49 protein-coding genes and 1 pseudogene (2 of these 50 cut by a window edge) are annotated in these 57671 nt (G+C 71.3%); 29 read left to right on the top strand and 21 right to left on the bottom strand.

The genetic code is table 11. The features are described 5' to 3' along the window. Nucleotides 1-1226 carry the beginning of a nitrate reductase subunit alpha gene (locus ACNYS0_RS09420; protein ID WP_422472260.1) on the bottom strand. The gene continues 2461 nt to the left of window position 1, outside the view, so the window shows 1226 of its 3687 coding nt (coding positions 1-1226); the start codon lies at nt 1224-1226; its stop codon lies beyond the left edge, outside the window. 192 nt (nt 1227-1418) lie between these two features. Here ACNYS0_RS09420 and ACNYS0_RS09415 point away from each other — a divergent pair, with 192 nt between their 5' ends. After that, a complete protein-coding gene (locus ACNYS0_RS09415; RefSeq protein WP_422472258.1) occupies nt 1419-1835 on the top strand; it encodes a hypothetical protein in 417 nt (138 codons plus the stop codon). On the opposite strand, the gene ACNYS0_RS09410 is transcribed toward ACNYS0_RS09415, so the two are convergent. After that, nucleotides 1817-2626: a helix-turn-helix domain-containing protein gene (locus tag ACNYS0_RS09410; protein ID WP_422472256.1), complete on the bottom strand. Its 810-nt coding sequence runs from the start codon at nt 2624-2626 to the stop codon at nt 1817-1819. The two genes, ACNYS0_RS09415 and ACNYS0_RS09410, sit on opposite strands and share 19 nt — an antisense overlap. A gap of 38 nt (nt 2627-2664) precedes the next feature. Here ACNYS0_RS09410 and ACNYS0_RS09405 point away from each other — a divergent pair, with 38 nt between their 5' ends. Then, the gene (locus ACNYS0_RS09405) at nt 2665-2967 is read left to right on the top strand and encodes a 4a-hydroxytetrahydrobiopterin dehydratase (protein ID WP_422472254.1); all 303 of its coding nucleotides are present in this window, start codon (nt 2665-2667) and stop codon (nt 2965-2967) included. 136 nt (nt 2968-3103) lie between these two features. Continuing rightward, entirely contained in the window at nt 3104-3814 is a 711-nt protein-coding gene (locus tag ACNYS0_RS09400) for a class I SAM-dependent methyltransferase (protein WP_422472252.1), read from the top strand. On the opposite strand, the gene ACNYS0_RS09395 is transcribed toward ACNYS0_RS09400, so the two are convergent. After that, entirely contained in the window at nt 3787-4317 is a 531-nt protein-coding gene (locus tag ACNYS0_RS09395) for a hypothetical protein (protein WP_422472250.1), read from the bottom strand. The genes ACNYS0_RS09400 and ACNYS0_RS09395 overlap by 28 nt on opposite strands. Beyond that, a complete protein-coding gene (locus tag ACNYS0_RS09390) occupies nt 4314-4475 on the bottom strand; it encodes a hypothetical protein (protein ID WP_422472248.1) in 162 nt (53 codons plus the stop codon). The genes ACNYS0_RS09395 and ACNYS0_RS09390 overlap by 4 nt, the downstream gene beginning before the upstream one ends. Before the next feature lie 50 nt (nt 4476-4525). On the opposite strand from ACNYS0_RS09390, the gene ACNYS0_RS09385 reads away from it, so the two are divergent. Then, complete coding sequence (locus ACNYS0_RS09385) at nt 4526-5533, top strand: helix-turn-helix transcriptional regulator (protein ID WP_422472246.1); 1008 nt, start codon at nt 4526-4528, stop codon at nt 5531-5533. Nucleotides 5534-5556: 23 nt separating this feature from the next. Here the strand turns inward: ACNYS0_RS09385 and ACNYS0_RS09380 are convergent, their stop codons facing one another. Continuing rightward, nucleotides 5557-5778: a hypothetical protein gene (locus tag ACNYS0_RS09380; protein WP_422472244.1), complete on the bottom strand. Its 222-nt coding sequence runs from the start codon at nt 5776-5778 to the stop codon at nt 5557-5559. 233 nt (nt 5779-6011) lie between these two features. Between ACNYS0_RS09380 and ACNYS0_RS09375 the strand changes: the two genes are divergently transcribed. Further along, nucleotides 6012-6932 carry a class I SAM-dependent methyltransferase gene (locus ACNYS0_RS09375; RefSeq protein ID WP_422472242.1) on the top strand — a complete coding sequence of 307 codons (921 nt, stop codon included), beginning with the start codon at nt 6012-6014 and terminating at the stop codon, nt 6930-6932. Nucleotides 6933-7004: 72 nt separating this feature from the next. Here the strand turns inward: ACNYS0_RS09375 and ACNYS0_RS09370 are convergent, their stop codons facing one another. From ACNYS0_RS09370 to ACNYS0_RS09345, 6 genes are all read right to left on the bottom strand, one after another. Further along, nucleotides 7005-7838 (bottom strand): aldo/keto reductase, encoded by an 834-nt coding sequence (locus ACNYS0_RS09370; protein WP_422472240.1) that lies wholly within the window; start codon nt 7836-7838, stop codon nt 7005-7007. A 112-nt stretch (nt 7839-7950) separates the two neighbouring features. Beyond that, a complete protein-coding gene (locus ACNYS0_RS09365; protein WP_422472238.1) occupies nt 7951-8694 on the bottom strand; it encodes an ABC transporter ATP-binding protein in 744 nt (247 codons plus the stop codon). After that, nucleotides 8691-11357, bottom strand: a complete 2667-nt coding sequence (locus ACNYS0_RS09360) for an ABC transporter permease subunit (RefSeq protein ID WP_422472236.1) — start codon at nt 11355-11357, stop codon at nt 8691-8693. The genes ACNYS0_RS09365 and ACNYS0_RS09360 overlap by 4 nt, the downstream gene beginning before the upstream one ends. A gap of 23 nt (nt 11358-11380) precedes the next feature. Then, nucleotides 11381-12643, bottom strand: coding sequence for an ABC transporter substrate-binding protein (locus ACNYS0_RS09355; RefSeq protein ID WP_422472234.1), 1263 nt, complete (start codon nt 12641-12643; stop codon nt 11381-11383). Nucleotides 12644-12786: 143 nt separating this feature from the next. Continuing rightward, nucleotides 12787-14616 carry an AMP-dependent synthetase/ligase gene (locus tag ACNYS0_RS09350; protein ID WP_422414693.1) on the bottom strand — a complete coding sequence of 610 codons (1830 nt, stop codon included), beginning with the start codon at nt 14614-14616 and terminating at the stop codon, nt 12787-12789. 294 nt (nt 14617-14910) lie between these two features. Next, nucleotides 14911-15774 carry a LysR substrate-binding domain-containing protein gene (locus ACNYS0_RS09345; RefSeq protein ID WP_422472232.1) on the bottom strand — a complete coding sequence of 288 codons (864 nt, stop codon included), beginning with the start codon at nt 15772-15774 and terminating at the stop codon, nt 14911-14913. Nucleotides 15775-15899: 125 nt separating this feature from the next. Between ACNYS0_RS09345 and ACNYS0_RS09340 the strand changes: the two genes are divergently transcribed. Continuing rightward, complete coding sequence (locus tag ACNYS0_RS09340; protein WP_422472230.1) at nt 15900-16949, top strand: bile acid:sodium symporter family protein; 1050 nt, start codon at nt 15900-15902, stop codon at nt 16947-16949. Here the strand turns inward: ACNYS0_RS09340 and ACNYS0_RS09335 are convergent. From ACNYS0_RS09335 to ACNYS0_RS09325, 3 genes are all read right to left on the bottom strand, one after another. Continuing rightward, entirely contained in the window at nt 16879-18108 is a 1230-nt protein-coding gene (locus ACNYS0_RS09335) for a DUF4185 domain-containing protein (RefSeq protein ID WP_422472228.1), read from the bottom strand. The genes ACNYS0_RS09340 and ACNYS0_RS09335 overlap by 71 nt on opposite strands. A gap of 75 nt (nt 18109-18183) precedes the next feature. Then, the gene (locus ACNYS0_RS09330) at nt 18184-19704 is read right to left on the bottom strand and encodes an APC family permease (protein ID WP_422472226.1); all 1521 of its coding nucleotides are present in this window, start codon (nt 19702-19704) and stop codon (nt 18184-18186) included. A 42-nt stretch (nt 19705-19746) separates the two neighbouring features. Further along, on the bottom strand, nt 19747-21228 hold the full coding sequence (locus tag ACNYS0_RS09325) for an aminotransferase class I/II-fold pyridoxal phosphate-dependent enzyme (RefSeq protein WP_422472224.1): 1482 nt from the start codon (nt 21226-21228) through the stop codon (nt 19747-19749). Between the two features lie 84 nt (nt 21229-21312). Here ACNYS0_RS09325 and ACNYS0_RS09320 point away from each other — a divergent pair, with 84 nt between their 5' ends. Further along, complete coding sequence (locus ACNYS0_RS09320; protein ID WP_422414687.1) at nt 21313-22233, top strand: LysR family transcriptional regulator; 921 nt, start codon at nt 21313-21315, stop codon at nt 22231-22233. Between the two features lie 2 nt (nt 22234-22235). On the opposite strand, the gene ACNYS0_RS09315 is transcribed toward ACNYS0_RS09320, so the two are convergent. Together ACNYS0_RS09315 and ACNYS0_RS09310 are read right to left on the bottom strand one after the other, a co-directional pair. Continuing rightward, nucleotides 22236-24068: an exo-alpha-sialidase gene (locus ACNYS0_RS09315; protein ID WP_422472222.1), complete on the bottom strand. Its 1833-nt coding sequence runs from the start codon at nt 24066-24068 to the stop codon at nt 22236-22238. Between the two features lie 124 nt (nt 24069-24192). Next, nucleotides 24193-25116 (bottom strand): quinone oxidoreductase family protein, encoded by a 924-nt coding sequence (locus ACNYS0_RS09310; RefSeq protein WP_422472220.1) that lies wholly within the window; start codon nt 25114-25116, stop codon nt 24193-24195. Nucleotides 25117-25238: 122 nt separating this feature from the next. On the opposite strand from ACNYS0_RS09310, the gene ACNYS0_RS09305 reads away from it, so the two are divergent. Next, on the top strand, nt 25239-25700 hold the full coding sequence (locus ACNYS0_RS09305; protein WP_422472218.1) for a MarR family winged helix-turn-helix transcriptional regulator: 462 nt from the start codon (nt 25239-25241) through the stop codon (nt 25698-25700). Nucleotides 25701-25736: 36 nt separating this feature from the next. Here ACNYS0_RS09305 and fdhD read toward each other — a convergent pair whose 3' ends face one another. Continuing rightward, complete coding sequence (gene fdhD / locus ACNYS0_RS09300; RefSeq protein WP_422472216.1) at nt 25737-26585, bottom strand: formate dehydrogenase accessory sulfurtransferase FdhD; 849 nt, start codon at nt 26583-26585, stop codon at nt 25737-25739. A gap of 206 nt (nt 26586-26791) precedes the next feature. Here fdhD and ACNYS0_RS09295 point away from each other — a divergent pair, with 206 nt between their 5' ends. The 20 genes and pseudogenes from ACNYS0_RS09295 (at nt 26792) to ACNYS0_RS09200 (ending at nt 50643) form a co-directional block, all read left to right on the top strand. Beyond that, the gene (locus ACNYS0_RS09295) at nt 26792-28150 is read left to right on the top strand and encodes an L-lactate MFS transporter (RefSeq protein ID WP_422472214.1); all 1359 of its coding nucleotides are present in this window, start codon (nt 26792-26794) and stop codon (nt 28148-28150) included. Next, nucleotides 28107-28253: an MFS transporter small subunit gene (locus ACNYS0_RS09290; protein WP_385758558.1), complete on the top strand. Its 147-nt coding sequence runs from the start codon at nt 28107-28109 to the stop codon at nt 28251-28253. The genes ACNYS0_RS09295 and ACNYS0_RS09290 overlap by 44 nt, the downstream gene beginning before the upstream one ends. A gap of 132 nt (nt 28254-28385) precedes the next feature. Further along, on the top strand, nt 28386-29333 hold the full coding sequence (locus ACNYS0_RS09285; protein ID WP_422472211.1) for a beta-ketoacyl-ACP synthase III: 948 nt from the start codon (nt 28386-28388) through the stop codon (nt 29331-29333). Between the two features lie 149 nt (nt 29334-29482). Continuing rightward, nucleotides 29483-30160, top strand: a complete 678-nt coding sequence (locus tag ACNYS0_RS09280) for a GntR family transcriptional regulator (protein ID WP_422472209.1) — start codon at nt 29483-29485, stop codon at nt 30158-30160. Nucleotides 30161-30570: 410 nt separating this feature from the next. Then, nucleotides 30571-31752: an ROK family transcriptional regulator gene (locus ACNYS0_RS09275; RefSeq protein ID WP_422472207.1), complete on the top strand. Its 1182-nt coding sequence runs from the start codon at nt 30571-30573 to the stop codon at nt 31750-31752. 150 nt (nt 31753-31902) lie between these two features. After that, nucleotides 31903-33387, top strand: a complete 1485-nt coding sequence (locus ACNYS0_RS09270) for a sugar ABC transporter ATP-binding protein (protein WP_422482540.1) — start codon at nt 31903-31905, stop codon at nt 33385-33387. A 142-nt stretch (nt 33388-33529) separates the two neighbouring features. Continuing rightward, a complete protein-coding gene (locus ACNYS0_RS09265) occupies nt 33530-34462 on the top strand; it encodes an ABC transporter permease (protein ID WP_422482538.1) in 933 nt (310 codons plus the stop codon). A 20-nt stretch (nt 34463-34482) separates the two neighbouring features. Next, the gene (locus tag ACNYS0_RS09260; RefSeq protein ID WP_422414677.1) at nt 34483-35532 is read left to right on the top strand and encodes a substrate-binding domain-containing protein; all 1050 of its coding nucleotides are present in this window, start codon (nt 34483-34485) and stop codon (nt 35530-35532) included. A 56-nt stretch (nt 35533-35588) separates the two neighbouring features. Beyond that, nucleotides 35589-36794 (top strand): Gfo/Idh/MocA family protein, encoded by a 1206-nt coding sequence (locus ACNYS0_RS09255; protein ID WP_422472205.1) that lies wholly within the window; start codon nt 35589-35591, stop codon nt 36792-36794. Between the two features lie 27 nt (nt 36795-36821). Next, the gene (locus tag ACNYS0_RS09250; protein WP_422472203.1) at nt 36822-37820 is read left to right on the top strand and encodes a sugar phosphate isomerase/epimerase family protein; all 999 of its coding nucleotides are present in this window, start codon (nt 36822-36824) and stop codon (nt 37818-37820) included. Between the two features lie 255 nt (nt 37821-38075). Next, on the top strand, nt 38076-40523 hold the full coding sequence (locus tag ACNYS0_RS09245; protein WP_422472201.1) for a PQQ-dependent sugar dehydrogenase: 2448 nt from the start codon (nt 38076-38078) through the stop codon (nt 40521-40523). Nucleotides 40524-40538: 15 nt separating this feature from the next. Continuing rightward, nucleotides 40539-41915, top strand: coding sequence for a ThuA domain-containing protein (locus ACNYS0_RS09240; protein ID WP_422472199.1), 1377 nt, complete (start codon nt 40539-40541; stop codon nt 41913-41915). Between the two features lie 181 nt (nt 41916-42096). Beyond that, on the top strand, nt 42097-43260 hold the full coding sequence (locus ACNYS0_RS09235; RefSeq protein ID WP_422472197.1) for an inositol-3-phosphate synthase: 1164 nt from the start codon (nt 42097-42099) through the stop codon (nt 43258-43260). Continuing rightward, nucleotides 43257-44300 (top strand): SCO3242 family prenyltransferase, encoded by a 1044-nt coding sequence (locus tag ACNYS0_RS09230; RefSeq protein WP_422472195.1) that lies wholly within the window; start codon nt 43257-43259, stop codon nt 44298-44300. The genes ACNYS0_RS09235 and ACNYS0_RS09230 overlap by 4 nt, the downstream gene beginning before the upstream one ends. Continuing rightward, nucleotides 44297-45187, top strand: a complete 891-nt coding sequence (locus ACNYS0_RS09225) for a sugar phosphate isomerase/epimerase family protein (RefSeq protein ID WP_422472193.1) — start codon at nt 44297-44299, stop codon at nt 45185-45187. Before ACNYS0_RS09230 ends, ACNYS0_RS09225 begins: the two co-directional genes overlap by 4 nt. Continuing rightward, nucleotides 45184-45864 (top strand): EboA domain-containing protein, encoded by a 681-nt coding sequence (locus ACNYS0_RS09220; RefSeq protein ID WP_422472191.1) that lies wholly within the window; start codon nt 45184-45186, stop codon nt 45862-45864. Before ACNYS0_RS09225 ends, ACNYS0_RS09220 begins: the two co-directional genes overlap by 4 nt. Then, complete coding sequence (locus ACNYS0_RS09215; protein ID WP_422472190.1) at nt 45864-46715, top strand: TatD family hydrolase; 852 nt, start codon at nt 45864-45866, stop codon at nt 46713-46715. Before ACNYS0_RS09220 ends, ACNYS0_RS09215 begins: the two co-directional genes overlap by 1 nt. Nucleotides 46716-46718: 3 nt before the next feature. Further along, nucleotides 46719-47897 (top strand): metabolite traffic protein EboE, encoded by a 1179-nt coding sequence (gene eboE, locus ACNYS0_RS09210; RefSeq protein ID WP_422472188.1) that lies wholly within the window; start codon nt 46719-46721, stop codon nt 47895-47897. A gap of 95 nt (nt 47898-47992) precedes the next feature. Beyond that, a pseudogene (locus ACNYS0_RS09205) lies at nt 47993-49387 on the top strand (alkaline phosphatase family protein); the annotation flags it as partial. A gap of 83 nt (nt 49388-49470) precedes the next feature. Further along, on the top strand, nt 49471-50643 hold the full coding sequence (locus ACNYS0_RS09200) for a sugar phosphate isomerase/epimerase family protein (protein WP_422472186.1): 1173 nt from the start codon (nt 49471-49473) through the stop codon (nt 50641-50643). A 72-nt stretch (nt 50644-50715) separates the two neighbouring features. Here the strand turns inward: ACNYS0_RS09200 and ACNYS0_RS09195 are convergent, their stop codons facing one another. The 4 genes from ACNYS0_RS09195 to frc all read right to left on the bottom strand — a co-directional run bounded on the left by ACNYS0_RS09195 (nt 50716) and on the right by frc (nt 56986). Next, nucleotides 50716-52089: an OFA family MFS transporter gene (locus ACNYS0_RS09195; protein WP_422472184.1), complete on the bottom strand. Its 1374-nt coding sequence runs from the start codon at nt 52087-52089 to the stop codon at nt 50716-50718. Between the two features lies 1 nt (nt 52090). Further along, a complete protein-coding gene (locus tag ACNYS0_RS09190) occupies nt 52091-53476 on the bottom strand; it encodes an OFA family MFS transporter (protein ID WP_422472182.1) in 1386 nt (461 codons plus the stop codon). Nucleotides 53477-53599: 123 nt separating this feature from the next. Beyond that, nucleotides 53600-55753 (bottom strand): acetate--CoA ligase family protein, encoded by a 2154-nt coding sequence (locus tag ACNYS0_RS09185; protein ID WP_422472181.1) that lies wholly within the window; start codon nt 55751-55753, stop codon nt 53600-53602. Nucleotides 55754-55756: 3 nt separating this feature from the next. Beyond that, on the bottom strand, nt 55757-56986 hold the full coding sequence (gene frc / locus ACNYS0_RS09180) for a formyl-CoA transferase (RefSeq protein WP_422472179.1): 1230 nt from the start codon (nt 56984-56986) through the stop codon (nt 55757-55759). A gap of 186 nt (nt 56987-57172) precedes the next feature. Here frc and sucC point away from each other — a divergent pair, with 186 nt between their 5' ends. Next, nucleotides 57173-57671: the 5' portion of an ADP-forming succinate--CoA ligase subunit beta gene (gene sucC, locus ACNYS0_RS09175; protein WP_422472177.1), read on the top strand. It continues 644 nt past the right edge of the window; the window shows 499 of its 1143 coding nt (coding positions 1-499); it begins with the start codon at nt 57173-57175; its stop codon lies off the right edge, out of view.

Genomic DNA, 57671 nt, shown 5'->3' with positions numbered 1-57671 from the left:
CCCTTGCCCGACTCGGTCCAGCGAAAGCCCAGCGACCCGTTCGGAACGACCGGCTGCCCCGTCGCCTCGTCGAGCACCGCGGTCTTCCACTCGGCGCCCTCGCCGCCCTGGCCGAGGTCGGTGGCGCGCAGGAACTTCGACGGCACGTACGCGCCGTCCTTCTCCTCCAGCGTGACGAGGAACGGCAGGTCGGTGAACTTCTTGACGTAGTCCGTGAAGAACGGCGTCTGCCGGTCGACGAAGAACTCCTTGAGGATGACGTGCCCCATGGCGAGCGCGAGCGCGCCGTCCGTCCCGGGATGCGGGTGCAGCCACTCGTCGGCGAACTTCGCGTTGTCCGCGTAGTCGGGCGCCACGACCACGACCTTCTGACCGCGATAGCGTGCCTCGGCCATCCAGTGCGCGTCCGGGGTCCTGGTCACCGGGACGTTCGACCCCCACATCATCAGATACGCGGCGTCCCACCAGTCACCCGACTCGGGGACGTCCGTCTGGTCGCCGAACACCTGCGGAGAGGCCACCGGCAGGTCCGCGTACCAGTCGTAGAACGACAGCATCGGGGCGCCGATCAGCGAGTGGAAGCGGGCCCCCGCCGCGTGCGACACCATCGACATCGCGGGGATGGGGGAGAAGCCGGCGATCCGGTCGGGCCCGTACGTCTTGATGGTGTGCACATGGGCCGCGGCGATGATCTCCACGGCCTCGTCCCAGGTGGCCCGCACCAGACCGCCCTTGCCGCGGGCCTGTTGGTACCTGCGGCGCCGCTCCGGGTCGGCCTGGATGTCGGCCCACGCGAGCACCGGGTCGTGAAGGCGTGCCTTCGCCTCCCGGTACATCTCCACGAGCACGCCGCGGATGTACGGGTAGCGCACCCGGGTGGGGGAGTACGTGTACCAGGAGAACGCGGCGCCGCGCGGGCAGCCGCGCGGCTCGTACTCCGGCCGGTCGGGGCCCACGCTCGGATAGTCCGTCTGCTGCGTCTCCCAGGTGATGATGCCGTCCTTGACGTACACCTTCCACCGGCAGGAGCCGGTGCAGTTCACGCCGTGCGTGGAATTCACGACCTTGTCGTGGCTCCAGCGGTCCCGATAGAAGACGTCACCGTCCCGGCCGCCCTTGATCTGCACGCTGTGCAGGTCCGGTGCCGCCGTCCCCCGCCGGAAGAACCGCCCCGCGCGCAGCAGCGCGGCATCAGGCTCGGTCGGGGTGCGCGTCGTGTCCGTCACCGTCAGCTCCCTCGATATCCCGTTCTGGGCACGCTAATGGCGTTGTGTCGGTGCCACACCTCGGCCGGGACCGTACGAGGAGGACGTCAGGGCACGCCCGTACGGGTTCGGCCATTACCCCGGACGTAATCGACCCGCCACCCGGGCGCGGGCAGGGTGGAGCCACCGACCCACTGACGGAGGGTGCACCCCATGTCCGCCACCACGCTCACCACCACCCCGGTCCGGGCCCGCACCTGGCTGCGCCGCCTGCTCGCCGCCGACGCGCTGGGCACCGGCATCAACGGCCTCGCCTACGTCGCCGCCTCCGGGCCGATCGGCCGCTTCCTCGGCATCGATCCCGGGCTGCTGCTCGCGCTCGGCGCCTGCCTGGTCGGCTACGCCGCCGCGGTCGGGGCGCTCGCCGCACGCAGCAGCCCGCCCGCGCTCGGCGTGCGCACCGTGGTCGAGGTCAACCTCGCCTGGACGGTGCTCAGCTTCGTCGCCCTGTTCGCCTGGCTCGACCCGAGCACCGCAGGCAGCGTCTACGGCTCGCTCCAAGCCGTCGTGGTCGCCGCGTTCGCGGCACTCCAGTACGCGGCGCTGCGCGCTCAGCCCCGTGCGGAGTGAAGGTACTTCGCCGTCGCCGGGTCGGCCGGGAGCAGCGTCTCCACGGCCAGCTCGGCGACCGTCACGTCCAGCGGCGTGTTGAACGTCGAGATCGACGACACGAACGACAGCACCTGCCCCTCGTGCTCGATCACCATCGGCAGCGCGAAGTACGGCAGCACCGGCGCGGCCGGCTCGGCCACGTCCGCGCCCGGCGGCAGCGGATACGCCGCCACCTCCTCGTACAGCTCCCGCAGTGGCTGCGACCTGGTCAGCGCGATCTGCTGTTCCAGCTGCGCCAGCAGATGCCCCCGCCACTCGCGCAGATTCCTGATCCGCGGCGCGAGGCCCTCCGGGTGCAGGGTGAGCCGCATCGCGTTCAGCGGTTCCGTGAGCAGGTGCGCGGGCGCCGAGGACATCAGCAGGGCGATGCCCCCGTTCGCCGCGATCACGTTGAACGTCGCGTCGACGATGAACGCCGGATACGGCTCGTAGCCCCGCAGCAGCGTGTCGAGCCCCTCGCGCAGCACGCCGAGCGCGGGGTCGTCCAGCGGGGTCTCCTTGAACCGCGGGGCGTACCCGGCGGCCAGCAGCAGCGCGTTGCGCTCCCGCATCGGGACGTCGAGGTGCTCGGCGAGCCGCAGCACGAAGTCCTCGCTGGGGCGCGAGCGGCCCGTCTCCACGAAACTGATGTGCCGCGCCGACGACTCCGCCCGCAGCGCGAGCTCCAACTGACTGACCCGGCGCCGCTCCCGCCAGCCGCGCAGCAGGGCGCCCACTTCTGACGAGTTCTTGCGCGCGGCGGCAGTCATGGGAAGACCGTAACCGGATCCGGTGGCACGCTGGAGGCATGCCTACTGAACCGCTCTCCCAGAAGGACATCGAGGACCGCCTCGCCGAGCTGCCCGGCTGGTCCGTGGAGAACGACGCGCTCACGCGCACGTACCGCCTGGGCTCGCACTTCGCGGCGGCGGCGCTGGTCGTGCACATCGCGCAGACCCAGGAGGACCTGAACCACCACTCGAACCTGACCCTCGGCTACAACACGGTGACCCTCGCGGTGAACACCCACGACGCGGGCGGAGCCCTGACGGCGAAGGACTTCACGCTGGCGGAACGGGTCGAGAAGCTGGCGTCGGCGCACACCGAATGAGCCCCTCCGGCGTTTGACCTTCCAGCCCCGCCCTGGGACGTGAGGCAGCGGGGTCCGGGGCGGAGCCCCGGTTTCGGGAAGGGGCGGGGTGGGGGATTTCCGCCCTGCACACGCCCGGCTGGGCTAAAGTCCCCGCGTGCTCGACTACGACGAGGAAGCGACCCGCTACGACGCCACCCGCGGCGGCGAACCCCGCGCGAGGGCAGCCGCCGACGCCGTTCTCGGCCTCGTCCCGGAGAACGCCCACACCCTCCTCGACCTCGCCTGCGGCACCGGCCTCGTCACCCGCCACCTGACCCGCCCCGGCGGCCCGCGCCCCATCGGCGTCGACCGCGCGAGCGGCATGCTGCGGGCCGCCGCACCCCGCCTGTCCGGCGCGGCGATCCAGGCCGACGCCCGCCAACTGCCCTTCGCGGACGCCACGTTCGACGCGGTCACCGCGGTATGGCTGCTGCACCTCCTGGACGACGCGGCACCGGTGATCGCCGAGGCGGCCCGCGTGCTGCGCCCCGGCGGCGTGCTCGTGACGACGGTCGACAAGGCCGCGGCACACCTCGTCGGCAGCGACATCTGCGCCCTCGTCGCACCCCACGGCCGCCGCAGGCCCGCCGACGCCACCGCGCGCATCACGCAGCTCGCCGCCGGGCACGGTCTGCGCCCGCGGGGTTCCGCCACCTTCGTCGGCCACGGCCAGGGCCGGGTACCGGCGAAGCTCGCCCGGGAGGTGCGGGCCGGGCGGATCCACGCGAAGGGCCGCGAGGAACTGGCGGCACGCCTGGAGGCGCTGCCGGACCAGCGGACGCCACGACCGGACCCGGTCTACACGCTGCTGGCGTTCTCGGCCTGAACGGGTGCCTGTGAAGTCCCGGCCCGCCGCGAGAAGTCCATCGTCCAGTTCGTCAGCCACGTCCGCCCTTCGTCGACGGAGAACGCCTGTTCCCAGCGCGCGGTCGTCGGGCCGATTCCGGACCACGTGAACCGCACCCGTACGTCCCGGCCGTCGTGCGTGTCGTCCCCCTGGAAGAGGCCGGTGCCGTCCTCGAAGCCGCCGATCACGGGCGGGAAGAGGCGGCCCGTGCGGTCGGTGGACCAGTTCAGGGACCAGGTGCGGGTCGCAGGGTCGAAGAGGCGGAGCGTGAGCCCGGTCCAGCCCTGCGCGGGCACCGGCATCTCGTCGATGTTCGCGGCGCCTGCGAACAGGCTCCAGCAGCGGCTTCTCGCCGTGAACTCCTCCCAGCCGCTGTCCGGATCGAGGAAGTCGAGGCGACGGCGGTGGGCGACGTCCCACTCACCGAGGAAGAAGTCGAAGTCGTGCGCGGTGCTGTGCTGCGACGCGGTCCACGTGGTCATCGGTGGTCTCCTGTCGTTCCCTCGGGCATGGTGTCGGGCACGTAGTGGAGCGCGGGCCGGCCCGCCGCTTCGCCCCGGAAAGGCAGGGCGTTGTCCCACACCCAGCTGTACGCGTTCAGGTACGCGCCGTCGGCGCCGCCTCGCTCTTCGAAGGTCATGCCGGGACGGTAGGGCCGCTTCCCTGACATCCTGTGTCAGTGAAGTGCTCGTGAAGTCCAGCCGCCTCGTCTCGATGCTGCTCCTGTTGCAGACCAGGGGCCTGATGACCGCCGCCCAACTCGCCGCCGAACTGGAGGTGTCCGTCCGCACGGTCTACCGGGACGTCGAGGCCCTGCACGCCGCCGGAATCCCGGTCTACGCGGATTCCGGGCACGCGGGCGGCTACCGCCTCGTCGACGGCTACCGCACCCGGCTCACCGGACTGACCGCCGACGAGGCCGAGGCGCTGTTCCTCGCCGGGGCGCCGGGGCCCGCCGCCGACCTCGGACTCGGTCCGGTGCTCGCCGCCGCCCAGCTGAAGGTGCGGGCCGCGCTCCCCCGCGAACTCCGCCCGCACGCCGACCGGATCAGCGCCCGCTTCCATCTCGACGCGCCGGGCTGGTACGCGGAGGACGACGACACCGCCGAGGCGCTGCCCGCCGTGGCCGAGGCGGTGTGGAACCGGCGCGCGCTGCACGTCACCTACCGCCGCTGGCGCGAACCGACCGACGTGGAGCGGCGGTTGGAGCCGTACGGGCTCGTGCTCAAGGCCGGTCGCTGGTACGTCGTGGCGGCGGCCGGGGCGGGCGGCCCGCGCGTCTACCGCGTCGACCAGATCCTCGAACTCCAGGCGACGGCCGAGGAGTTCGAGGCGCCTGACGACTTCGACCTGGCCGCGTTCTGGGTCGCGTACCAGGCGGACTTCCACCGGCGTCTGCACACCGGCGAGGCCCTCGTGCGCCTCACCCCCGGCGCGGCCGACCGGCTCACCGGGGCCGCGGCGCGTGCCGTGCGCGACACCGGCCGCACCGAGCCCGACGGCAGGCTGCGCGCGCGGCTGCCCATCGAGTCGGTCGGCCGGGCGCACGACGAGTTCCTGCGCCTGGGCGCGGACATCGAGGTGCTTGAACCGGCCGAGCTGCGTGATCGGATCGCGGCGACGGCGCGGGCACTCGCGCGCCTGTACGCGGGCCCGGAGCCCGGCAACCCATCGGCCGCCGGGAACCTGGTCGGTTGACGGCGGGCGAGACGTCCCGGTGGTCAGTCGACGCGGTGCAGCTTGATCTCGCGGTTCGCGAAGAGATGCACGTAGCCGCACTTCCAGCAGATCAGCCCGGAGGCGTTCTCGTCCGCCCAGGCCAGCTTGAGGAACTCACCGCCGGTGCTGTTCAGCTTCACGTTCCGCTCCCGGAACTGGTCGTTCTTGCAGACCAGACAGGTGATCCACATGTCACCCAACGATGCCCGCACCGGCTTGGCCATGACTGTTCTCCTTGATCGTCCGACGGACTCGATCATGCCCGGGGAGGGAAGCGCGACACGTGAATTGAGCAAGCCCTGAGCAAGCTCTGAGCCAGGCCGGTACAGGCGCCCGCCCGGCCCCCCAGTGCCGACATGTTGCCGAGGCGGCAACGTGGCTTGCCCGTGCGTATGCCGTCCGCGCACCCTGAGGGGCGACGGACGACATACGGGCACGAAGGGCGGCGACACCGGACATGGCACACGGTCACCACCAGCACGAACAGCACGGCGGACCCGGGCACGGTCACGGCAGGCACGGCGGCCACGACCACACGGACATCGACTGGGCCGACATGATCCCCATGCTGGAGCGCAACGCCTCCGTGTACGAGCCGCTGTACACGCAGGCCCTCTCCTGGCTCCGGGACTCCCGCCCGGCCGGCACCGGCCTGATCGTCGACGCGGGCGCGGGCCCCGGCGCCGTCTCGCTGCACCTCGCCGAGGCCTTCCCCGACGCCCGCGTCATCGCGGCCGACCCTGAGGAGAAGCTGCTCGCCCGCGCCATGGAGCGGTTCGCGGGGCACGGCATCGCCGAGCGCACCGGCACGCTGCGCGTCGAACTCCCGGACAGCATCGACGAGTTGCCGCACGCCGACCTCATCTGGGCCGCCCGCTCCCTGCACCACGTGGGCGACCAGCGGGCCGCGGTCGCCGCGCTCGCGGGGCGGCTCACGCCCGGCGGCACCCTCGCGCTCGTCGAGGGCGGACTGCCGCAGCGCTGCCTGCCGCGCGACTTCGGGCTCGGGAAGCCGGGCCTTCAGGCGCGGGCCGACGCCATCGAGGAGGAGTGGTTCGGCGACATGCGCGCGGACCTGCCGGGCGCCAAGCAGGACACCGAGAACTGGGCGGAGCTGCTGACCGACGCGGGCCTGACGAACGCCGTCAGCCGCACCTTCCTGCTCGACCTGCCCGCACCGCTGTCGGGCGAGGCCCGCGAGACCGTCATCGACCTGTGGAAGCGCCGCCTGGAGGTGTTCGCCGAGGCACTGTCGCCCGAGGACATGGCCACGATCGGGCGGCTCATGGACAAGGACGACCCGCTGAGCCTGTACCGCCGCGACGACGTCTTCCTGCTGACCGCGCACACCGTGCACACGGCGGTCAAGGCGGCCTGAGGCACGTACGCGACAGGGCCCCGGAGCACACCCCGGGGCCCTGTCGTCGGTTCAGGCGCTGCGCCCCGCCCGTTACGCCACGTCGAACGTCGCCGGGTCCGGGCCGAGCCGCCGGTCCTCGTTGAGCGCGGAGATCGCGCCGAGGTCCTCGGTGTCGAGCTCGAAGCCGAACACGTCGATGTTCTCCTTGATCCGCGACGGCGTCACGGACTTCGGGATCACGACGTTGCCCAGCTGGACGTGCCAGCGCAGCACGACCTGCGCGGGCGTACGGCCGTGCTTCTGGGCGATCGCGACGATCGCCGGGACCTCCAGGAGGCCCTTGCCCTGGCCGAGCGGCGACCAGGCCTCGGTCGTGATGCCCAGCTCGGCGTGCTTCTCGCGCGAGGCGCGCTGCTGAAGGTGGGGGTGCAGCTCGATCTGGTTGACCGCCGGGATCACGGAGGTCTCGGCCGTCAGCTTGTCCAGGTGCTCCGGCAGGAAGTTCGAGACGCCGATGGACTTGGCGCGCCCGTCCGCCTGGATCTTCTCGAAGGCCTTGTACGTCTCCGTGGCCAGGCCCTTGGACGGCAGCGGCCAGTGCATCAGGTACAGGTCGACGTAGTCGAGACCCAGCTTCTCGAGGGAGGCGTCGAAGGCACGCAGCGTGGAGTCGTGGCCCTGGTCCGCGTTCCACAGCTTCGTCGTGACGAACAGCTCCTCGCGGGGGAGGCCGGAAGCGGCGATGGCCTTGCCGGTGCCCGTCTCGTTCTCGTAGGCCGCCGCGGTGTCGATGCTGCGGTACCCGGCCTCCAGCGCCGTCGCGACGGCCTTCTCGGCCTCGTCGTCCGGCACCTGCCACACACCGAAGCCGAGCTGGGGCATCTCGACGCCGTTGTTCAGGATGATCGGGGGAACCTTGCTCACGAGGTGTCGATCCTTTTTCGTCCGGTGATGGGTGACACTGCACAATTCGGTACTCCCATGGTCAACGATCACGGGCGTACGCGCATTCCTGTGGGTGACACCAGCATGACAGTCAGCTATGCGAACTTTGCGCTGGGGGCTGTGACCCCAGGTACGCCTCGCGTACCCGGGTGTCCGCCCGGATCACCTCCGGAGTCCCCTCGGCGAGCACGGAGCCCAGATCGAGCACCAGGACCCGGGAGCACAGCTCCATCACGAAGGCCACGTTGTGCTCGACGAGCAGCACCGCGCAGCCGTCGCCCGCCAGGCGCCGCACCGTCGCCGCCAGCAGCTCCCGTTCCTGCGCCGTCATGCCGGACGCGGGCTCGTCGAGCAGCAGCACCCGCGGCCGGTCGGCGGCCGCCCGCGCCAGCTCCAGCATCCGGGCGCGCCCGACCGGGAGCGTCCCCGCGTACGTGTCGGAGAGGCCGTCGAGGCCGCAGTCCCGCAGCAGGTCGTGGGAGCGGACGGTGTCCTCGGCGGACGCGCCGCCGCGCCGCCACTCCTGCGCGACCAGCAGGTTGTCCGCGACCGTGAGCTGCCCGAACAGCTGCTGGCGCTGGAACGTGCGGCGCATGCCGTGCCGGGCCCGCCAGACGGGGGAGCGGCGCGTGATGTCGGCGCCGTCGAGCAGCACCCGGCCCGCGTCGGGCCTGCGGATGCCGGAGACGACGTCGAAGAAGGTCGTCTTGCCCGCGCCGTTCGGCCCGATGAGGCCGCACACCTCGCCGGCCGCGAGCCGAAGCCCGACCCCGGTGAGGGCCCGTACGCCGCCGAACCGCACGCCGATGTCCTCGGCTTCCAGTACGTGCCTCATGAGTGCTCGGCCTCCTTGGTCGCCGCGATGCCGAGGTACGCCTCCGTGAGCCGCTCGGCCTCCACCTTCTCGCGCGGCCCGCACCAGGTGACCCGGCCCTGCGCGAGGTACGCCACGGTGTCCGCGACGCCGAGGACCTCCGAGGCCTTCTCCTCGACGAGCAGCAGTCCGGTGCCCGCGTCGCGGAGCTCGGCGAGCAGCCGGTACACCTCGTCGGCGACGCGCGGCGCGAGGCCGAGCGAGGGCTCGTCGGCGATGAGGACGCGCGGCGGGCGGTGCAGCAGCGCGGCGAGCGCGAGGAGCTGCTGCTCGCCACCGGAGAGCGAGCCGGCGGTGACCTCGCGCCGGGCGGCGAGCCCGGCGAACCGCTCGTAGACCGCCGACCGGTCGCTCTGGTCGGGGAGCTGGAGTGCCAGGTTCTCGTCGACGGTGAGGGACGCGAAGATGCCGCGGCCCTCCGGTGCCAGCACCACCCCGGCCCGCGCCCGGCGGACCGCGCCCCTGTCGCCGACCGGGTCCCCGGCGACGTACACCTCGCCCTGCTGGGGTGTCATGAGGCCCGCCGCGACCTTGCAGGTGGTCGACTTCCCGGCGCCGTTGGGGCCGAGGAGCGCCACGATCTCGCCGGGGCGGACGGTGAGGTCGACGCCCTGGAGGACGCGGGCGCCGTCGTATCCGGCCTGGACGCCAGCGAGTTGGAGCGCGGCGTCGGGGTCGGGGGCCGGGACCGGCCCCTGGTCGACCACGTCCGCCGTGGCGGCCCTCCGGCGGTGGCGGCGGGCCGGGATCGCCGCGCAGTAGCCGTCCGGGTCGTTGGCGAGCGCGAGGCCGGCGAGGCCGAAGAGGATCACCGGGAGCTGTACCGACTCGGTCAGATAGTCGCTGATGAGGTGCGGTACGACGGCGAAGGTGAGCCCCGCGACCACCGCGAACTGCGGCCGCCGCACGCCCGCCGCGACCACCACAGCGAGCCAGATGAGGCCGGTCATCGCCGTGAAGTCGGTCGCCGTGATGCGGGTGTTGTACGAGGCGTACATGACGCCGCCGAACCCGGCGAGCCCCGCCGAGACGGTGAACAGCAGCAGCTTCGTGCGGATCACGGAGACGCCGGAGGCCATGGCCGCCGCGGGCGCCGAGCGTACGGCGAGCATGGCCCGGCCCGCCCGAGAGCCCCGCAGCGCGCTCAGGCCCGCCACCGCCGCCGTGCACAGCACGACCATGGCGACGCCCATCGCCCGGTCGTCGCCGAGGTCGATCGGCCCCGCGACGGCGCGCGGGATCTCCCACCCGGTGTCGCCGTTCCTCAACCAGCCGAGCTGGAAGAGGACTTGGTCCGCGAGGAAGGCGAGCGCCAGCGTGGCGAGGGCCAGTGAGCGGCCGCCGAGCCGCAGCGCGGGCAGCGCCACGAGCGCGCCGAGCAGGGCCGCCGCGCAGGTCCCCGCGAGCGCCGCCCAGATGAACGGCACCCCGTGACTCATCAGCAGACCCGCGACCAGCGCGGCGCCCGTCACGAACGCGGCCTGCGCGAGCGACACCATCGCGCCGAGCCCGGTGACCACGGTGAACGACAGGAACACGAGGGAGATCGCGAGCCCTTGGGCGAGGATCCCGCTCCAGAACGGCGTCGTCACCGTGTAGAAGGCGACGGCGAGCAGTACGGCGGCGGTTGCCCACGGCCCCCAGCGCCGCAGCCACGACCGCCCCGCCAGATAGTCGACCGGTGGCGCGTCGCTCGCCACCGTCCCCGCCGTCCGCTGCCGCCGCGTGAGCAGCAGCAGCCCGGCGAACAGGATCAGGAACGGCACCGCCGTACGGAACCCGGTGATCTTCTCGGCGAAGGTGGCGTACCCCGCGACCAGGTTCTGGAGCACCCCGAGCCCGAGCCCGCCCGCGAAGGCCAGCGGGATCGACATGAAGCGGCCGAGCACGGCGGCCGTCGCCGAGACGAACAGGAACAGCGTGAAGTCGTGCGAGGAGAGCCCGAGCAGGGGAGTGGCGAGGACACCGGCAAGACCCGCGAGCCCCGAGGACAGCATCCACGCCACCGACGACAGCCGGTCCGCGCTGATCCCGCGCAGCTCGACGAGCGAGCGGTTGTCCACGGCCGCCCGCAGCTTGAGCCCAAGTGCCGTGTGGCGCAACAGGATCCACAGGCCGAGCGCGACGACGGCGGTCGTCACCCACGTGATCAGCTGGTCGGAGTCGATGCCGACGCCGTCCATCAACTGCCAGTTCTTCGCCGGACTCGGCCCGACCCCCGGAAGCCCGAACTGGTTCTCCGCGGGCTTGACCGGCGCCCCCGCGTCCTCGAGGAGCTCGACGATCCACAGGCCGAGCGCGGGCAGCGCGACGAGCAGCCCGATCGTCGCCACGATCTGCGCGGTCTCGCCGACCCGCGCCAGTTTTCTGAACATCAGCCGGTCGAGCCCCCAGCCGAGCAGGGGAGCCACGACGAGGACGAGCAGCAGCGCCGTCGGCACGGCGGGCCAGCCGAAGCCGGAGTGCAGCTCGTAGAAGGCGAGCGCGCACAGATAGGCGGTCGCGCCGTGCGCGAAGTTGAAGAGCCCGGAGGCCGAGTAGGAGAGTACGAGCCCCGTGGCGAGCAGCGCGTACAGCGCTCCCGACACGAGCCCGCTCAGCACGAAGGCAAGCAGATCCGACACGTCAACACCCCTTTTTCCTCGGCCTACTTGAAGGGGATCGGCGGATAGCACTTGAACGCGGACGACACCCGGTACGCCCCGTCCTTGAGCTGCGCGAGCGCCCCGCAGCCGAACGATTCGGTGCGCCCGCGCGGCAGTGCCCGGTCACCGACGAGCGTCCCGGTGTCGGAGAACCCGTTCGCCGCCTTCTGGAACGAGGCGACGGTCAAGCTCTTGCCGGCCTTCTTGGCGATGGCGAGGAACAGGTCGGCGCTCATGTAGCCCGTCATCATGTGCATGTTGAGGGGTACGTCCTTGCCCCCGGACGCCTTCTTGATGTCGGCCTTGAACTGCTTCATCTCGGGCGTCGAGGCCTCGAACGGCTCGAAGGACAGCAGCACGTGCACCCCGTCGAGCGCCTGCTTCGTCGCCTTCTTGGCGAGCAGCCCGGGGTCGTAGTCCGTGGGGTCGGTGAGCACACCCTGGTACCCGGTGCGCTTGACGGCCGTGAACAGGCCGATGTTGTACGGCGTCTGCATCACGGAGACGACCACGTCGGGAGCCTTCCCGCCGTCGCTGCGCAGCAGTTCCTTGGTGTACGCCGACCAGTCGCTCGGCACCGCCGTCGCCGGCACGGTCGCCTTCGCGTAACTGACCTTGTATCCGGCCGACTTGAACGACTGCTTGTACGTGCGGACGGCGAAGGTGCCCGCGTCGTTGTCGTTGGCGAGGATCGCCACGGACCTGCCCTTCGCGCCGCCCGTGACCTTCTTCAGGCCTTCGGGCCAGGTCTGCGAGATGGTGCCGCCCGGCATCGGCACCATGCAGCCGCCGTAGCCGTAGATGTACGTCGGTCCGCAGAACGAGGGGAGCGTGCCCCAGCCGAACGTCGGCACCTTCTGCTTCTGCAGGAAGTCCGCCCCGGAGAACGTCACCGAACTCATCGGCGAGATCGCGAACACCTTGTCCTGCTGCACGAGTTTGCGGGCCGCCGCGAGGTTCTTCGCCGGGTCCTGGCCGTCGTCCTCCGCGCCCAGGTAGTCGATCGTCCGGCCGTTGACGCCGCCCTCGGCGTTGGCCCGGTCGAAGCGGGCCTTCGCGCCGAGGTCGGTGTCCTTCTTGCTGTAGCCGCTCGACGTCGTCATGGAGACGATGCCGCCCACCTTGATGCTGTCGTCGGTCACACCGCGGACCGAACCCCCTTGCCCGCCGGCGGTGTTGTTCCCGCTGTTGGCGGTGGAGTTGCACGCGGTGGCGAGCAGGAGTGCCGCCACGGTGGCGGTGATGGCGCGGATCGGTCGCGACACGGTCGGTCCCCCTCCGTCGGAGTGAGGGTGATTCTGTGCGCGACCTGATGAACCGTCAATAACTGACGCATCGGTAGTTGATGACCCGTCAGTTACCCACGGTTTACCTCAGCGGGCTCCTCCGGGGCCGGTCGAGGGGGCGGTCACAGCGTCCCGTACAGCGCGTCGACCTCCGCCGAGTACGCCTGCTCGATCGCCTTGCGCTTCAGCTTCAGGGACGGCGTGAGCAGGCCGTGCTCCTCGGTGAACTGGTGGGCGAGGATCCGGAACGTACGGATCGACTCGGCCTGCGAGACCAGGGTGTTGGCGGCCACCACCGCGCGCCGCACCTCCGTCTCCAGGTCCGGGTCGCGCACCAGGTCGGCGGGGGACATCGACTGCTTGCCGCGCATGCCGAGCCAGTGGTCGACGGCCTCGGTGTCGAGGGTGACGAGCGCGGCGATGTACGGGCGGTCGTTGCCGACGACCAGGCACTGCGCGATCAGCGGGTGGTCGCGCACCCGCTCCTCCAGTTGCTGCGGTGAGACGCTCTTGCCGCCGGAGGTCACGAGGATCTCCTTCTTGCGGCCCGTGATGGTGAGATAGCCGTCCTCGTCGAGGGAGCCCAGGTCACCGGTGGCGAGCCAGCCGTCGTACAGGGAGGAGTCGGTGGACTTCGGGTCGTTGAGGTAGCCCTGGAAGATGTTGCGGCCGTAGACCCACACCTCGCCGTCGTCGGCTATGTGCACGCTGGAGCCGGGTATCGCCTGGCCGACCGTGCCGTAGCGGGTCTGCTCCGGCGGGTTCGCGGTCGCGGCGGCCGTCGACTCGGTGAGGCCGTACCCCTCGAAGATGGAGACGCCCGCGCCCTCGAAGAACAGGCCGAGCTTGCGGTCCATGCCCGAGCCGCCGGAGAACGCGTGCCGCACCCGGCCGCCCATCGCCGCGCGGACCTTGGAGTAGACGAGCTTGTCGAAGACGGAGTGCTGCATGCGCAGCGAGGCGGAGGGTCCAGGGCCCGTGCCGAATGCTTTCGCCTCCTGCGCGTCCGCGTACTTCACGGCGCACTCGATGGCCTTCTCGAACGGTCCCGACTTGCCGTCGTTCTCGGCCTTCCTGCGGGCCGCGTTGAACACCTTCTCGAAGATGTACGGCACGGCGAGGATGAACGTCGGCTTGAACGACTGGAGGTCCGGCATGAGCGCGGACGCCCGCAGCTCCGGCTGGTGGGCCAGCTTCACGCCGCCGCGGACCGCCGCGACCTCCACCATCCGTCCGAAGACGTGGGCGAGCGGCAGGAAGAGCAGCGTGGCGGGCGTGCGGTCGCGCTTGGAGGAGAACACCGGCTCCCAGTACGCGACAACGGTGTCGGCCTCGTACATGAAGTTGCCGTGCGAGATCACACAGCCCTTGGGCCGGCCCGTGGTGCCGGAGGTGTAGATGATCGTGGCCGTCGACTCGGGGGTGATCGCGCGGCGGTGCCGGTGCACCGTCTCGTCGTCGATGTGGGTGCCGGACGCGGTGATCTCGTCGACGGCGCCGCCGTCGAGCTGCCACAGCCGGTGCAGATGGGGCAGCCGCCCGATGACCGTGGCGACGGTCATGGCGTGGTCCTCGTGCTCCACGATGGCCGCCGACACCTCGGAGTCGTACAGCATCCAGAAGACCTGCTCGGCCGAGGACGTCGGGTAGATGGGGACGACCTGGGCGCCGATGGTCCACAGCGCGAAGTCGAACAGCGTCCACTCGTAGCGGGTCCGCGACATGATCGCGACCCGGTCGCCGAACCGGATGCCCTGCGCGAGCAGGCCCTTGGCCAGGGCCATCACCTCGTCGCAGAACTGGGCAGCGGTGACGTCCTGCCACTTGTCGTGCCGGTCCTTGCGGGCCAGGGCTATATGCCCCGGTGTGTCCAGGGCGTGGTCGAACACGGCGTCGGCCAGGCCGCCGACGAGCGGCGCCGACGCCACAGGGGGGTTGGTGAACTCACGCAAAGTTGCTCCTTGTGGCGCTCCGCACAGCGTCGGTGACGGTACCCGACCGGAAGCGCTTACGGGAGTGCCTTCCGTGAGCGGAAGGTGCGCGGAATTTGCACAGGTCAGACGTTTATAACGGGCCACAACGGGTGGAGCTGGGCAGATTACTTACGCCTCAGTAAGTTTCGGGAGCGTAATCTCCCGGCCCTCTTCACGGGCCTCCATTGGATCTGTGCAAAGAGGTCACCGTCGACCGTCCGCCGAATTTTTAGACGGAGTGGTCGGTTCCGGGGGACGGTACCACCCTCGTTCTCAGCGGTGACTCCGGTGCAGCCGGTCCCCGCCCGCGAGGATCGCCTGCGCGAGCGCCCGCGCGGGCTCGCTCTCGCCCCGCGTCGCGCTGCGCACCACGAAGTCGACCTCACCCAGCTCCGGAAGGCCGACCCGGTCCGGCACCCGCACGAGCCCCGGCGGGATCAGCCCCCGCGAGTGGGCCATCACGCCGAGCCCCGCCCGCGCCGCCGCGACGAGCCCGTTCAGCGAACCGCTCGTGCAGGCGACCCGCCACGCCCGCCCGTGCCGCTCGAGCGCCTCCAGGGCCAGGGCGCGCGAGATCCCCGGCGGCGGGTAGACGATCAGCGGGACGGGCCGGTCCTGGTCGATACGGAGCCGCTCGGAGCCGATCCACACCAACTGGTCGTGCCACACCGACTCGCCGCGCGGATCCTCCGGGCGCCGCTTCGCGAGCACCAGATCGAGCTTCCCCGCGTCCAGCTGCTCGTGCAGCGTCCCCGACAGCTCGACCGTCAACTCCAGGTCCACCTCAGGATGCTCGGCCCGGAACGACTCCAGGATCTCGGGCAGCCGGGTCACCACGAAGTCCTCCGACGCCCCGAACCTGAGCCGGCCCCGCAGCCGCGTCCCCGTGAAGAACGACGCCGCCTGCTCGTGCACCTCCAGAATCCTCCGGGCGAATCCGAGCATCGCCTCCCCGTCCTCCGTCAGCTCCACGGAGTGCGTGTCCCGCGTGAACAGCGTGCGCCCGGTCGCGTCCTCCAGGCGCCGCACATGCTGGCTCACGGTCGATTGCCGCAGGCCGAGCCGCCGCGCGGCCTGCGTGAAGCTCAGCGTCTGCGCGACGGCGAGGAGGGTCCTGAGTTGCCCGGGGTCGTACATGCCAGGAACCGTACCCCCGCTCATCACGCGACGCGATCACAGTAAGAGCGGTATGCAGGATTCCCGATCACGACCGGGAGGAGGACGATGGAGAGGGCACGACACGTACCGAGAGCAAGGAACCAATGAAACGCCTGACCTGGCCGAGCTGGATGCCGATCGACCCGTACATCCTGGCGTTGATCGCGACAGTGGGCCTCGCCGCACTGCTCCCGGCCCGAGGGGCCGCCGCCGATGTCGCGTCCGGCGCCTCGACCGCGGCCGTCGCCTTCCTCTTCTTCCTCTACGGGGCGCGCCTTTCGACCCGTGAGGCGATGGACGGGCTGCGCCACTGGCGGCTCCACGTCACCGTCCTCGCCTGCACGTTCGTCGTGTTCCCGCTGCTCGGCCTCGCGGCCCGCGGCCTGGTGCCGGTGCTGCTGCCGCAGAACCTCTTCGAGGGCCTCCTCTTCCTCACCCTCGTCCCCTCCACCATCCAGTCGTCGATCGCGTTCACCTCGATCGCGCGCGGCAACGTCCCGGCGGCGATCTGCGCGGGCTCCTTCTCCTCGCTCGCGGGCATCGTCCTGACGCCGCTGCTCGCGGCCGCGCTGCTCGGCAACAGCGGCGGCGGCTTCTCCGCCGACTCGCTGGTCAAGATCGTGCTCCAGCTCCTGGTGCCGTTCCTCGCGGGCCAGTTGCTGCGCCGCTGGGTCGGCGGCTTCATCACCCGGCACAAGAAGATCCTCGGCTACGTCGACCGCGGCTCGATCCTGCTCGTCGTCTACACGGCGTTCAGCGAGGGCATGGTGCAGGGCATCTGGCATCAGGTCAGCGCGGTCCGCCTCGCCGGACTCCTGGTCGTGGAGGCGGTGCTGCTCGCGATCATGCTGGCGGTCACCTGGTACGGCGCGAAGGCGCTCGGCTTCAACCGGGCCGACCGGATCGCCGTCCAGTTCGCGGGCTCGAAGAAGTCCCTCGCCTCCGGGCTCCCCATGGCGAGCGTGCTGTTCGGCGTGCACGCCTCACTGGCCGTGCTGCCGCTGATGCTCTTCCACCAGATGCAGCTGATGGTCTGCGCGGTCATCGCCAAGCGCCGCTCCCGGGACCCCGAGGAGCCGGAGTTCAGCGAGCCGCTGGAGGCCCCAGCCGAACAGACACGAACCGCGGTCGGTACAGCGACACGTTCCGGCTGAGCTGCGCCTGCGCGGCGGCGGGCGCGGCGTCCAGCCAGTTGACGTCGTAGCTCAGGACGAGCCGCCCGCCGCCGGAGAGCGCCGGATGCGCCTGCGGGTTGTACGCGGCGGCCTGCGAGGGCCTCTCCGCGTCGCGCGGCAGCGGCGGCGTGAAGGCCTTCGCCGGGCCGTGCCAGGGGCCCGTCGGCGAACAGGCCCAGTACGAGGTGACCTCCGTCAGCCCCGCCGCGCCCGCCGCCGTCGTGAACAGGACGTACGTGCCGTCGTCCCGCACCACCGTGAAGGCGGTGCCCACGCCGCGGCGCCTGTCGTCGCCCAGGACCGGCGCGGCGCGCGTGCCCCACCGCTTCCCGTCCCAGTACCGCCACGCCCGGACGTCCCCGAGCCGGCCGGCCGGAACCCGCGCCACGTAGGCGCGATGCGTCGCCCGCTGCCCGTCGTCGGCCCCGAACACATACGTCCAGCCCTGGTGGTCCACCGCCGTCGTCCCGTACAGCACGCGCCGCGCCGGGTCCCGCACCTGGCGCTGGTCGAGGACCTGAGTGATGCCTTCGAGCCGCAGGTCGGGCAGCGACAGGGTGGCCACCTCCGTCGCGTTCGGCACCCCGAAGACGTACGAGCCCGTGCCCTTGGCCCGCGTCCACAGCAGCACCCGTACGACCTGCTTCCCGCCGCTCTTCTCGACGCGCGCGGCGACCGGCCAGCGCCATTCGCCCGCGGCCGTGTCGGGGAACAGGGGAGCGTTGAGCGTGCGGTCCAGGGCTCCCGAACGGTCCGTCACCACCGCCGAGTTGCGGACGAAGGGGGCGTCCGCGGTCCGCCAGGGGTGCGGCTGCCCCGCGGGGTTCGGGGGCTGGTTCACGGCGCCCAGGTAGCTGTCGGAGAACAGCCACAGCAGCCGCCCGTCCGGCAGCCGCACGGAGTGCGTCCCGTCGCCGCCGGTCCAGTCGTCGAGCCGGGAGGCGTCGTCGCCGTAGCGGGCGAACGCGCCGGTCAGGCGATTCTCCGCGGACCACGAGGTCACGCCGCGCGGCCCGCAACGCGCATCGCCCTCCCGGCCGGGGAGGGCGACGAGCGTGATCAGTACGAGGAGGAGAGCGGCAAGCAGCACGAACAGCGGCCCCCGCCGCACCACCACCCGCTCCCGCCTACTCCGCACGCGAGGCGACGTTAGTGCGCGGGGCACCGTTGGTCCACGGGGCGAACGCCTCCCGAAGCCACCGGCCGCACCGGATCATTCAAGCCCCGCCGGCGATTGAGGCGCGGGGTCCGGGGCGGAGCCCCGTGACGTGGGCAACGGCTGGGCGAGACGGGCCACACCCCCGAGCCGCGAATGATGCCGCCCATACCGGAGGTACAGCACCGCGGCCCCCGCCAACCACACCGCGAACAACACATACGTCGACACGTGCAGCCCGTACAACAGATACGCACACGCCGCGAGGCTCAGCACCGGCGTCACCGGATACCCCGGCACCCGGAACCCCCGCGGCAGCGCCGGCTGCGTACGCCGCAGCACCATCACCCCCACCGACACCACGGAGAACGCCACGAGCGTCCCCATGCTGGTCAGATCGGCGAGCACGTCGAGCGGCACGAACGCGGCGAGCACCGTGATGCCCGCGCACACCACGACCGTGTTCCGCACGGGCGTCCGCGTCCGCGGCGACACCTGCGCGAACAGCGGCGGCAGCAGCCCGTCGCGGCCCATCGAGTACAGGATGCGGGTCTGCCCGTAGATCGACACGAGCGTCACGCTGAAGATGGAGATCACGGCGCCGCCCGCGAACACGAGCGCCGGCCAGTGCGCTCCCGTGACGTGCTCCAGGATCTGGGCGAGCCCGGCCTCCTGCCCGCTGAACGAGGTCCACGACTGCGCGCCGAGCGCGGTCAGCGCGACCGCCAGGTAGAGCGCGGTGACCACACCGAGCGAGAGCAGCAGCGCGAGCGGCACCGTGCGCCGCGGGTTGCGCACCTCCTCGCCCGCCGTGGAGATCGCGTCGAGCCCGATGAACGAGAAGAAGATCCCGGACGCCGCCGTGCCGACCCCGGCGATCCCCAGCGGCAGGAACGGATGCAGCCGGTCCGCCTCGAACCCGGTCAGCGCCACCCCCACGAACAGCAGCAGGACGAGCACCTTCACGGCGACCATCACCGCGTTCACGGCCGCCGACTCGCGCGCCCCGCGCACCAGGAGCAGACAGCACAGGCCGACCAGGACCACGGCCGGCAGATTGATCAGGCCGCCGCTGCCGGGCGCCGCCGACAGGGCGTCCGGCAGCCGCACGCCGAACAGCAGGTCCGTGAACAGGTTCAGGTACTCGCCCCAGCTGACCGCGGTCGCCGAGGCCGCGACCCCGTACTCCAGGAGCAGACACGCGCCGACCGCGAAGGCGACGCCCTCGCCGAGCGTCGCGTACGCGTAGGAGTACGAGGACCCGGAGACGGGGATCGCGGACGCCAACTCGCAGTAGCAGAGCGCGGTGAGACCCGCGGCGATCGCGACGACCAGGAACGAGAGCAGCACGGCGGGCCCGGCCTGCGGCACCGAGGTGGTGAGCACGAAGAAGATGCCGGTGCCGACGGTGCAGCTGATGCCGATCGCGGCCAACTGCCACAGGCCGATGGAACGTTGAAGCTGGGCGCCGCCCTCGGCGCCGTCGGTGCCGCTGCTCTCGCCGCTCTCGGCGAGCAGGTCCGCCACCGGCTTCTTGCGCAGGGCGACGGCGAGCAGGGGTGGTCGGTCTGTGGCCACGGGCACATCCTTGGGCTCGGTGGTACGGACAGAGGGGGTGGGTCAGTCGGTGACGCGGAGGGCGGTCACGGCCGGGTCCGGGGCCCCGCGCACATGGCCGCCGGGGGCCCGCGCGGTCTCCTGGAAGAAGGCGACGTGCTCGGCGGTGAGCACCTCTCCGGGCAGTACGTTCGGGATGCCGGGCGGGTACGCGGCCAGAGTGTCGGCCGAGACGCGTCCGACCGCCTCGGCGGCGGGCACGAGGCGGCTCGGGCCGAGGAACGCCTCGCGCACGGTGGTGCGGACGGGACCGGGAGCGGGCAGCCGCAGCGCGCTCAACTCCCGCGCCGGGCCGGTGAGTTCCGGCAGGGCGTGCAGCGCCTCCACGAAGCGCTCCGCGTCCGGCGTGCTGCCCGCGCCGACGACCGCGACGATCGCGGAGGCGGTGGCGACCTCGACGTGCACGCGGTGCTCGCGCAGCAGCCGGCGCCGCGCCTCGTGGCCGGGAACGCCCCCGGCTCGGGTGCCGATGGCGATCCGCAGCGGGTCCACGCCGACGACATCGGGGAAGGCGCCCGGGAACGCGTCGCTCACCACGGGGAACCGGCCCTCTGCGCGGATCCGGTCACGGATCTTGTCGGCGCACTCCACGGACTCCAGGACCCGCCCCGGTTCGGCCGCGAGGGACTGCCGGGCGAGGTCGAGGGAGGCGAGCAGCAGTGCGGAGGCGCTGGTGGACTGCGTCAGGTGGAACACCCGCTGCACCAGCGGCTCAAGGGCCGTACGGAACGGCCCCTCGCCCAGGTGCAGCATCGCCGCCTGCGTCAGGCTGCCGGCGAGCTTGTGCGTGCTGGAGACGACGAGGTCGGCGCCGAGCGACAGGGCGTTCGCCGGTACGGCGGGGTGGAAGCCGAAGTGGCTGCCCCACGCCTCGTCGACGATCAGCGGCACCCCGGCGGCGTGCGCCACGTCCGCGAGCGCCCGGACATCGGCGACGGCGCCGAAGTAGCTGGGTGTCACCACGTACGCGGCGGCCGCGTCCGGCGCCTCGGCGAGTGCCCGTTCCAGATCGGCCGCCGTCACCCCGTGCGCGATGCCCAGGCCGTGGTCCACCGACGGCTGCACGAAGTGCGCCCGCATCCCCGACAGGACGAGGGAGTCGACGACGCTGGAGTGGACGCTGCGCTGCACCACCAGCGTCTCTCCCAGGGAGCGGGCCACGAGCCCCGCGATCCGGTTGCCCTGCGAGGCGCCGCCCGTGAGGAACCAGGTCCGCGCGGCGCCCCAGGCGTCGGCGGCCAGGGCGAGCGCCTCGTCCATGGGCGTCGGTGCGGGCCCGAGGTCGAGCCCTTCGAGCAGCGGCGGGAAGTCCATCCGCAGCACGTCCGCGCCGAAGGTCTCCGCGAGGTGCGGGAAGCGCTCGGGCTGCGCGGAGTGGCCCGGCACGTTCAGCCGCAGCCAGTCGTCCGCCGCGCTCTCGCGGACGGCGGCGGCGTAGGGCGCACGGCCGTGGTCTTCGGGGTCGTAAGCCAGTTCTCGTGTCACGCCGCAGACCCTGGCAGCCAGAAACGATCAAGAGAACAGAAGAATTTCTTGTAAGGGGGCAGATTTCATCAATAACCTGTGGCGGTGTTGGATCTTCGTCACCTTTACGTCCTGCGTGCGATCGCCCAAGAAGGATCGCTCGCCGGCGCCGCGCGCTCGCTGCACTACAGCCAGCCCACCGTCACCCACCATCTGGCCACGCTGGAGGGACACTTCGGGGCCCGGCTCGTCGAGCGCGGCCCGCGCGGCGCCACGCTCACCGAGGTCGGCCGCACCCTGCTGCCGCACGCGGACGCGGTGGTGCGGCGGCTCGGCCGGGCCGAGGACGAGGTGCGGGCGCTGCTCGGCGGGGCGGAGACGGTGCTGCGGGTCGGCGCGTTCCCGACCGCGAGCGCGCTGCTCCTGCCGCGCGCGGTCCGCCAGATCGCCGAGCAGGGCGTCACCTTCGACCTGACGGAGGGGGAACTCCCGGCGCTGCTCGATCTGTTGCGCCACGACGAGCTGCACGTCGCCCTCGTCTTCACCCAGCCAGACGACCCGCTCACCCTGGACGACGGCATCACGCTCCAGCCCGTCCTCGACGACCCGCTCGACCTCGTGCTGCCGCCCGACCACCCCTGCGCGCGGCTCGACCGGGTGCCGCTCGGGGCGCTGCGCGAGGAGCCGTGGATCGTCGGCACCACCGCGTGGGACCCCTGCGACCGGCAGCTCGACCGGGCCTGCGGGGAGGCGGGCTACCGGCCGCTGACCGCGCTGCGCTCCGACGACTACGGCGTCATCCAGGGCCATGTCGCGGCGGGTGCGGGCGTCGCCCTTGTGCCCCGGCTCGCCCTGAACTCGCCGCGCGCCGACATCGTCGTACGCCCCGTCGACGGCGCCCGCCTGGCCCGCCGCATCTCCGCCGCGACCGTGGGCCCGCCCCGCAGGCGGGGTGCGCACGACCTGGTGGCGGCCGTGCGCACCCAGGCCGACCGGATCGCGGCGGACTGGCGGGAGGCGGCCTGAGGTCAGCCGCCCCTGATCCGGTCCAGCGGCAGCCGCAGCACGTCGTCGCCGCCCGCGGTGACACGGACGTCGGCGAGGGCCCCGGTGAAGTACGCCCGGCTGTCCATGCGCTGCCCGATGTGCGCACCGAACGGCGAATTCCGGCTCACCGACCCGGGCACGTCGGCGGCGGATCCGACCTCCACGCCGTCCACGGAGAGCGTCAACCGGCCGTCGGCACGCCGTAGTTGGACGTGGTGCCAGTTCCCGTCGTTGTACGCGGACGTCGACCGCACCGCGACCGTCCTGGGGGCCGCGGCCCCGTCCCGCACGGTGATCAGCCCGATGATCCGCTTCGATGCGGGTTCGGCGCGCAGCGTCACCTGCGGCTGCGAGGCCCCGGTGCCGCCGAGCGAGAGCAGCGGCTGCTCACCGCTCGCCGCGCTGTGGCGGAACCACAGGGAGGCGGTGAAATCCCTTGTCCCCAGGCGCAGTCGGTCGCTGTAGGGCAGGCGCACGGCGTCGTCCGTGCCGTCGAAGGAGAGCGCCCCGCCGGTCGGCCCGTCCGTTTCGGCGGGTCCGCCGAGCACGGCCGCGTCCCGGGCGCCCGGCGCCCGGTCCTCCGTCGTCGGATCGGGGCCGCGCCGCTGCTTCAGCCAGTCGGGCGTGAACCGGGCGAAGCGGATCTCGTCGCGGGCGTCCACGGCCCCGGCCTCGTACAGCAGCCCCACGTGCCCGCGGTCCGCCTGCACCAGGTCCGAGTAGCCCGACCAGTCCGTGGTCACGACGGTGCCCCGGTCGAAGCTCTCCCAGGTGCGCCCGCCGTCGTACGAGGAGCGGATCACCATGGTGCGCCGCCGGTCGGGGTCGCCGGGGCAGGCGAGCAGCAGCCGGTCGCCGTCCCTGCCCACGGGCAGGGTCGCCCCCTGGACCTGCGGCGTGTAGAGATCCGGGAGCGCGGTGAAGGGGCGGTCGAAGGAGTCGCCGCCGTCCCGGCTGACGGTCTGGGTGCGGTGGCCGAGGTCGGTGCCGTCCTGCTCGCGCCCGCTGATGTGGATCGTGCCGTCGGGCAGCTCGACGAGCGCCATCTCGGAGGGCTTCTGCCGGAACGTGCCGTCCTCGGCGACCGGCCAGGAGTCCTTCGCGCCGACCCGCCAGTGCTCGCCGCCGTCGTCGCTGACCACGAGGGCGGCGTGGTTCGCGGTCACACGACTGCCGTTCCACGTCTCGGCGTTGACCGCGAACACGAGGCGGCCGCGGTGCGGTCCCCGCGTCAGCTGGATGCCGTGCGAGGGACCGGTCGCGTACCAGGAGTTGAAGTCGTCGGGCAGCAGTTCGCCGCTCAGGTCGCGCGGGCGCGACCAGGTGCGGCCGTCGTCGTCGCTGTGCTGCATGTGGGGGGTGCGGTCGCACGGCACGTCGCAGTTCTTGCCGTCCGTGCGACCCGTGTTGTACGTCTCCGCCAGCAGGATGCGGCCCGTTCCGCGGTCCACGACGGGGGAGGGGTTGCCGTGGGTGTCGCCCGCGCCCTCGTTGATGACCTGGAGCGGCGACCAGGTGCGGCCGCCGTCCTCGGACCGCTTGACGACGATGTCTATGTCGCCCGCGTCGGTGCAGTCGTTCTTGCGTCCCTCGGCGAAGGCGAGGAGGGTGCCGCGCACTGTCCGCACGACGGACGGGATCCGGTAGCAGGCGTACCCGGGGTCCTGCGAGGCCTTGAACAACACCTGCTGTTCAAAAGGGGGTCGGGGTTTCGAGGCGGCCTGCGCGGAGGCCGGAACGGGGAGTGCGGCGGCGACCGCGAGCGCGGCCACCACCAGGGATCTCGGACCGGTGCGGACGGATCTTCTGTGCATGGCGCGGCCACCCCTTCGGGTCGTCCGGCTCTCCGGACATCCGACGTCCTACGTCCTATGTGTGAAGAACAGACGCTACGTGTGCCTCCCCACGCCCCACAAGAACCGCGACGGCGACCGCGTGTCAGGGCACGAGCACGACCTTCCCGGTATTGGCCCGCCCCTCGATCACGGCGTGCGCCCTCGCCGCCTCCTCCAGCGGGAACTCCGCGTGGACCACCGGTTTCAGAGCACCCGTCAGGAACATCTCCCACAGCTCCGCACGCCACCGCTCGTACGTCCGCGGCTGCCCGCGGGCGATGAGCCCCATCTGGAAACCGATCACCGACTTCGCGCCCACGAGCAGGTCGTAGGCCTCCACGGTGCCGCCGCCCGAGCTGTACGCCACGAGCCGGCCGTGCGGAGCGAGCGCGGCCACGGCGGGCTTCAGCAGCGCGCCGCCGACCGCGTCGAGCACGTAGTCGACGGGCTCGCCCCAGGAACCGGCGTCGTACGTCACCACCTCGTCGGCCCCGAGCGCACGCACGAAGTCGGCCTTGCCGGCGCCGGAGACCGCGGCCACCACGCGCTTCGCGCCCTTCAACGCCGCCAATTGCAGCGCGAGGTGACCCACGCCGCTCGCCGCCGCGGTCACCAGGGCGGCCTCGCCCGGCTCGGGGCGCGCGGCGTGCAGCGCCCCGTACGCGACGAGCCCGCTGCGGACGAGCGCCACCGCGTCGACCGCGCTCGCGCCGTCCGGCACGGGTGAGGCCATCGCGGTGTGCAGCAGCACACGGTCGGCATAGCCGTGGCCGAAGACCAGCCCGGTGACCCGGTCCCCGACGGCGTACCCCGTCACGCCCGTGCCGAGCGCGAGCACCTCGCCCGCGACCTCGCCGCCGAGCGCGATCGGCTCACGCGCCTCGCGGACCTTGCGGACGACGGGCAGCGTGACCCCGATCGCCTCCGCGCGGACGAGGAGCTCCCCGGGCCCCGGTTCGGGCCCGGGCACCTCCTCCAGGAACAGCACCTCGGGCCCACCGCTGTGCTCGTACCGGACACGACGCATGGACGTGACCCCCTCTGTGCGCGGTCGTCTGGTTGTTCGTTGGGACTCCCAACGAACAGAACAGACGGAACGGTACGCAGATTTCATTGGGAGGTCCAACGTTTATTCGCTACGGTGGCCGCATGGACGCACCGAGCCCGCCGCCCACCGCCCCCGGCGCCATCCGTGACCTGCCCAGCTGGCTGCTCGGGCGGGCCGCGGCGCGCGGACGTGCGCTCGTCGCCGACGCGCTCGCCGAGCAAGGGCTGAGGATGTGGCACCACGTGGTGCTCAGCGCGGTGTCCGACTGGGGGCCCGTCGCTCAGGCCGACCTCGTGCGCGGCGTCGTACTCGACCCCAAGGACATGGTCGGCGTGCTCAACGACCTGGAGGCCGCTGGCCTCGTCGAGCGCGCGCCCGACCCCAGGGACCGGCGCAAGAACGCGGTCACGGTCACGGCCGAGGGCGACCGCCTCGTCGGCACGTGCGCGGCGGCGGCGCGCGCCGCGAACGACGAGCTGCTCGCGCCGCTGTCGACGGAGGAGCGGGAGCGGTTCATGGAGATGTTGCGGCGGGTGTCCACGATTCCCGCCGCCGGGAGCTGAACCGGCGCGCGGCGGGGCGCTCCGGGAGGGGCCCGGTCAGCCCTGCGTGACCGCCGGCTCAAGGGCGATCCGGTTCTCGCCCGCGTACACGTTCATGGAGTTGCCGCGCAGGAAGCCGATCAGCGTCAGACCCGTCTCGGTCGCGAGGTCCACCGCGAGGGACGAGGGGGCCGACACCGCCGCGAGCACCGGGATGCCCGCCATCACGGCCTTCTGCGCCAGTTCGAACGAGGCGCGGCCCGAGACCATCAGGATCGAGCGGGACAGCGGCAGCTCCCCGTTCTGGAGGGCCCGGCCGACCAGCTTGTCGACCGCGTTGTGCCGCCCCACGTCCTCCCGGATGTCGACGAGCTTCCCCTCCTCGTCGAAGAGCGCCGCCGCGTGCAGGCCCCCGGTCCGGTCGAAGACGCGCTGGGCCTCGCGCAGCCGGTCGGGGAGCGAGGCGAGCAGCTCGGGCGTCAGCCGGACCGGGGGAGTGTCGGAGATCGGGAACCGGGCCGTGGTGCGCACCGCGTCGAGGCTCGCCTTGCCGCACAGGCCGCAGGACGAGGTCGTGTAGACGTTGCGCTCCAGGGTGATGTCGGGCAGCTCGACGCCCGGCGTCGTCCGCACGTCGACCACGTTGTAGGTGTTGCTGCCGTCCTCCGTGGCGCCCGCGCAGTACACGATGTTCTGAAGGTCGTCGGCCGTGGCCAGGACGCCCTCGCTGACGAGGAAGCCGGCCGCGAGCGGGAAGTCGTCGCCCGGGGTGCGCATGGTGATGGCGAGCGGCTTGCCGTTCAGCCGGATCTCCAGCGGTTCCTCGGCGACGAGGGTGTCGGGCCGCGTGGAGACGTGTCCGTCCCTTATCCGGAGCACCTTGCGTCGTTCCGTGACTCGTCCCATGTCCCGATACGTCCTCATCGCTGCTGGTGGTGGTGGCCGGTGTGCGTGAGCCCCATTCTCCTGCACCGGGGCCCGCCGGTCGGCTCCGGCCTCCTGCCGCCATTGGGTGGGATATTGCCTACAGTATGGAAGTCGCCGCGCAGTTCGACAAGGGACTGGACAAAGGGGCTTCCCAACAGCCGTGCTACTGCCTACCGTTCGGGATCATGAAGCCCCCCGTCGCACCGGCCGGCTGGAGCCGTTGGCTCGTACCCCCGGCCGCGCTCGCCGTCCATCTCTCCATCGGTCAGGCCTACGCCTGGAGCGTCTTCAAGCCTCCCTTGGAGTCGGCGCTGGGGCTGAGCGGCACGCAGAGCGCGCTGCCGTTCCAGCTCGGCATCGTGATGCTCGGCCTGTCGGCCGCATTCGGCGGCACGCTCGTCGAGCGCAACGGGCCGCGCTGGGCCATGACCGTCGCGCTCATCTGCTTCTCCTCCGGCTTCCTGCTCTCCTCGCTGGGCGCCGCCACGGAGCAGTACTGGCTGATCGTCTTCGGCTACGGCTTCGTCGGCGGCATCGGTCTCGGCATCGGCTACATCTCGCCCGTCTCCACGCTGATCAAGTGGTTCCCCGACCGGCCCGGCATGGCCACCGGCATCGCGATCATGGGCTTCGGCGGCGGTGCGCTCATCGCGTCGCCGTGGAGCGCCCAGATGCTGGAGTCCTTCGGCGCGGACAGCAGTGGCATCGCCCTCGCGTTCCTCGTGCACGGGCTCGCGTACGCGGTGTTCATGACGCTCGGTGTGCTGCTCATCCGGGTGCCGCGGCCGAAGGCCGAGGTCCAGCAGGACGGGCGCGCCGAGGAGGCGGCTCTCAGCGGCCCCCAGGTCTCCGCGAAGCAGGCGATCCGCACGCCCCAGTTCTGGTGCCTGTGGGTCGTCCTGACCATGAACGTGACCGCGGGCATCGGCATCCTGGAGAAGGCCGCGCCGATGATCACGGACTTCTTCGCCGACACCGGCACCCCGGTGTCCGTGTCGGCGGCCGCGGGCTTCGTGGCGCTGCTCTCCGCCGCGAACATGGCGGGCCGCATCGGCTGGTCCTCCACATCCGACCTGATCGGCCGCAAGAACATCTACCGCGTCTACCTCGGCGTGGGCGCTCTGATGTACCTGTTCATCGTCCTGTGGGGCGACGCGTCGAAGCCCCTCTTCGTGCTGTGCGCCCTCGTGATCCTCTCCTTCTACGGGGGCGGCTTCGCGACCATCCCCGCGTATCTGAAGGACCTCTTCGGCACCTACCAGGTCGGTGCCATCCACGGCCGGCTGCTCACCGCCTGGTCCACGGCCGGTGTCCTCGGCCCGCTCATCGTCAACTGGGTCGCCGACAGCCAGGAGAGCGCGGGCAAGCACGGCGCCAATCTGTACGGCCTCTCGCTCATGATCATGATCGGCCTGCTCGTCGTCGGCTTCGTCGCCAATGAACTGGTACGTCCCGTGCACGCCCGCCACCACGTAGTCCCCGCCCCCAGGGAGTCCGCAGATGACATCGACACCGCCGCCGCAGACCGCAAGGAGCGCGCCTGAGCGGCGCGGCCTGATCGCCTTCTCCTGGCTGTGGGTCGGGCTGCCGCTCGCGTACGGAGTGTACGAACTGGTGCAAAAGGCCACACAGCTGTTCACCGGGTGAATGTCCGTAACCGGCCTTGCGGCTCCAGCAGAAGTCTCCAAGTGAAACGGCACTTTCCTGTCACTGGCCGCCACCCGTTACTCGTGAGTCGCTGACCAGACTGGAGGATCCGCAGCTCACGAGGGGGCCTCCATGGTCGGTTCGCGCATTGTCGGCATCGGGCACCACCAGCCCGCCAGGATCCTCACCAATGAGGAACTGGCGGGCATGGTCGACACCAATGACGAGTGGATCCGCAGTCGCGTCGGCATCCGCACCCGGCACATCGCCGGCCCCGACGAGCCCGTCGACGAGCTCGCCGCACACGCCGCCGCCAAGGCGCTGGCCGCCGCAGGGCTTGCCGCGGCCGACATCGACCTGGTCGTCGTCGCGACCTCCACGGCCGTGGACCGCTCCCCGAACATGGCGGCCCGCGTCGCCCACCGGCTCGGCGTCCCGTCCCCGGCCGCGCTCGACCTGAACGTCGTGTGCGCGGGCTTCACGCACGCCCTCGCCACCGCCGACCACACGCTGCGCGCCGGAGCGGCGACGCGTGCCCTGGTCATCGGCGCCGACAAGATGTCCGCCGTCACCGACTGGACCGACCGCTCGACGTGCGTCCTGGTCGGGGACGGGGCGGGCGCCGTGGTCGTCGAGCCGTGCGCCGAGGGCGAGGAGCCGGGGATCGGCCCGGTCCTGTGGGGCTCGGTCCCCGAGATGGGCGACGCCGTGCGGATCGAGGGCGAGCCGGCCCGCTTCGCCCAGGAGGGCCAGTCCGTCTACCGCTGGGCCACCCGCTCGCTGCCGCCACTGGCCCGCGAGGCCTGCGCGAAGGCGGGGCTCGACCCGGCCGATCTCGCCGCGGTCGTCCTCCACCAGGCCAACCTGCGCATCATCGAGCCCCTCGCGGAGAAGATCGGCGCGGTGAACGCCGTGATCGCGCGGGACGTCGTCGACTCCGGCAACACCTCCGCCGCGAGCGTGCCGATCGCCCTGTCCAAGCTGGTCGAGCGCGGCGAACTGGTCAGCGGGTCGCCCGCGTTGCTCTTCGGCTTCGGCGGCAACCTCTCGTACGCGGGCCAGGTCGTGCGCTGCCCGTGACCCGGCCGCGTACATCCGGCACACAGAATGTGACGAGGTCAACTCGCTCTAGCCGTGGCGATTGCGCTCGGTAAACTGTATTCCAAAGCCAATCCGGCGGACGTCGGAGCCGGTTTGCCGGATGCTCGAAGCCCAGGAGGGGGACCGCGATGTTGTCCACAGGACTGCCGCAGGGGGCGGTGCCCAAGCTGGAGCGCCCAGGACCGCTGCGCGAGCGGGTCTACGAGGCGCTGCTCGAACTGATCACGACGCGGGCTTTGCAGCCCGGCCAGCACCTGGTCGAGAGCGAACTCGCCGGTCACCTCGGGGTCTCCCGGCAGCCGGTGCGCGAGGCGTTGCAGCGGCTGAACACCGAGGGCTGGGTGGACCTGCGTCCCGCGCAGGGCGCGTTCGTGCACGAGCCGACCGAGGAGGAGGCCGACCAACTCCTCAGCGTCCGTACGCTGTTGGAGGCCGAGGCCGCCCGGCTCGCCGCGGCCAACGCGGGCAAGACCGGCATCGCCGAGCTGGAGGCGCTGTGCGCCAAGGGCGAGCGGGCGGTCGCCGACGGGGACGTGGACCTGGTCGTCGCCACGAACGCGGAGTTCCACGCCAAGGTCATGGAGCTCGCGGGCAACGTGGTCCTCGGCGAGCTCGCGGGCCAGGTCGACCGCCGGGTGCGCTGGTACTACCAGCCCGTCGCCCGGCAGCGCGGCGAGCAGTCCTGGATCGAGCACCGGCAGCTGATCGCGGCGATCTCCGCGCGCGACGAGGCGAAGGCCACCGCCGTGATGCGGACGCACACCGAGCACACCCGCGAGACCTACCACCACCGCGAGCGCGACTGACACCGCTGCCACTGCCCGGCGTGCACCGGCTCGACGTGGAAGGCCGGGGCGTCGGGCGGCGTTCCCCGCGGACCGTGCCGGGCGACCGCGCCGGAGCACGGCCGGGCGCCGGCCGCGTCCACCGCCGAAAGCCGTCCGTCAGCGGACGCCCGGCGCCGCCGACTCCACGCGTGCGTCGAAGGGCGCGACGATCCGCAGCTCAGTGAGCCCCCTGTGGCACGGGAACCGTGATCGTCCCGCCGTGTCCCGCCCCGGCTTTGTCCTGTGGCGGGAGAAAGTTGGGAGCAATTCCCGCGCGACTTCTTCCCGTGCCGGGTGGGCGCTGCTACGTTCCCCGACGAACGACGGCACGAGCGCACGGCACCACCACCCATGAGGCCCGGAGCGGCGGGGAGGGGCACGTGAGACGCATGACGGCTCGACCGGCCAACGGGCACCAGGCGCGGCTGCTGCGGCTGCTGCGCGACGAAGGGCCCAACTCCCGCGCCCAGCTGGGCGACCAGGTGGAACTGTCGCGCTCGCGACTGGCCGTGGAGGTGGACCGGCTCCTGGACACCGGACTCGTGGTCGCCGACGGACTCGCCGCCTCGCGCGGCGGCCGCCGCTCCCACAACGTCCGGCTGGCCCCCTCGCTCCGCTTCCTCGGCGTGGACATCGGCGCGACCTCGGTCGACGTCGCGGTCACCAACGCCGAGCTGGAGATCCTCGGCCACATCGCCCAGCCCATGGACGTCCGCGAGGGCCCCGTCGCGATCTTCGAGCAAGTCCTCGCCATGGCGGCCAAGTTGAAGTCCTCCGGGCTCGCCGAGGGTTTCGACGGCGCGGGCATCGGCGTGCCGGGACCCGTGCGGTTCCCCGAAGGTGTGCCGGTCGCGCCGCCGATCATGCCCGGCTGGGACGGCTTCCCGGTCCGCGAGGCGCTCAGCCAGGAACTGGGCTGCCCCGTCATGGTCGACAACGACGTGAACCTGATGGCGATGGGGGAGCAGCACGCGGGCGTCGCCCGGCAGGCGAGCGACTTCCTCTGCGTCAAGATCGGCACCGGTATCGGCTGTGGCATCGTCGTCGGCGGCGAGGTCCACCGCGGCACCACCGGGTCGGCAGGCGACATCGGGCACATCCGCGTCGAGCAGGACGGCCGGCCGTGCGCCTGCGGCAACAAAGGCTGCCTGGAAGCACACTTCAGCGGCGCCGCGCTCGCCCGCGACGCGGAGGCCGCGGCCCGCGACGGCAGCTCCCCGGAACTCGCCGCCCGCCTGGAGAGCGCGGGCCGGCTCACCGCCGCCGACGTCGCGGCGGCCGCCGCGGCCGGCGACACCACGTGCCTCGACCTGATCCGGGAGGGCGGCAACCGCACCGGCCAGGTCATCGCGTCCCTCGTCAGCTTCTTCAACCCGGGACTCGTCGTCATCGGCGGCGGCGTCACCGGGCTCGGCCACACCCTGCTGGCCGCCCTGCGCACCCAGGTCTACCGCCAGTCGCTCCCCCTGGCGACCGGCAACCTCCCCATCGTGCTCGGGGAGTTGGGGCCCACCGCCGGAGTGACCGGCGGCGCCCGATTGATCAGCGATCACCTGTTCTCACCCGCGTAAGCCCAGCCGCACCACGCTGCTCCACGCACACCCTGTACGGCGCTCAGCTCCGCCCTGCCCTGCCCCGCTCCGCCCTGAAACCGGTCCGCACCCGCCCCGAGGGGAACCGTCATGGGACCCGATACGGCCTTGGCACCACCACTGCTCACCATGTCCGGCATCACCAAATCGTTCCCCGGCGTGCGCGCCCTGGACGGCGTCGACCTGGAGGTCCAGGCCGGGGAGGTGCACTGTCTCCTCGGCCAGAACGGCGCGGGGAAGTCCACCCTGATCAAGGTCCTCGCCGGGGCGCACCAGCCCGACGACGGCGTCATCACCTGGCGCGGCGAACAGGTCGCGCTGCGCTCGCCGATCGCCGCGATGCGCCTCGGCGTCGCCACCATCTACCAGGAACTCGACCTGGTGGAGGCGCTGTCCGTGGCCGAGAACGTGTTCCTCGGGCACGAGCCGACCTCCGGCGGATTCGTCGTGCGCGGACGCACGGCGCGCGCCGAGACGGCCGCGCTGCTGCGGCGGCTCGGCCATCCGGAGATCGACCCCGAGCGCCTCGTCGGCGACCTGTCCGCCGCCCACCAGCAGATCGTCTCCATGGCCCGCGCGCTCTCCCACGACGTACGGCTCATGGTCATGGACGAGCCGTCCGCCGCGCTCGACCCCGACGAGGTCGAGAACCTCTTCCGGATCGTCGGCGACCTGACCGCCGCGGGCGTCGCCGTCGTCTACATCTCCCACCGCCTGGAGGAGATCCGCCGCATCGGCGACCGCGTCACCGTCCTCAAGGACGGCCGCGCGGTGGCCGTCGGACTGCCCGCCGAGTCCACCCCGACCCGCGACATCATCTCCCTGATGACCGGCCGCAACGTCGAGTACGTCTTCCCCGACCGGCCCAACACCGGACCCCGTACGGAGTCCGTCCTCAAGGTCCAAGGGCTCACCCGCGCCGGGGAGTTCGCACCGCTCGACCTCGACATCCGGCCCGGCGAGATCGTCGGCCTCGCCGGACTCGTGGGGTCCGGGCGCTCCGAGATCCTGGAGACCATCTACGGGGCCCGGAAACCGACGGCCGGTCAGATCCAGGTCAATGGAAAGCCGTTGCGCACCGGCAGCGTCCGCGCCGCCGTCCGCGCGGGGCTCGGGCTCGCCCCCGAGGAGCGCAAGGCGCAGGCCCTGATGATGCTCGAATCGGTCACCCGCAATGTCTCCGTCTCCTCCATGTCCCGCTTCTCGTACGGGGGTTGGCTGGACCGCGGCCGGGAACGGGAGGCCGCACGGGGCGCCACCCGCGAACTGTCCCTGAGCCCCGACGACCCCTCCGTGCCCGTGCGCACGCTCTCCGGCGGCAACCAGCAGAAGGCCGTGCTCGCCCGCTGGCTGCTGCGCGGCTGCCGGGTGCTGCTGCTCGACGAGCCGACCCGCGGCGTCGACGTCGGCGCCCGCGCCGAGCTGTACGCCGTGATCCGCCGCCTCGCCGACGAGGGCCTCGCCGTCCTCCTCGTGTCCAGCGAGGTCCCCGAGGTGCTCGGCCTCGCCGACCGGGTCCTGGTCCTCAGGGAGGGCCGGGTGATCCACGAGTCCCCGGCGACGGACCTGGACGAGCACGGCGTCCTCGACCTGGTCCTCGAGGGCTCGCGATGACGGGCCGCACGGCGCAGACACACCACCGAGACCACACCGTCCGCCCCCGAAGGGACCTGGCGTCATGACGCACCCCGCACCCGCCGCCAGCCCGGCGGCCCCGGAGGCCGCCCCGGCCAAGCACAAGCCCCGCGTCGTCCGGATGGACGTCCGCACGCTCTCGCTCCTCGGCGTCCTCGCCGCCCTGGTCGTCATCGGCGGCATCACGCAGCCGGACTCCTTCCTGGACACGGACAACCTTCAGCTCATCCTCACGCTGTCCTCCGTCATCGGCGTCGTCACCGTCGGCATGACCTTCGTGATCATCTCGGGCGGGATCGACCTCTCCGTCGGCGCGATCGTCGCTCTCGCCAGTGTCTGGGCCACCACCGTGGCCACCCAGGAGTACGGCTTCACCGGCGTCCTGTTCACGGCGATCCTCGTCGGCGTCGGCTGCGGCCTCGTCAACGGCGTACTGATCGCGTACGGCGGCATGGTCCCGTTCATCGCCACCCTCGCGATGCTCGCCTCGGGCCGCGGCCTCGCCCTTCAGATCACCGACGGCAAGACCCAAATGGCCACCGTTCCCGGCGTGTTGAAGCTCGGCGAGCGCGACTCGTACGTCCTCGGGATCCCGCCCCTGGTGCTCGTGTTCGTCGCGGTCACCGTGATCGGCTGGCTGATCCTGAACCGCACCACCTTCGGCCGCCGCACCGTCGCCGTCGGCGGCAACGCGGAGGCGGCCCGCCTCGCCGGCATCGACGTGCGCCGCCAGCGCCTCTACCTGTATCTGCTCTCCGGCCTGTGCTGCGGCATCGCGGCCTTCCTGCTGATCGTGCTCTCCGGCTCGGGCCAGAACACCAACGGCAACCTCTACGAACTCGACGCCATCGCCGCCGCCATCATCGGCGGCACCCTGCTGACCGGCGGCCGCGGCACCATCGTCGGCTCCGTCCTCGGCGTCCTGATCTTCACCACGATCCAGAACATCTTCGCGCTGAACAACCTGCAGAGCGACGTCCAGCAGATCGCCAAGGGCGCCATCATCGTCGTGGCGGTCCTGGTGCAGCGGCGCACGGCCAGCACATCCCACTGAAACGCGGAAAGGGACACGCCATGCCAGAGACAACGAGCCGCCGAGGACTGATCTTCGGCGCGGCCGCGGCCGTCACCGCGGGCGGGCTGCTCACCGCCTGCACCAGCAACGAGCCCAGCGACAAGAGCGACGACAAGAAGGCGGCCGACCAGCCGGTCGCCGACGACAAGAAGGGCAAGCAGGTCACCATCGGCTTCGCGGGCCCGCAGGCCGACCACGGCTGGCTCAACGCCATCAACGACAACGCCAAGGAACGCGCCAAGAAGTACGCGGACGTCACCCTGGAGACCACCGAGGGCTCCAACGACACCGCCGCGCAGATCGGCCAGGTCGAGACCCTCATCAACAAGAAGGTCGACGTCCTCGTCGTGCTGCCCGCCGACGGCAAGGCGCTGACCCAGGTGGGCCTGAAGGCGATGCGCGCCGGCATCCCCGTCGTGAACCTCGACCGCATCTTCAACACCCCGCAGGCGTACCGGTGCTGGATCGGCGGCGACAACTACGGCATGGGCCTGAGCGCCGGGCACTACATCGGCGAGCAGCTCAAGGACAAGAAGAACGCGAAGGTCGTCGAGCTCGCCGGGCTCGACAACCTCGAACTCACCAAACAGCGCACCGAGGGCTTCGACGCCGCCCTGAAGAACTACCCCAACATCAAGAAGGTGGCCCGGCAGGCCGCCGAGTTCACGGTCGAGTCGGGACAGGCCAAGATGTCCCAACTCCTCCAGGCGCAGAAGGGCTTCGACGCCCTGTGGAACCACGACGACGACCAAGGCGTCGGCGCCCTGCGCGCCATCAAGCAGGCGGGCCGCGACGACTTCCTGATGGTCGGCGGCGCCGGCGCGCTCTCCGCCTTCGAGGAGATCAAGCAGGACCGGGGCGTGCTGAAGGCCACCGTCCTGTACCCGCCGACCATGGCCGCCTCCGCGATCGACCTGGCCCGCGCGCTCGGCCAGGGCCGGGGCATCAGCGGCATGGCCGAGTTCGAGATCCCCGCCCACCTGACCCTGTACTCGGCCGTCGTCGACAAGAAGAACGTCGACCAGTACATGCCCACCGGCTTCAAGTGAGCCCCGCCCCGTACGGCGTATCCCCCCAGCACCGCGCGGACGAGGAGGACTTCTGCATGGCAGGCAGCAACGGACACGACGGGGCGAGGCCCGTCCTGGGTGTCGGCATGGTCGGCTACGCGTTCATGGGCGCCGCCCACTCGCAGGGCTGGCGCACCGTGGGCCGCGTCTTCGACCTGCCGCTCACGCCCGCACTCGCCGCGGTCTGCGGCCGCGACGCCCCGGGGGTGCGCGCCGCGGCCGACCGGCTCGGGTGGGCCGCGGCCGAGACCGACTGGCGGGCGCTGATCGCCCGGGACGATGTCGACCTGGTCGACATCTGCACCCCCGGCGACAGCCACGCCGAGATCGCCGTCGCCGCCCTGGAGGCCGGCAAGCACGTGCTGTGCGAGAAGCCGCTCGCCAACTCGGTGGAGGAGGCCGAGGCGATGGCAGCGGCCGCCGAACAGGCCGCTGCGCGCAGCCAGTTGGCGATGGTCGGATTCAACTACCGTCGCGTCCCGGCCGTCGCGCTGGCCCGCCGCATGGTCGCCGAAGGCCGCATCGGCACCCTGCGCCATGTCCGCGCCCACTACCTCCAGGACTGGCTCGTCGACCCCGAATTCCCCCTCACCTGGCGGCTTCAGAAACCGCACGCGGGCTCCGGGGCCCTCGGCGACCTCGGCGCGCACGCCGTGGACCTCGCCCAGTACCTCGCGGGCGAACCCGTGGCCGGTGTCTCCGCGCTCACCGAGACCTTCGTGCGCGAACGTCCGCTCCTGGAGGGCGCATCCTCCGGTCTCTCGGCGGCCGGGGGCGGCGACGCCGGCACCGGGCCCGTCACGGTCGACGACGCGGCCCTGTTCACCGGACGGTTCGCCTCCGGCGCCCTCGCCTCCTTCGAGGCCACCCGGTTCGCGGCCGGCCGCAAGAACGGACTCACCATCGAGCTCAACGGCTCCCACGGTTCGTTGGCCTTCGATCTGGAACGTCTCAACGAACTGTCCTTCCACGACCACACCGAACCCGCCGAGCGCGCCGGCTTCCGCCGGATCCTCGCCACCGAGCCGGGCCACCCCTATCTGGAGGCCTGGTGGCCGCCCGGGCACGGCCTCGGCTACGAGCACACGTTCACCCACCAGGCCCGCGACCTCGTCACCGCCATCGCCGAGGGGGCCCAGCCCCGGCCGTCGTTCGCCGACGGACTCCAGGTGCAGCGCGTCCTCGCGGCGGTCGAGGAGAGCGCGGCCAAGAACTCCGTCTACACCCCGATCCCGGCCTGAGGGCCTGCGATCCGAGAGGAGCCTTCCATGCCCCGCCCGTTCACCCTCTTCACCGGTCAGTGGGCCGACCTGCCGCTCGAAGAGGTGTGCCGCATCGCCCGCGACGCCGGGTACGACGGCCTCGAACTCGCCTGCTGGGGAGACCACTTCGAGGTCGACAAGGCGCTCGACGACCCCGACTACGTCAAGGGCCGGCACGCCCTGCTCGACAAGTACGGCCTCAAGTGCTGGGCGATCTCCAACCACCTGGTCGGGCAGGCCGTCTGCGACGCCATCATCGACGAACGGCACGAGGCGATCCTGCCCTCCCGTATCTGGGGGCACGGTGAGGCCGAGGGGGTCAGGCAGCGGGCCGCCGCCGAGATCAAGGACACCGCCCGCGCGGCCGCCGCCTTCGGTGTCGACACCGTCATCGGCTTCACCGGCTCGGCCATCTGGCACCTCGTCGCCATGTTCCCGCCCGCGCCCGAGTCGATGATCGAGCGCGGCTACGAGGACTTCGCCGAGCGCTGGAACCCGATCCTCGACGTGTTCGACGCCGAGGGCGTCCGCTTCGCCCACGAGGTCCACCCCAGTGAGATCGCGTACGACTACTGGACCACGCACAAGGCGCTCGAGGCGCTCAACCACCGCCCGGCCTTCGGCCTGAACTTCGACCCCTCCCATTTCGTGTGGCAGGACCTCGACCCGGTCGGCTTCCTGTGGGACTTCAAGGACCGCATCCTGCACGTCGACTGCAAGGAGGCCCGCAAGCGCCTCGACGGCCGCAACGGCCGCCTCGGCTCCCACCTCCCCTGGGGAGACCCGCGCCGCGGCTGGGACTTCGTGTCCGCCGGGCACGGGGACGTCCCCTGGGAGGACGTGTTCCGCATGCTCCGCTCCATCGACTACTCCGGGCCCATCTCCGTCGAGTGGGAGGACGCGGGCATGGACCGGCTCCAGGGCGCCCCGGAGGCCCTGACCCGCCTGAAGGCGTTCGACTACGAACCGCCCACGGCGTCCTTCGACGCGGCGTTCAACAGCTGACGCGAGGGCCACGGCCGCGCGACCGGAAGCGGTGGTCGCGCGGCCGGTCGGCCATGCCCAAAACCGGCTTTGTCCTGAAGTAGGAAAAAGCTCAACTCTTCTCCGTACAAGGTCTGTTCGGACGGGACAAACGCGGCTAGCGTCCTCCGTCGAACGACCGCACGGCACACACATGGCACTCACGGCACAGATCCCTCCGGGGCGACGGCGCGCCCCGGCGTATCGCACGACCCGCCCCTCTGTCCGGAGGAACCCGTGCACAGGAAACGCCTGAGAACCCGCAACGCACTCGCCCTGCTCACCGGCACCCTGCTCGCCGCCGCCTCGCTCACCTTCTCGGCGGCTGCCGCCCCCGCGCCCGTGGCCGGCACGGCCGCGGCCGAGGACTTCCAGCAGGTCACCCTCGCCAAGGGCGCGGAGGAGGTCGGCGAGCCGATGTCGCTGGCCGTCCTGCCGGACCGCAAGGTCCTGCACACCTCGCGCGACGGCGTGCTGCGCCTGACCGACGAGAACGGCACCACCAAGGTCGCCGGCAAGCTCGATGTCTACAGCCACGACGAAGAGGGCCTCCAGGGCGTCGGCGTCGACCCGAACTTCAGCGAGAACCGGGCGATCTACCTCTACTACGCGCCCCCGCTGAACACCCCGTCCGGCGACGCCCCCAACGACGGCACGGCCGCCGACTTCGCCCCCTTCGACGGCTACAACCGGCTCTCCCGCTTCACCCTCAACACCGACGGCACGCTCGACAAGGCCTCCGAGAAGAAGGTCCTCGACGTCCAGACCTCGCGCGGCATCTGCTGCCACGTCGGCGGCGACATCGACTTCGACAAGGACGGCAACCTGTACCTGTCGACGGGCGACGACTCCAACCCGTTCGCCTCCGACGGCTACACGCCCATCGACGAGCGCAGCACGCGCAACCCGGCCTACGACGCCCAGCGTTCGGCCGGAAACACCAACGACCTGCGCGGCAAGATCCTGCGCGTGAAGGTCGCGGCCGACGGCTCGTACACCATCCCGGACGGCAACCTGTTCGCCCCCGGCACCGACAAGACGCGCCCCGAGATCTACGCGATGGGCTTCCGCAATCCGTTCCGGATGAGCGTCGACAAGCCTACCGGCATCGTCTACGTCGGCGACTACGGGCCCGACGCGGGCACCGCCGACGCCAAGCGTGGCCCGGCAGGGCAGGTCGAGTTCGCCCGCGTCACGAAGGCGGGCAACTTCGGCTGGCCGTACTGCACCGGCGACAACGATGCCTACGTGGACTACGACTTCGCGACGGGTGCCTCCGGCTCGAACTTCGACTGCGCGGCGCCGAAGAACACCTCGCCGCACAACACGGGACTCACCGACCTGCCGCCCGCGCAGGCCGCGTGGATCCCCTACGACGGCGGCTCCGTCCCGGAGTTCGGCTCCGGCTCCGAGTCCCCGATGGGCGGCCCCGTCTACCGCTACGACGCCGCCAACACCTCTCCGGTGAAGTTCCCCGAGGCGTACGACGGCGACTTCTTCGCCGGTGAGTTCGGCCGCCAGTGGATCAAGCGGATCGAGCAGGACGCCGACGGCAAGGTCACCTCGATCAACCCGTTCCCCTGGACCGGCACCCAGGTGATGGACATGGCCTTCGGCCCCGACGGCGCGCTGTACGTCCTCGACTACGGCCTCTCCTGGTTCGGCGGCGACGAGAACTCCGCCCTGTACCGCATCGAGAACGCCACCGACGGACATTCGCCGACCATCGACGCCAAGGCCGACAAGACCTCCGGCCAGGCGCCCCTGAAGACGCAGTTCACCTCCACGGCAGCGGACGCCGACGGTGACGCGCTCACGTACTCCTGGAACTTCGGCGACGGCACCACCGGCACCGGCGCCTCGCCCAGCCACACCTACAAGAAGAACGGCACCTACACCGCGACCGTGACCGCCAAGGACTCCACGGGCCGCACCGGCAGCGCCGATGTGCACCTCACCGTCGGCAACACCGCCCCCAAGGTGACCCTGGAACTTCCCGCCGACGGCCAGCTGTTCACGTTCGGCGACAAGGTCCCCTTCAAGGTGAAGGTCACCGACCCCGAGGACGGGACCATCGACTGCTCCAAGGTCAAGGTCACCCACATCCTCGGCCACGACAGCCACGGCCACCCGATCACCTCGGCCACCGGCTGCTCCGGAACCATCCAGACCAGCGCCGACAGCGAGCACGACCCGAACGCCAACGTCTTCGGAGTCTTCGACGCCGAGTACACCGACAAGGGCGCGAACGGTCAGCCGGCGCTCACCACGCACGACCAGCACGTCACCCAGCAGAAGCACCGCCAGGCCGAGCACTACGGCGACTCCAAGGGCGTCTCGGTCGTCAGCCACGACACCGCCAACGGCGGCAAGGCCGTCGGCACCATCGAGAACGGCGACTGGATCTCCTTCAAGCCCTACGCCATCGGGAACGCCACGTCCCTGAAGGCGCGCGTCGCCTCCGCCGGCGCCGGCGGCACCCTGGAGATCCGCACCGGCTCTGCCACCGGCAGGCTCGTCGGCAGCGCCAAGGTCGCACCGACCGGCTCCTCGGAGACGTACGCCGACGTCACCACCGCCATCAGCAAGCAGCCCACCAAGAGCACCACGCTCTATCTCGTCTTCAAGGGCGGGAGCGGCAACAACCTGTTCGAGATCGACGACTTCACCTTCACCACGAGCTGAGAGGAGCAGGACAGCATGCGTACCTCCGTTCGTATCGGCCTCGCGACGGCCGCCGCCGCCCTGCTCATCGGCGGGCTCACGGCCCCGGCCACCTCTGCGCCCCAGGGCGCCGAGGCCCGGGACCGGGTCCTGGTGTTCTCCAAGACCGCCGGGTTCCGGCACGACTCCATCCCCGAGGGCATCGCCGCCCTGAAGGAACTCGGCGCCGCCGACCGGCTCGCCGTCGACACCACCGAGGACGCGACCGCCTTCACCCCGGGCAACCTCGCCCGGTACAAGGCCGTCGTCTTCCTCTCCACCACGGGCGACGTGCTCGACGCCGCACAACAGAAGGCGTTCGAGGGATACGTCGCCAAGGGCGGCGGCTACCTGGGCGTGCACGCCGCCGCCGACACCGAGTACGACTGGGACTACTACGGCGGCCTCGTCGGCGCCTGGTTCCAGGGGCACCCGGCGATCCAGCCGGCCACGGTCCGCGTCGAGGACCACAAGCATCCGGCGACGCACGATCTGCCGGACGCCTGGCAGCGCACCGACGAGTGGTACAACTACCGCTCCAACCCGCGCGACAAGGTGCACGTCCTCGCCTCCCTCGACGAGACGACGTACAGCGGCGGCACCATGAAGGGCGACCACCCGATCGCCTGGTGCCAGAACTACGGCGGCGGCCGCGCCTTCTACACCGGCGGCGGACACACCAAGGAGTCCTACGCCGACCCCGCGTTCCGCGGCCATCTGCGCGGCGGCCTGCTGTACGCCACCGGTAAGGTCGCGGCCAACTGCCGGCCGAACACCGGCTACCGGGACCTCTTCAACGGCGAGACCCTCGACGGCTGGAAACAAGCCGGGCCGGGCGGCTTCACCGTGGACCCGGCGAAGGGGACCCTCAACTCCCAGGGCGGCATGGGCCTGCTCTGGTACCAGGCCAAGGAGCTGTCCTCGTACTCCCTGAAGCTCGACTGGAAGATGTCGAGCGCCGACGGGGACGACAACTCGGGTGTCTTCGTGGGCTTCCCGGCCTCCGACGACCCCTGGTCCGCCGTCGACAAGGGCTACGAGATCCAGATCGACGCCACCGACGCACCCGACCGCACCACCGGCGCGATCTACTCCTTCCAGTCCGCCGACCTCGCGGCCCGCGACAAGGCCCTGAAGCCGCCGGGGGAGTGGAACTCCTACGAGATCAAGGTGCGGGGGGAACGCCTCCAGGTGTTCCTCAACGGAGTCGAGGTCAACGACTTCACCAACAAGGACCCCGCGCGGAGCCTGACCGACGGCTACATCGGTCTCCAGAACCACGGCGACTCCGACCAGGTGTCCTTCCGCAAGATCCGCCTGAAGGAACTCGCACCCGCGGCCGACGCGGGCGCGCTGCCCGGAGCGGGCGACTAGGACGGCGGCGGGCGAGGGACGCCGGACCCCCGCCCGCCGCCTTGCCCCGCCGGGTGCGGCGGGGCACGCCCCGGGGCCGGTCGCGGCCCCGGGCGCACCGGCTCGGCGCGCGAGGCCGCGATCGACGCCGGACGCGTCTTCGGCTCTGCGCGTGACGTCACGTTCGACCAGGAGGCTGCCCATGCCCGCCGGAACCCCTTCCTCTTCCCTGTCCTCCTCGTCCACCCCGTCCTCCTCGGGCGGGCGGTTCGGTGTGTGGCTGATCGGGGCCCGCGGGTCCGTCGCCACCACGGCGATCGCGGGGTGCGCCGCCCTCGGTGCCGGGCTGCATCCGCCCTCCGGGATGGCCACGGAGACCGAGCCGTTCACCACGGTGCCCCTGCCGCCCCTGACCTCCCTCGTCTTCGGCGGCCACGACACCCTCGACTGTCCGCTGCCCAAGCGCGCCGAACACCTCGCCGCCGGGGGAGTGCTGCCGCACGGCCTGCCGGACGCGGTGCACGGCGAACTCGCCGCCGCTGACCGGGAGATCAGGCCCGGCGGGCCGCTGCCCGGCGACGGCCGCCCCCAGGAGGAGCTGATCGCCGCCTTCACCGCCGACATCCAGTCCTTCGTACGACGCCACGCCCTGGCCGGGGCCGTCGTCGTCAACGTCGCCTCCACCGAGGCGCCACCACGCGGCGACGACCTCCCGGCCAGCTCCCTGTACGCGGCGGCGGCCCTGCGCGCTGGTTGCCCGTACATCAACTTCACCCCCTCCGCGGGAATCCACCACCCCTCTCTTCAGCACGCGGCGCACACCGCTGGCGTGCCCTTCGCGGGCCGCGACGGCAAGACCGGGCAGACCCTGCTGCGGTCCGTGCTCGGCCCGATGTTCCGCAGGCGCGCGCTCGACGTGCGCGCCTGGTCCGGCACCAACCTCCTCGGCGGCGGCGACGGGGCGGCGCTCGCCGATCCGGCCGCGGCCGCCGCGAAGAACGCCGGCAAGGAGCGGGTCCTCGCGGACACCCTCGGCACCGTCCCCCAGGGCGAGGTCCACATCGACGACGTCCCCGCGCTCGGCGACTGGAAGACGGCCTGGGACCACATCGCCTTCGACGGTTTCCTCGGCGCGCGCATGACCCTCCAGACCACGTGGCAGGGATGCGACTCGGCCCTCGCCGCGCCGCTCGTCCTCGACCTGGCCCGCCTCCTCCTGCGCGCCGCCGAGTCCGGACTGACCGGCCCTCGACCGGAGTTGGGGTTCTACTTCAAGGATCCCGACCCCGGGGCGTCCTCCGATCTGGACCACCAGTACGAGGCCCTGCTCGCGTTCGCGGACCGGCTGCGGGACGGTGCGGCGTGAGCGGGGAGCGCCGGGCCTGGGCCGAACTCCTGCGGCTCCCCGCCCTGTTCACCGTGCCCGGGGACGCCTTGGCCGGAGCGGCGGTCATGGGCTCCCGCCCCACCCGCGGCACCCTCCTGGCCATCGGCGCCTCCACCAGCCTGTACGCGGCGGGCATGGCCCTCAACGACTGGGCCGACCGGGACGAGGACGCCCGCGACCGCCCGCACCGCCCGCTGCCCTCGGGCCGCATCCGCCCGGCCCACGCCCTGGCGGCGGCCGGAGCCCTGACCGGGACGGGCCTCGCCCTGGCCCACCGGGCCAACCGGACGACCGGCGCCGTCGCCACGGCCCTCGCCGCCACGGTGTGGGCGTACGACCTCCGCCTCAAGTCCACCGCGGCGGGCCCGGCAGCAATGGGCGCGGCCCGCGCCCTCGACCTGCTGATGGGCGCGGCGGCGACAGCCCCGGCGGGGGCGCGTGGCGGCGTGACGGCGGCCCGTGCCGTGGCCGCCGTCCCTGCGGGGCCCCTCGGCCCCCTGACCCCGGCTCTCACCGCCGCCGCCACCCTCGCCGTCCACACCACCGCCGTCACCACCGTCTCCCGTACCGAGGCCCAGGGCGGGTCGAGCGTCGGCCCGCTGGAGGCACTGGCCGTAGGCGGCGCCATCGCCGCGACGCTCCTCACCCCGCGGACGGGACGGCCGCTTCCGAAGGGAGCCCCGCCCGCGTCACCGGTTCGCTCCGGAGGGGGCAGGCTCGCGAGTTCTGCCCCTGTGTCACCGGTTCGCTTCGGACGGGGCCGGCCCACGAGTACCGCCCCGATCACCGTCGCGGTCCCCGCCGCCGCGTACGCCGTCACCGCCCTTCGCCCCCTCTTCCACGCCGTCCTCAACCCCTCGCCCCCGCTCACCCAACGCGCTGTCGGCGCCGGTATCCGCGCGCTCGTCCCGTTGCAGTCCGCGCTCGCCGCCCGATCCGGGGCCCCGGTGACCGCGCTGGCGACCCTCGCCCTCGCCCCGCTGGCCCGTCGCTTCGCGAAGAAGGTGAGCGTCACATGACCGCCGCCGGAGCCGAGCCGGCCCCACCACGCTGGGGCTACGGCACCAACGGCCTCACCGACCTGCGTCTCGCCGACGCCCTCGGCCTCCTCGCCGACCTCGGCTACGACGGCGTCGGACTCACCCTCGACCACATGCACCTCGACCCGCTCGCCCCGGACCTGGTGGCGCGCACCCGCGAGGTGGCCCGCGCCCTGGACCGGCACCGGCTCACGGCCACCGTGGAGACCGGCGCCCGCTACGTTCTCGACCCGCGTCGCAAACACGGCCCCTCCCTCCTCGACCCGGACCCCGACGCCCGGGCCGCCCGTGTCCAACTGCTCGTCCGCGCCGTCCAGGTCGCCGCCGACCTGGGCGCCCACGCGGTGCACTGCTTCAGCGGCAGCACCCCCGACAACACCGATCCGGACAGTGCGTGGAAGAGCCTCGCCGCAGCGCTCACCCCCGTACTGGAAGCCGCCGAGGCCGCCGGTGTCCCCCTCGCCATCGAGCCCGAACCCGGGCATCTCCTCGGCACGCTCGCCGATTTCCACCGGCTGCGTCGCGACCTGGGCAGTCCCGAAGGGCTCGGCCTGACCCTCGACATCGGGCACTGCCAGTGCCTGGAACCACTGCCTCCCGCCGACTGCGTCCGCGCGGCGGCTCCCTGGCTGCGGCACGTCCAGATCGAGGACATGCGCCGGGGTGTCCACGAGCATCTGCCCTTCGGGGAAGGGGAGATCGACTTCCCGCCCGTGCTCGACGCCCTCGCCGCCACCGGTTACCGCGGCCTGGCCGTCGTCGAACTGCCCCGCCACTCCCACGCGGGGCCCCAACTGGCCGCCCGGTCGATCGACTTCCTGCGCAACATGGCGCGGCCCGCCGCGCCGCGAGGAGGCACACCATGACGTACGGACCCGGTACAGGCGCCCTCCCGGCCCTCGGCACCGTCCGCGTCCGCCTCGACGCCGCGCTGGACGACGCCGCCCGCGCCTGGCTGCACGCGGCCCTCGCCGAAGCGGGCGCACGGCCCGACCGCGAGCCGCCGGAAGACCGCATCCCCGCCTGGCAGTTGACGTTCGCCGCAGCGGGACGCCGCGTCGGCGACGAGCGCGCGGACGCCGCCCGGCTCCTGCTGCTGCACGCCGCCCGCGCCGACACCGCCACCCTCACCGCGCTGTACACCCAGGGCACCGCCGCCGAACGCCGCGCCGTACTGATCGCCCTGCCCCACCTCGTCCCCGGCCCCGACGCCCGCCCCCTCGTCGAGGACGCCCTGCGCGCCAACGACACCCGCCTCGTGGCCGCCGCCGTCGGGCCGTACGCCGCCGCCCACCTGCCCGCCCACGCATGGCGGCACGCCGTCCTCAAGTGCCTGTTCACCGGGGTGCCGGTGGCCGCCGTCGCACGGCTCGCCGACCGCGCCCGCGGCGACAACGAACTCGCCCGCATGCTCGGCGACTTCGCCGAGGAACGCACCGCCGCGGGCCGCCCCGTCCCCGACGACCTGCACCGCGTCCTGGCCCTCACCGCGCCCGAGCCCCCGACGGACGGCCGGGCCGATCCCCACGGCAAGGAGTCCTGATGCGCCTCTTCGACCCCCACATCCACATGACCTCCCGCACCACCGACGACTACAAGGCGATGCACGCCGCCGGGGTGCGGGCCCTGGTCGAGCCGGCCTTCTGGCTCGGCCAGCCCCGCACCTCGCCCGCCTCCTTCTACGACTACTTCGACTCCCTCCTGGGCTGGGAGCCCTTCCGCGCCGCCCAGTACGGCATCGCCCACCACTGCACGATCGCCCTCAACCCCAAGGAGGCGAACGACCCGCGCTGCACCCCCGTCCTGGGCGCGCTGCCCCGCTACCTCGTGAAGGACAACGTCGTCGCCGTCGGCGAGATCGGCTACGACTCCATGACCACCGCCGAGGACACCGCGCTCGCCGCCCAGCTGCAACTGGCCGCCGACCACGAGCTCCCCGCCCTCGTGCACACCCCGCACCGCGACAAGCTCGCCGGACTGCGCCGCACCCTCGACGTCGTCCGCGAGTCCGCACTGCCCGTCGAGCGCGTCCTGATCGACCACCTCAACGAGACCACCGTCAAGGAGGCCAAGGACTCCGGCGCCTGGCTCGGCTTCTCCGTCTACCCGGACACCAAGATGGACGAAGCGCGGATGGTGGAGATCCTGCGCGCCCACGGCCCGGAGAAGGTCCTCGTCAACTCCGCGGCCGACTGGGGCAACAGCGACCCGCTCAAGACCCGCCAGGTCGCCGACGCCATGCTCGCCTCCGGCTTCACCGACGACGACGTCGACCGCGTGCTGTGGCGCAACCCCGTCGCGTTCTACGGACTCAGCGGCCGCCTGAACCTCGACGTCCCGGCGACGGAACCCGCCACCCACGAAGGCAACTCGATCCTGCGCGGCGGTGAGTGACCCATGCGCTTCCGGCACCCCGACGGCTCCACCGTCCACCTCGCGTACTGCACCAACGTGCACCCCGCCGAGACCCTCGACGGCGTCCTCGCCCAACTGCGCGACCACTGCGAACCCGTGCGCAAACGCCTCGGCAGGGACCGCCTCGGCATCGGCCTGTGGCTCGCAAGGAACGCCGCCCGCGCCCTGGTCACCGACCCCACCGCGCTGCGCGGACTGCGCGCCGAACTCGACCGGCGCGGCCTCGAGGTCGTCACCCTCAACGGCTTCCCCTACGAGGGCTTCGGCGCCGCCGAGGTCAAGTACCGCGTCTACAAACCGGACTGGGCCGACGAGGAGCGCCTCGAGCACACCGTCGACCTGGCCCGACTGCTCTCCACCCTGCTGCCTTCCGACGCCACCGAAGGCACCGTCTCCACCCTGCCGCTCGCCTGGCGCACCGCCCACGACCCGCACCGCGCCGAACAGGCCCGCGCCGCCCTGCGCACCCTCGCCGAACGGCTCGACACCATCGAGGAGCTGACCGGCCGCTCCATCCGGATCGGCCTGGAACCCGAACCCGGCTGCACCGTCGAGACCACCGGCGACGCCATCGGTCCCCTCACCGACATCGCCCGCACCGACCGCGTCGGTCTGTGCCTGGACACCTGCCACCTCGCCACCTCCTTCGAACAACCCGGCGCCGCGCTCGACGCCCTCGCCGCCGCCCGCATCCCCGTCGTGAAGGCACAGCTCTCCGCCGCCCTCCATGCCGAACACCCCCGTCTGCCCGAAGTCCGCGCCGCGCTCGCCGCGTTCGACGAACCCCGCTTCCTGCACCAGACCCGCGCCCACGCCGACGGCACCCTGCACGGCGTCGACGACCTCGGCGAAGCCCTGGCGGCCGACGGACAGGGACTGCCGCAGGGCGTGCCCTGGCGCGCCCACTTCCACGTCCCCCTGCACGCGGCCCCCGCCGCGCCCCTCACCTCCACGCTCGATGTCCTCAAGGACACGCTGACCCGCCTCGTCGGCGGTGCGCGTCCGCTCACCCGCCACCTGGAGGTCGAGACCTACACGTGGCAGGCGCTGCCGCCGGCCCTGCGCCCGCGCGGCCGCCAGCAGCTCGCCGACGGCATCGCCGCGGAACTCTCCTTGGCGCGCGATCTGTTGACCCACCTCGGCCTCAAGGAGTTGCCATGACCTCCGGTGGTTCGTCCGATGCCTGGGGCGGCGCCGCTCCCATGCCACGGGGCTCCGCCCCGGACCCCGCTGCTCAATCGCCGCAGGGGCTTGATATGCCCGGTAAGCCGGAGGGGGCGGATATGCCTGTCACCCCCCTCCTCGTTCTCGACATCGTCGGCCTCACCCCCCGTCTGCTCGCACACATGCCGCACCTCAAGGACCTCGCCAGGTCCGGGTCCCGCGCCCCGCTCGGCACCGTGCTGCCCGCCGTCACCTGCGCCGCCCAGTCCACCTTCCTGACCGGCACGATGCCCGCCGAGCACGGCATCGTCGGCAACGGCTGGTACTTCCGCGAACTCGGCGACGTACTGCTGTGGCGGCAGCACAACGGCCTCGTCGCGGGCGACAAACTCTGGGACGCCGCCCGCCGCACCCACCCCGGCTACACGGTCGCCAATATCTGCTGGTGGTACGCCATGGGCGCCGACACCGACATCACCGTCACCCCCCGCCCCGTCTACTACGCCGACGGCCGCAAGGAACCCGACTGCTACACCCGGCCTCCGGACCTGCACGACGAACTCACCGACAAGCTCGGCACGTTCCCCCTGTTCCACTTCTGGGGCCCGGGCGCCGACCTCGTCTCCAGCCGGTGGATCATCGACGCCACCCGCCATGTCCTGGCCACCCGCCACCCCGACCTGATCCTGAGCTACCTCCCGCACCTCGACTACGACCTGCAGCGCTACGGCCCCGACGACCCGCGCTCCCACCGGGCGGCCGCCGACCTCGACGCCGCCCTCGCCCCGCTCCTGGACGACGCCCGCGCCGAAGGCCGCACCGTCGTCGCCCTGTCCGAGTACGGCATCACCCGCGCCGACCGCCCCGTCCACATCAACCGGGCGCTGCGCCGCGCCGGACTCCTCGAGGTGCACACGCAGGACGGCATGGAGTACCTCGACCCGATGGCCTCCCGCGCCTTCGCCGTCGCGGACCACCAGATCGCCCACATCTACGTACGCCGCCCCGAGGACCTCGACACCGCCCGCGCCGCGCTCGACGGACTGCCCGGCATCGAGCAACTCCTCGACGACGAGGGCAAGAAGGCGCACCAGCTCGACCACCCGCGCTCCGGAGAACTCGTCGCCATCGCCGAGGCCGACGCCTGGTTCACGTACTACTACTGGCTCGACGACGCCCACGCGCCCGACTTCGCGCGGCTCGTCGAGATCCACCGCAAACCCGGCTACGACCCGGTCGAACTCTTCATGGACCCCCTCGACCCCTATGTGAAGGTCAAGGCGGCCACCGCCCTCGCCCGCAAGAAGCTCGGCATGCGCTACCGCATGGCGGTCGTCCCTCTGGACGCCTCGCCCATTCGCGGCAGCCACGGCCGGCTCCCGGCGAGCGACGAAGAAGGTCCGCTCATCCTCTGCTCCACCCCCCACGCGTTCTCAGGCCGCGTCGCGGCCACCGAAGTGAAAGCCCTGCTCCTCGAACTGGCAGGAGGGGCAGTTACAGAGAGTGAAGCACACGCCACTGACAACGCCCGGGCCCTGAGCCCGGAATCACCGGATCGAAGGAAGACACCATGACCGAACTCGACCGCACCGCTTCCGCCGCCGACGCGGCAGCAGGCCCCGACGAGGCCCTCAGATCCCGCCTCGGCATCGACCGCCGCCGCTTCCTCAGCACCTGCACCGCGGCCGCCGGCGCCGCCATCGCCGCACCCGTGTTCGGCGCGGCCCCCGCCCTCGCCCAGCCCGCCGCGGCGGCCGGCGGCGGCCTCGGCACCCGCCTCGTCCCCGCCGACAAGCGCGGCATCATCCTCTACACCGTGCGGGACGCGATCGGCCGCGACCCGCTCACCACCGACCTGCCCTCCGGTTTCCGGGAGGTGTTCAAGGAGCTGGCCCGCTACGGCTACAAGCAGGTCGAGTTCGCCGGTTACGGCCAGCACGCCAACGCGCCCGGCGGCGCGAACCTGGAGTCCGTCGCCGGCGCGAAACTGCTGCGCTCGTGGCTCGACGAGTACGGCCTGCGCGCCCAGGGCAACCACGGCTTCATCCCGTCGTCCTGGCCGCTCACGCAGGCCGACACCGACCAGTTCAAGAAGCACCTGGAGATCGCGAACATCCTCGGCATGGATCACATGGGCACCGGCGGCGACCCCACCGGCAGCTCGTACAAGGCGGACTGGGACGTCGCCGCCGACAAGTGGAACGCGCTGGGGCGGATCGCGGACCGCGCGGGCCTCAAGCTCTACACGCACAACCACGACGCGGCGTACGGCTTCCTCATCGACGGCGGGCCGCTCGACGACCAGGGCAGGCCCACCCGTAGCTCCGGCATCCGCAAGCTGGAGTACTTCCTGCGGATCAGCGACCCGAAGTCGGTGTGGCTGGAGATGGACATCTTCTGGGCGCACGTGGCCCAGTACAAGTTCCACACCTACACCGCGCACGACGGCTCCACGCGCGAGAACGTCTTCGACCCGGCCGCCCTCGTCGTCGCCCACAACGCGCGCTACCCGCTCTTCCACGCGAAGGACGGCACCCGCAACGACACCAACGGCATGGGCTACGACATGGTGCCCTTCGGCGAAGGTGTCATCGACTACCGGACGTTCTTCAAGCGGGTCGGTGCCCGCAACTACCACAACCCCATGGTCGAACAGGACAACGCGCCCAGCGCCACCGTCCCCGGCCAGTCCCTGACCCACGCGCGGATCGGCTACGACAACCTGGCCGCACTTCGCAAGTAGCGCACACGGCATGAGTGGGGCCCGGCCATCAGGCCGGGCCCCACTCAACTGTTGCCGACGCGCTTTATGTGATCATGTCAACGACACCGCCTTCTCGTTCCGCCCCGGCTGCCGCAGCAGCAGGGCCACGAGCGCCGCCAGCATGGAGATCCCGCCGGCCAGGGCGTACGCCCCGTTGTAGCCCCAGGCGCCGACCACCATCGAGCCGAGACCGCCGCCGAACAGGCCGCTGATGAGCTTGCCGCTGTACACCAGGCCGTAGTTGGTGGCGTTGTAGTTCTCCCCGAAGTAGTCCGGGGTCAGCGCCGCGAACATCGGGTAGAACGCGCCGCCACCGAAGCCGGAGAGGAACGCGAAGACCAGGAACAGCCATTCGCTGTGCATGTCTCCCGCCCAGATGATGCCGAACTGGGCGAGGCCCAGGACGACGATCACGAGGATCAGGCTCGCCTTGCGGCCCCACAGGTCCGACATCCAGCCGACCACGGCACGGCCGACACCGTTGATGACCGCCATGACACCCATCGACGAGGCGGCGACCAGTGGACCGAAGCCGACCTCCTTCGCGAAGTCGACCTGGAAGGAGATGCCGAAGATCGACACACCGGCCGTCAGGACCAGGCTCAGCCACATCAGCGGCAGCTGGCCTGTCTTGATGGCCTCCATGGGGGTGAACTGCCGTACCGCGGGAGGGTTCTTGGCGAGAGCCGCCCCGCTCTTGCCCGACTTGGCGAGCGGGTCGACCTCCGAGGGCCACCAGTTCTTCGGCGGGTCCCGGAAGAAGAACGCGCACACCAGCACCACGACCAGCACGTAGGCGCCGATCATGTCGAGCACCCGGTGGTAGTTCGAGGTGTCGAAGGCGTAGTTGAAGATGAAGATGAACGGAAGCGAGCCGTAGGCGAAGCCTCCGTTGACGAAACCTGTCCTGCCGCCTTTGCGTTCGGGGTACCACTTGCCGACCATGTTGATGCAGGTCGCGTACACGAAACCGGAGCCGAGCCCGCCGATCACGCCGAATCCGAGGATGGCCAGCCACACGTTGTGCAGGTGCGACAGGGCCAGGAAGCCGAACAGGCACATGAAGGCGCCCACGTACATGGCGCGCCGGGCCGGCATGATGCCCTTCTCCCGCAGCCAGCCGGCCGGGAACGCCACACCTGCCTGGAAGAACACCCAGACACTCAGGATCCAGAAGGTGTTGGACTGCGTCCAGCCGTGCGCGGAGGACAGTGTGTCCTCGGCAGACCCGTAGGCGTACTCGAAGACACTGATGGCCATCATCGCGGCCCATGGCAGATACACCATGAACTTGCGGGAGTGGCCGAGGATGTCCCGGTCGGTCTCGCCCACGCGATAGATCCGGCCGTGCTCGTCGGTGATTTCTCGGTACCGGCTCCCCGTAGCCGGTGCCGTATTGCTAGCGGAGACAGGTTCCGCCGTCATATCAAGCCATCTCCTCACCAAGGGGGTGTGGGTTGGGGTGGATCCCACGCTTCTTGGGCCTACCGGGAGGGGACAGGAAGAGAGCCACGAAGCCGGCGAAGAACGAGATGCAGCCGGCCAGGATGAAGGCCCCGGAGTGTCCCCAGGCGCCGACGACGACGGACCCCATGCCCGCGCCGAGCCCCGAGACGAGCTTGGAGCTGTAGACCATGCCGTAGTTGGTGGCGTTGTTGTTCTCACCGAAGTAGTCCGCGGTCAGGGCCGCGAACATCGGGAAGATCGCACCGCCGCCGAAACCGGAGATCGCGGAGAAGATCAGGAACATCGCGAGGATCTGCTCCGAGGCCGACCAGATGATGCCGAACTGGGCCAGGCCCAGGATGACGCAGACCGCAAGGAGACACTGCTTGCGGCCGTACCGGTCGGACAGCCAGCCGATGACACCGCGACCGGTGCCGTTGACGACCGCCTTGAGTGACATCGCGGTGGCCACGATCCCGCCCGCGAAGCCCGCTTCCTTGCCGATGTCGACCTGGAAGGCGATGCCGAAGATGTTCACACCCGACGTACAGGCCAGGCAGAACCACATCAGCGCGACCCGGCCCGTCTTCCATGCCTCCATGGGGGTGTACTGCTTGACGGCCGGCGGGTTCTTCTCCAGCGACCGGCGGGCCCGCGGGTCCTCCGGAGGGTTGAGCGGGTCGATGTTCGCCGGCCACCAGTTCTTCGGCGGGTCCTTGAAGAAGGAGCCCGCGACGGCGACCATCGCGGCGAGGAAGACACCCACCGAGACCAGCACCCAGCGGAAGTTGGTCAGGTCCATGAACCCGGTGAACAGGAACACGAACGGCACGGACCCGTAGGCGAAGCCGCCGTTGACGAATCCGGTCTTGCCGCCCCTGCGCTCCGGATACCACTTGCCGACCATGTTGACGCAGGTCGCGTACACCATGCCGGCGCCCATACCGCTGAAGACACTGAAGCCGATGTAGGCGACGATGACGTGCGGTGCGAAGGCCAGCGACAGATAGCCGAGGAAGGTGCCCACGGCGCCGAGCATCATGGCCCAGCGGGCCGGCAGTTTGCCGCTCTCCCTGAGCCTGCCCGCGGGCATGGCCACGGCCGCCTGGAAGAACACCCAGACGGTCATCATCCAGAAGATGTGTCCGCTGTTCCAATGGTGCGCGGTGTGCAGGGTGTCCTCGGCGGACGCGAACGCGTACTCCGCGGACGAGATGCCCATCATGCCCACCCAGGGCAGGATGACCATCCACTTGCGTCCGCGACCCATGATGTCGATGTCGCTCTCGCCAACCCGGTACATCCGGCCGTTGGCGTCCGTCACCTCCCTGTAGGGGACGGAACTCGGCAGATCGGTTGTTGTCATGTCGATCGTTTCCCTTGCGTCGAAAGATCTGGGCAGCGCCCCCTGTCCAAATTTCTTTCGTGTGCGCACGGGGCCTGGGCCCGGCCGGCGCGCACCGCCGGCCGGACCCGCCGGTCGGCTACGTCATCGACCGCCCCCCAACTTCCCTGCCGCACGGGCCCACTTGTACTTCGCGCCGAGCACCGCGACGGGCTTCTCGGTCGTGTACGGATACGCGACGACACCCCGGTCGAAGAGGTACTGGCACGCCTCCTCGACCTCGACGTCGCCGGCCAGCGAGGCCACCACGGGCTTCTCGATGCCGCGCTCCCGGAACTCCTGGACGACGCGCGCCGTCACCTCCGCGAACACCATGGGCGGGGTGACGATGGTGTGCCAGTAGCCGAGCACCAGCGAATGGATCCGCGGGTCCTCAAGGCCGAGCCGGATCGTCGCCTCGTACGTCGACGGGGGCTCGCCGCCCGTGATGTCGACGGGGTTGCCCGCGGCGCCGAACGGCGGGATGAACTTCCGGAAGGCCGCGTCCAGGTCGGCCGGGATCTCCATCAGTTCGAGCCCGTTGTCCATCACGGCGTCCGAGAGCAGCACACCCGAGCCGCCGGCCCCCGTGATGATCACGACGTTGTCGCCCTGGGGTGTCGGCAGCACCGGCAGCGCCCGCGCGTACTCCAGCATGTCGTTCAGGCCCGGCGCCCGGATGACACCGGCCTGCTTGAGGATGTCGTCGTACACGGCGTCGTCGCCCGCGAGCGCGCCCGTGTGCGAACCGGCCGCCTTGGCGCCCGCCGCCGTACGTCCCGCCTTGAGGACGACGACCGGCTTCTTCGGCACGGTCTCGCGCGCGGCCTGCACGAAGGCCCGCCCGTCCTTGAGGTCCTCCAGGTGCATCGCGATGCAGTCGGTGTTGGGGTCCTCGCCGAACCAGGTGAGCAGGTCGTCCTCGTCGAGGTCCGACTTGTTGCCGAGCCCGACGATCGCCGAGACACCCGTCTTCGTGGTGCGGGCGAAGCCCAGGATGGCCATGCCGATGCCACCGGACTGCGAGGTCAGCGCGACGCCGCCCTTCACGTCGTACGGCGTGCAGAACGTGGCGCACAGGTCCTGCCACGTCGAGTAGTAGCCGTAGATGTTCGGGCCGAGCAGGCGGGTGCCGTAGCGCTCGGCGATGGCGACGATCTCCTCCTGGAGCTCGTGCTCGCCGGTCTCGGCGAATCCGGAGGGGATGAGGACCGCGTTGGGAATGCCCTTGCGGCCGACCTCCTCCAGGGCCGATGCCACGAACTTCGCGGGGATCGCGAAGACCGCCACGTCCACGTCGCCGGGCACGTCCGTGACGCTCTTGTACGCCTTGCGGCCCAGGATGTCGTCGGACTTCGGGTTCACCGGGTGTATCTCGCCGGAGAAGCCGCCGTCGATGAGGTTGCGCATCACCGAGTTGCCGATCTTGCCCTGCTCGTTCGAGGCGCCGATCACGGTGATGGAGGACGGCTGCATCAGCCGCCGCATCGAGGTGAGGATCTCCTCGCGGCTGTAGGTGCGCCGCTGCTTCTGCTCGCCCTCGGCGAGGATGACGCGGATGTCGGCGGCGAGCGCGCCCTTGGGCGTCGCGATCACCGGGTTGAGGTCGACCTCGGCTATCTCCGGGAACTCGGTGACCAGTTGGGACACCCGGCGGATCTGCTCGGCCAGCGCCTCCCGGTCGACGCCCTTGGCGCCGCGCACGCCACGCAGCACCTCCGCGGCCTTGATCGAGTCGAGCATGTCGAGGGACTCGTCCGCCGACACCGGCGCGAGCCGGAAGGTGACGTCCTTGAGCACCTCGACCAGGACGCCGCCGAGCCCGAAGGCGACGACCTTGCCGAAGGTCGGGTCGGTGACGGACCCGACGATGACCTCCTGGGCGTCGGGCCCGGTGGGCAGCAGTTCCTGGACCTGGATACCGGTGATGCGGGCATCGGCGTCGTACGCTCGCGCGTTGTCGACGATCCGCTGGTAGGCCTCCCGTACGGCGGCCTCGCCGTCCACCCCTACGACGACGCCGCCGGCGTCGGTCTTGTGCAGGATGTCGGGGGAGACGATCTTGAGCACCACGGGTCCGCCGAAGCGGGCCGCGGCCGCCACCGCCTGGTCGGCATCGGTCGCGAGCTCCTCGCCGGGGACGGCGATCCCGTACGCGTCGGCGATCACCTTTCCCTCGGGCGCGGTGAGCGCCGTACGTCCCTCGGCCCGTACGGCATCGAGCAGCGCCCGTACCTTGAGCTCACGTTCCTCGGCCATCAATCAGATCACTCCGTTCGACTTGAGCAGACGCAACTCTTCGTCCCCGAGGCCGAGTTCACCGATGAAGACCTCCGCGTTGTGCTCGCCGAGCAGCGGGGAGGAGGTGACGTCGACGGGGGAGTCGGAGAGCTTGAGAGGGGAACCGACGGTCTTGAAGGAGCCGCGTCCGGGATGCGGCACTTCGACGACCATGTCGTTGGCGACCAGCGACTCGTCCTCGATGATCTCCTTGGTGGAGAGGATCGGGCCGCAGGGGATGTTGTGGGCGTTGAGCCGGTCCAGGACCTCCCACTTGGGGAGCGTCGAGGACCACTCCTCGATCAGCTGGAACATCTTGCCCAGCTTGGGAAGGCGCGCCTCGGGCGTGGCCCAGTCGGCGTCCTCGGCGAGTTCGGGCCGCCCGATCAGTTCGGTGATCGGCTTCCAGCCGACGGGCTGGACGATGACGTAGACGTAGTCGTTGGGCCCGCCGGGCGCGCACTTGACGGCCCAGCCGGGCTGCCCGCCGCCGGAGGCGTTGCCGGAGCGGGGGACCTCGTCGCCGAAGTCCTCGTTCGGGTACTCGGCCAACGGGCCGTGCGCGAGGCGCTGTTGGTCGCGCAGCTTCACCCGGCACAGGTTCAGCACCGCGTGCTGCATCGCCACGTTCACGCGCTGGCCGCGCCCGGTGTTCTCGCGCTGGAACAGCGCGGCCAGGATGCCGGCGACCGTGTGGATCCCGGTCCCCGAGTCACCGATCTGCGCGCCCGTGGCCGTCGGCGGCCCGTCCTCGAACCCGGTGGTGGCCATCGAGCCGCCCATGGCCTGGGCGACCACCTCGTAGGCCTTGAAGTTGGTGTACGGGCCCTCACCGAAACCCTTGATCGAGGCGTAGATGATGCGCGGGTTGATCTCCTGGATGCGGTCCCAGGTGAAACCCATCCGGTCCACCGCACCCGGACCGAAGTTCTCCACCATGACGTCCGAGCGGCGGATCAGTTCGGTCAGCAGCTCCTTGCCGCGCTCCGTCTTGGTGTTCAGGGTGATGCTCCGCTTGTTGCAGTTGAGCATCGTGAAGTAGAGGGAGTCGACGTCCGGGATGTCACGCAGTTGCTTGCGTGTGATGTCACCGGTCGGCGCCTCCAGTTTGACGACGTCCGCACCCAGCCACGCCAGCATCTGCGTGGCGGATGGGCCTGACTGAACATGGGTCATGTCCAGGACGCGCACACCCTCGAGTGCCTTGGTCACGAACGACTCACCTCGCTACTGGTCCACGGTCGGTCCACCGTCGGCTCGTACATTGCATACAGTCGCCGAATACTGTATGAAAACTGGTATCCCGCATTGCGCGGATGGTGTCCAGGGGGCGTGCAGCACTTTTCCTTTCCGTAGCCGAATCAAGGGCTGAAGCAGGAACCCAGACAGGAGCCGCAAATGGACCTGTACGAACACCAGGCGAGGGACCTGTTCGCGGAGCACGGCATCCCCGTTCCGCGGGCCGAGGTCACCGAATCCGCCAAGGAGGCCCGCGAGTTCGCGCGCCGGCTCGGCGGCCGCGTCGTCGTCAAGGCACAGGTCAAGACGGGCGGTCGCGGCAAGGCGGGCGGCGTCAAGCTCGCCGCCGACCCGGCCGCCGCCGAGCTGACGGCGCGCCAGATCCTCGGCATGGACATCAAGGGCCACACCGTACGAAGGGTCATGCTGGCCCAACCCGTCGACATCGAAGCCGAGTTCTACGTCTCCTACGTCCTCGACCGCGCGGCCGGCACCTTCCTCGCCATCGCCTCCGCCGAGGGCGGCATGGACATCGAGGAGGTCGCCGCCACCCGGCCCGAGGCCGTGGCCCGGATCCCCATCGACCCGGCCGTCGGTGTCACCTCCGCCGTCGCGGGACGGATCGCCGAGGCGGCGGGGCTGCCGCCGCAGACCGTCG

Source organism: Streptomyces anthophorae (genome assembly GCF_049310305.1).
In the GTDB taxonomy this organism is placed as follows: Bacteria; Actinomycetota; Actinomycetes; order Streptomycetales; family Streptomycetaceae; genus Streptomyces.
Note: the sequence above shows the minus strand (reverse complement) of the source record. Positions and strands in the feature narration are given on the sequence as shown.

Excerpts from the sequence above, each read along its gene's own strand:
- ACNYS0_RS09415 (WP_422472258.1), top strand. The coding sequence starts at position 1,419 with ATGTCCGCCACCACGCTCACCACCACCCCGGTCCGGGCCCGCACCTGG.
- ACNYS0_RS09410 (WP_422472256.1), bottom strand. The coding sequence starts at position 2,626 with ATGACTGCCGCCGCGCGCAAGAACTCGTCAGAAGTGGGCGCCCTGCTG.
- ACNYS0_RS09405 (WP_422472254.1), top strand. The coding sequence starts at position 2,665 with ATGCCTACTGAACCGCTCTCCCAGAAGGACATCGAGGACCGCCTCGCC.
- ACNYS0_RS09395 (WP_422472250.1), bottom strand. The coding sequence starts at position 4,317 with ATGACCACGTGGACCGCGTCGCAGCACAGCACCGCGCACGACTTCGAC.
- ACNYS0_RS09390 (WP_422472248.1), bottom strand. The coding sequence starts at position 4,475 with ATGACCTTCGAAGAGCGAGGCGGCGCCGACGGCGCGTACCTGAACGCG.
- ACNYS0_RS09380 (WP_422472244.1), bottom strand. The coding sequence starts at position 5,778 with ATGGCCAAGCCGGTGCGGGCATCGTTGGGTGACATGTGGATCACCTGT.
- ACNYS0_RS09375 (WP_422472242.1), top strand. The coding sequence starts at position 6,012 with ATGGCACACGGTCACCACCAGCACGAACAGCACGGCGGACCCGGGCAC.
- ACNYS0_RS09365 (WP_422472238.1), bottom strand. The coding sequence starts at position 8,694 with ATGAGGCACGTACTGGAAGCCGAGGACATCGGCGTGCGGTTCGGCGGC.
- ACNYS0_RS09345 (WP_422472232.1), bottom strand. The coding sequence starts at position 15,774 with ATGTACGACCCCGGGCAACTCAGGACCCTCCTCGCCGTCGCGCAGACG.
- ACNYS0_RS09340 (WP_422472230.1), top strand. The coding sequence starts at position 15,900 with ATGAAACGCCTGACCTGGCCGAGCTGGATGCCGATCGACCCGTACATC.
- ACNYS0_RS09315 (WP_422472222.1), bottom strand. The coding sequence starts at position 24,068 with ATGCACAGAAGATCCGTCCGCACCGGTCCGAGATCCCTGGTGGTGGCC.
- ACNYS0_RS09310 (WP_422472220.1), bottom strand. The coding sequence starts at position 25,116 with ATGCGTCGTGTCCGGTACGAGCACAGCGGTGGGCCCGAGGTGCTGTTC.
- ACNYS0_RS09305 (WP_422472218.1), top strand. The coding sequence starts at position 25,239 with ATGGACGCACCGAGCCCGCCGCCCACCGCCCCCGGCGCCATCCGTGAC.
- fdhD (WP_422472216.1), bottom strand. The coding sequence starts at position 26,585 with ATGGGACGAGTCACGGAACGACGCAAGGTGCTCCGGATAAGGGACGGA.
- ACNYS0_RS09295 (WP_422472214.1), top strand. The coding sequence starts at position 26,792 with ATGAAGCCCCCCGTCGCACCGGCCGGCTGGAGCCGTTGGCTCGTACCC.
- ACNYS0_RS09290 (WP_385758558.1), top strand. The coding sequence starts at position 28,107 with ATGACATCGACACCGCCGCCGCAGACCGCAAGGAGCGCGCCTGAGCGG.
- ACNYS0_RS09285 (WP_422472211.1), top strand. The coding sequence starts at position 28,386 with ATGGTCGGTTCGCGCATTGTCGGCATCGGGCACCACCAGCCCGCCAGG.
- ACNYS0_RS09280 (WP_422472209.1), top strand. The coding sequence starts at position 29,483 with ATGTTGTCCACAGGACTGCCGCAGGGGGCGGTGCCCAAGCTGGAGCGC.
- ACNYS0_RS09275 (WP_422472207.1), top strand. The coding sequence starts at position 30,571 with ATGACGGCTCGACCGGCCAACGGGCACCAGGCGCGGCTGCTGCGGCTG.
- ACNYS0_RS09270 (WP_422482540.1), top strand. The coding sequence starts at position 31,903 with ATGTCCGGCATCACCAAATCGTTCCCCGGCGTGCGCGCCCTGGACGGC.
- ACNYS0_RS09265 (WP_422482538.1), top strand. The coding sequence starts at position 33,530 with ATGGACGTCCGCACGCTCTCGCTCCTCGGCGTCCTCGCCGCCCTGGTC.
- ACNYS0_RS09260 (WP_422414677.1), top strand. The coding sequence starts at position 34,483 with ATGCCAGAGACAACGAGCCGCCGAGGACTGATCTTCGGCGCGGCCGCG.
- ACNYS0_RS09255 (WP_422472205.1), top strand. The coding sequence starts at position 35,589 with ATGGCAGGCAGCAACGGACACGACGGGGCGAGGCCCGTCCTGGGTGTC.
- ACNYS0_RS09250 (WP_422472203.1), top strand. The coding sequence starts at position 36,822 with ATGCCCCGCCCGTTCACCCTCTTCACCGGTCAGTGGGCCGACCTGCCG.
- ACNYS0_RS09240 (WP_422472199.1), top strand. The coding sequence starts at position 40,539 with ATGCGTACCTCCGTTCGTATCGGCCTCGCGACGGCCGCCGCCGCCCTG.
- ACNYS0_RS09235 (WP_422472197.1), top strand. The coding sequence starts at position 42,097 with ATGCCCGCCGGAACCCCTTCCTCTTCCCTGTCCTCCTCGTCCACCCCG.
- ACNYS0_RS09225 (WP_422472193.1), top strand. The coding sequence starts at position 44,297 with ATGACCGCCGCCGGAGCCGAGCCGGCCCCACCACGCTGGGGCTACGGC.
- ACNYS0_RS09220 (WP_422472191.1), top strand. The coding sequence starts at position 45,184 with ATGACGTACGGACCCGGTACAGGCGCCCTCCCGGCCCTCGGCACCGTC.
- ACNYS0_RS09215 (WP_422472190.1), top strand. The coding sequence starts at position 45,864 with ATGCGCCTCTTCGACCCCCACATCCACATGACCTCCCGCACCACCGAC.
- eboE (WP_422472188.1), top strand. The coding sequence starts at position 46,719 with ATGCGCTTCCGGCACCCCGACGGCTCCACCGTCCACCTCGCGTACTGC.
- ACNYS0_RS09200 (WP_422472186.1), top strand. The coding sequence starts at position 49,471 with ATGACCGAACTCGACCGCACCGCTTCCGCCGCCGACGCGGCAGCAGGC.
- ACNYS0_RS09195 (WP_422472184.1), bottom strand. The coding sequence starts at position 52,089 with ATGACGGCGGAACCTGTCTCCGCTAGCAATACGGCACCGGCTACGGGG.
- ACNYS0_RS09190 (WP_422472182.1), bottom strand. The coding sequence starts at position 53,476 with ATGACAACAACCGATCTGCCGAGTTCCGTCCCCTACAGGGAGGTGACG.
- ACNYS0_RS09185 (WP_422472181.1), bottom strand. The coding sequence starts at position 55,753 with ATGGCCGAGGAACGTGAGCTCAAGGTACGGGCGCTGCTCGATGCCGTA.